The organism is Archangium violaceum, assembly GCF_016859125.1.
Classification (GTDB): domain Bacteria; phylum Myxococcota; class Myxococcia; order Myxococcales; family Myxococcaceae; genus Archangium; species Archangium violaceum_A.
Genome location: NZ_CP069338.1, coordinates 7,915,168 through 7,971,220, shown reverse-complemented (window position 1 = coordinate 7,971,220; position 56,053 = coordinate 7,915,168). Strand labels below are relative to the sequence as shown.

Here is a 56,053-nt window from a genome sequence, read left to right as displayed (position 1 = left end):
TGGGGAGCATGTTGCCGCGCTCCAGGCGTCCGTACACCTCCGTCGCCACGCCGACGAGCTCGGCCGCCTCCTCCTGAGTCAGCCCGGCGCTCTTGCGCGCCTCGCGTGCCATCGCTCCGATATGAAGGGCCAACTTCGCCTGTGTCTTGTGTACCTGGGCCATGGTGCGTCTCAGTGGAACTCTTCGGTGTCCACGTCGGGCGGTACGGGGAGCACGCCTCGCTCCACGCCAGCGTGGACAGCCAGCTTGTCGAGATCGGAGGCTTCCTTGAGAAGCTCGGCCAACTCCTCCTCCGCATCCTTCGCTCCGTAGGGCTGCGGCAGTCCGCGGAGCCAGGCGCGCAGCTCGTCGCGCAACTTGTCCGCTGACGGGTAGCGCTCGTCGGGGTTGGGACGCAGCGCCTTGGAGACAATCTGCCGCAGCGGCGGCGGCACTTCCTCGGCCACCCGCTGCACCTCGTCCGGGCCGAAGTGCAGGACACGGTCGGCGAGCGTCTCCAGTTTGATGAACGTGGGCACCTCGCTGCGCACCTCGCCGGGGAAGCGGCGCTTCACGTCCCGCCACAGGGAGTCGGGCGGGTCGAGCGGGTAGCTCGCCACCAGCATCTCCAGCAGCACCAGGCCCAACGAGAATATATCCGCCCGTCCAGTAAGGTTCCTGGGAGTGAGCAAATCCCTCTGGCCCGGTTTGGGCCGCAGGAAGCCCAGGAGGATTTCCGGGGCGATGTAGGCCGGGTCCCCCCGAAGGAGTCCATCCGGCGAGCGGATACGACCGAGCAACTCCGAGTAGGCGGCGCCGAAGTTGGTGAGCTGGACGCGGCCGTTGCGGCCCAGGCGGATGCGCATGGGACCCACGGCCCGGTGGACGATGTGGAGCGGCTTGCGGTCGTCCCCCTCGCTGCGGTGGGCGTAGTCGAGCGCGTCCGCCACCTCGGCGGCGACGTAGGCCGCGAAGGCAGGAGACAGGCGGCGGCCCACGGCCACGGCGGCGTCCATGACGGTGAGGAGGTAGCACCCGCGCAGGTGCTCCATGACGATGTGGGGCAGCTCGTTCTGCACCGCGTACCCGTACACGGTGGCGATGTTGGGGTGGCGTAGAAACCGGGCGAGCCGCACCTCCTCGAGGACTCGCTCCAGCCCCTCGCGACCTTCGTCCAACACCACGGGCTTGAGTTCCACCAGCTTGACGGGGCCCCCGTCGGCGTGCTGGCGCGAAGCGAGCAGGAGGGTGTTGTAGTGCGGATGGGTGACGAGGTGGCGAAGGACGCTGTAACGGTAGCCACCGGACTCGAAGACGAGCCGAGCAGTGGGGCCGAGTGAAGCTGGCGGACGAGACATGGACGAGTCCTGGCGGCAGAAGGTCGGAAAAAGCCAGTACGTGGCGTGGTGCGGGGAATGCGCGCTAGCGGGAGGCGGCGGGCTGCCCGCCAACGGAAACGGGCTGCGGCTCGTTGTTCTCATCGGGCCTGTAGAAGACGCCCAGTTCGTAGATGCCAGCACGGTAGGTGTTGTCCTTCACCTCCACCGGGCCTACGCATCGCCCAGCCCTGCCAGTGAGCGCCTCGGCGAGGTAACCATCAGGGCGGAGCACGAGGAGAGGCTTGAACTCCTGGATGCGACGGCCCAGCTCGGCCCGGGAAACGGCACTACTCTTGAGAGTGACGTCGAGCAGCAGCACGTCCGCCACCGTCCACGGACCATGCTCGACGGGCTTGGGCGGATAGAGCGGATAGAGATGGAGTTGCAACCGGAGTTGCCTGGCCTGCTCCGGAGATAGCTCTCGCCCCGAGGGCAGAAATTCCGGAGGGAGTCCGGCCCGCATGAGGAGCGCTCCGAACTCGTCCAGGTCCGCGAGTGCCTCACGAGTGGAGGAATATGCCTGGGGCTGGCTGTTGCTCGCGCACGCGAGGGGGCTCAGCAGCACCAAGGAGAGCAGCGTGAAGAGGCCCAACGAGAAGCGGCTGGGAGTCGAGGCAAGACAAATCCCCATCCGACGCGAGGGAGAGACGCGCGGCATGACAACACCTCCGGTGTGTATGGGTTGCGACTGGCTTGTGCAGTTACGGGTAACACAGCCAATCGCAGAAGGAAAGCCCTGCCCTACCGCCGAGGTTCTAATTCATAGCCAACTTGTCAGAGCGGCAGAACCCTGGTTTCAAGGGAGGAATGGCAGCCTTGGCGTTTCGTGACGTGGGGAGCCAGAACGCGTGGGTTACTCCTCCGGTAGCCTCCCGCCCCGATTGTCAAGGCTTGCATGGTTCGCCTGAAGGCAGATCCTGGCCACTGCAGAGTCCACGTCGAATGGTTCAGCGAAGAGAGCAGCCCCCGCAGGTCCGTCAGAAACCGCGCCCGTGGCAGGTGGCCCCAGCTCATTCCCCCGTCGGCGCGGAGGAGTGCGTCGCGCGAGTGCCGTGCGCGAGCTGGCAGGCTCAAAGCTGCCCGCGGACAGCGCCACTGGCGGCATGTGTCGCGTCGTCGCGAGGGGCGCAAGGAGGCACGCTCCCTCAGCGTCATCACCCACTCAAGCGCCCACTACAACTGCGCCACCTGGTGCGCCATGCACAGGTTGATTGAGGGCAGCAAGAACAACCACTACGGCAGCCGGAGCCGACGCAACACCGTACAGACCTCCTTGGGAGAGGTCTGAGGCGGCGGCTCGCCCAGCGCCGTCAACGCTCCACTGTGTCGGCCGTCCTGCTACTCACTTCCAGGGAGCGTTCCTCATGGCGCGGTACACGCAATTGACCCTGAACCCCCACCACCTCGTAGCTCGAACAGGCCGACTACAGGCCCACGAGCTCACACTCGCGCACGAGGACGTTCATCATCAGCCCACTCACGCGTCCGCGGACGGTGATACGCGCGCCCCTGGAGAGAGAGGCCGCCTTCTTCACCTGGGATTTGTTGAGGACGCACTGCACCTGGACAACCTCGAGCGGCTCACCGGCACCGAGCGTGATGTAGGCGTCGCCGATGATGTCCTTCTTCACGTCGCCGACGAAGCCGCTCGTCTGGATGACGTGCCCCTTGAAGGCGGAGTCAGCCCGAACCTCGTTGTCGCTGTACTCTCGGAGGAGAGTGCCAAGATCCACCGTCCTCGCGACCTCGGCGGGCTTGGTGCTCACTGAGGTGCCCCTGTTTTCGAGCGCCGACACCACTCCGCCGATGAGACAAGGGCCGACGCAGAGCAGACCAATGCCCGCGAAGACAATGGCCAGCACCTTGCCGGTGGAGATGCCTCGGGGCCGCGCTGCTCCGCACTTCTCGCAGGCAGCCACGTTGGCCGCCACTTCGTTGCCGCACTGCTTGCACTTCACCAGCGCCATGTGAGTTCTCCCGAAGCGTTGCCGTCGTCCACACGATGCTAGCAGCGTGGTCCACTCCTTGTAGGCGCTTCTAGGGTCGCGCCGCAAGATGCCGCAGCCCCGCAGACGCCGGCCCGAGCGGGCCGCGCAGTACGAGAGCGCCGCCTACCGCGACCTACAGGCGCGGCTGGCTGCGGCCGTACGGCGCCTGCGCGAAGAGAAGGGCTGGACACAGGAGGAGGCTGCGCACCGCTGCGGTATGACGACGCGCCTTCTCCAGTGCGTGGAGGGGGAGGACGTCAACACCACCTTCACGACGCTGGCGCGCATCTGCGAAGGCTTCGAAGTGGACGTGACGCAGCTCTTCGAGCGGCGCAGGTGAAGCCCTACGGCCCGCCGTCCATTGCGGCCCGGAGGCGGCGCCCGATGCCCCCGAATAGCAGGTAGTACGTGGAGGGTTGAAAGAGTCCCTCGACACCCGAGGTTGGGCCTTTAGGATCTCCCGCTCGCTGCCTCCAGCGATGACCCGGACACCTGGCGGCAACAGGCCCAACGAGGGAGGGAGGTGGGTGGACACACATGGGCACGGCACGAGCTGGTGGACGACCCCGAGGGCGAACCAACCCCATCGCCAATCGGGCAGCAGCTGAGCAGTACCTCTGTCGCAAGTTCCCGGATGAAGAGAAGCGGAAGCTCCTTTTCGATTTGGCCCGCCGCGCGTCCCCCAACTTCCGCGATGCGAAGCGCCGGGATGAACTCCGCGACAGAATCCGGAATGCAGCTCTCGAGGTCGGACGAGGTCCAGGCCACGACGAGCTACTCATCGACAATGAGCATCCTGACGACGTGATTCCCACAGTGGCGATGCTGTGCACGAGACTGCACGAGGCGGCATTGGATGCGCAGAAGCTCGAGCACCTGGCTCGCTCCAGCGGTGCGGCCACAGCCCCCTCGCAGGTCATCCCGTTGTTGGGTCAGTTGGAGACGGCCATCTCCGAGCTGAAAGGATGGGCTCGCGACTACAGCCATCAGAAACTTGCACGACGAGATGCGGACGCGGTGAGGAAGTACGACGACCGCCGAGCCTTCTGTGTACGGCTGATGACCTGGAGCGCCCGATTGGGCCTGCCTCTGCCCAGGGCCGCGGAGATGATGGTCCTCTCAGTCCTGGTAGAGCTCGAGCCACCCGGAGAGGACTACGAGAAACGGCTCGACACCTGGCGCAAGCGCTACAGGAAGGCTGAGCACGACCTACCCACCTACGAGTTCAAGACTAGCGGCCGCCCTGTATCATGAGCCGTTCCGCCACTTTGCAGTGCCGCAAGATGTCGCAAGGTGCCGGCAGGGCCTATAACCTAAAGGTTATGGGGATTTATGAGGCCCCCAGAAATTCAGACCGTTCCGGTGAGAACCCCCGGAACGTGGAGAATTCTCGGTCGCGGCCCGTCACAGCGTTCCACTAGTGCTCGTCCCGTTGCGAGGTAGGGTGTCTGCCGAGCGGTCGATGCACCGCCGAGGACAACTCCCCCCACCTCCGTGCTCTTTCCAGGGGCAAGCGAAGGTGGGGGCCCAACAACCCCCCACCTCCGTGCACTTTCCAGGGGCAAGCAGAGGTGGAGGGGCCCGGTACAGGCATGTCTAGAGTACACCCGAAACCCGAAGGTTGTAACCCCCCCGTTCCAGTCGTAGTAGAGCGCCTCATCCGCGAACTCCAGTCCGCGTGGACTCCGGAGCGTCACCTCAAGGGCAAGGGTGGAGCCACCCCGAGGCGCAACACGCGTGGTGAGATCCAGGCGCGCTGTGTCTTCCACGACGACACCACCCCGAGCATGTCCTTCAACGCATCCTCCGGAGTGTTCCATTGCTTCGGCTGTGGTGCGAAAGGGGGCACGCTCGACTTCGCCCGTATGCTGACGGGCAAGACAGACCCTGTGGACGCCCTGCTCTCACTGGCGAACACTTGGCAGGTGACGCTGCCCTCCGAGCTGCGACACGAGGCAGAGCGTGCCCTGCACTGCGGGCTGTCCATGGTCGCCACGCGGCCCCCTACGACCGGTCCTACCCTCAGCACGGGCAGGGCGGACGGACGGACTCCCTTGGGGGCTGCGCCAGTCCGTCCGTCCACGCACGCGCCGTGGGCAGCGTCCACGACGGGCACAACTCCTCCTGAGCACGGCCCCACCCTCAGCACAGCTGGGGTGAAGGAACAGACTCCCTTGAGGGTTGAGTCCGTCCACCCGCCCGCGAGCGAGACCTGGGCGACGTTCGAGCGCCTGTCGGCCAACGAGCGCGTGCTCGCATACGTGCGTGAGCGCGGCCTCTACTCGGATGCCACGGAGACCGAGGCACGGGCCACCCCCGGCCAGTCGCCGCGCCTCGCGCTCGCCCTGCGGAGCCTGAGCGGCAAGGTGTGCGACGTGCAGTTCCGCGCTGTCGAAGAGGTGCCGCACGACAAACGATTCATGCGTCTCGGCAACGTGCCTGACAGCGTGGGCCCGCTCGTCTTCGGGCAGCTCGGCACCGTGGAGGAGCTCGTCCTCATCGAAGGCATGAGCGACTTCCTCGCCGCGCTCGGCCCCTTCGCCCTACCCTACGGCTCCGTTCTCGGCCTGCCCGGTGCAACGTGCGCGCAGAAAATGGTGGAAGCGTTGGTGGAGTGCATGCCCCGAAGCCTGCGCACCGTGGTGCTTGCCTTCGACAACGACCTCGCCGGCAACAAAGCAGCAGAGGACGTGATCCCACTACTCACCAACGCCGGACTCTCGGTGAAGCGGGTATGCCCTCCTCCTCCCCACAAAGACCTGGCGGATTGGGCGGTGGCACTGCTGCGAACGGGCGAGGATGCGCCGACGGCCTGGCGAGACGCCCTCGCCACGGCGCCCCGGAGCCGGTCCTGGTTAGTGCCCGCGACGGACTTCGTGGCGGAAGCGCCAAGCGAGGTGCGCTTCCTCATCAAGGACGTGCTGCCCGTCGGAGCCCTCGCGCTCGTCCAGGGTTCTCCGGGAGTGGGCAAGACGTGGCTCACCCTGCACTACGCATCCCTGGTCACCAAGCAGGACAAGCGCGTGATCCTCGTCGAGCAGGAGGGCAGCCCCGCGGCACTCTCCAAACGACTCCGTCTGATCGGAGTCGTCCACCCACTCCTGAGCATCGCACACGGGCAGCCCATCCGGCTGGATGACCCCGCCTGGGTGGAGCAGCTCGCACGGGCGTGCCAGCAGCAGGAGGCGGCCCTGCTCATCCTGGACCCGCTGGCGGACCTGCACTCCGGGGACGAGAACGACACACAAGACATGACGCGGCTCACCGCAGCCCTCAAGCACATCCGTCGTGCCGCCCCGGACTGCACCATCCTGCTCCTGCACCACACCGTGAAGGGGGCGTGGAGCGCGGTGACCGCCCGGCGCGAACACAGCCGTGGCAGCAGCGTTCTCGTCGGTGCGGCCGACGTGCAGATCTCCCTCACCCAGTTGGACCCCGGCAGGACGAAACCGGCAGCCCACTTCCTGCTCGAGCTGGTGAAGGCGCGGGATTTCCAGGCGCCACCGCCCATGAAGTTCACCCTGCTGGTGCAGGAGGGCCGTGGTGAGGTGGTGGTACAGCCGGTGGAAGCGGATGCCGAGGGGACAGAGCGCGAGGAGACGGAGGAGGAACTCGATACACGCGCCCTATCGAAAATCCCGACCGACGCGAGCGGCGACACCATCAGCCTCGAGGAACTCCGCCAACGGCTCCACGTGGGCAAGGAGAAGGCGCAGGGGACGGTGCAGCGACTGATCGCTGCAGGCCATGTGATGCGAGTGCCGAACAGGGGCTTGCGGCGCACCGGGAAAACCATGTCCGCGCAGGAGGGCGACCAGCCATGAGCGACTCCTCTCTGCCCCCTGAGTCCCTGCCCGCCTGCCTCACCGTGGAAGAGGCGGCAACCCTCCTCCGGGTAAATCGCAAGACCTTCTACGAGGCTGTCCGCCTGGGGAGAGTGCCGGGAATCATCCGTGTCGGCCGAGTCATCCGCATCAGCCGCGAGGCCCTGCTAGCTTGGATCCAGGGTAACGGCGGTCCTGCGCTCGGAGAGTAGCAATGAGCGTGAGACTACGAAGATGGAAGACCAAGGAGGGCAAGATGCAGGAGGCGTGGTGGGTGGACGTGAAGTTCCAGCATCCGGACGGGCGCGTTGAGCGCATCCGGAAGGCGTCCCCCGTGAACACCCGCCGGGGCGCCGAGCACTACGAGCGGGAGCTGCGTCAGGCCCTCCTGGGCGGCTCCTACAACCGAAGGGAGGCCGAACTGGAAGTGCCCACCGTGAGGAACTTCACGGAGCGCTTCCTCACGTACAGTTCCAACAACAACAAGGCCAGCACCCTGGCCGCCAAGAGGCAGTTGCTCGACAGCCACCTGCTGCCAGCCTTCGAGCACCTGCGACTCGACCGCGTCGGACCGGCTGACATCGAGACGTTCAAGGCCCAGAAGCGCAAGGAGGGACTCGCCCCCAAGACGATCAACAACGCGCTCACGGTGCTGCGCACCCTGTTCGCCGTCGCTGCCGAGCAGGAGGTGCTTCCGCACGTGCCGCGCGTGAAGCTGCTGAAGGTGGAGAAGCCGGAGTTCGACTTCCTCTCCTTCGAGGAGGCGGAGCGCCTGGTGGCCGCCGCTCCCCCGGAGTGGCGGACCATGATTCAGGTGGCGCTCCACACGGGCCTACGGCGCGGCGAACTCATCGCCCTCCAGTGGGACGCGGTGGACCTCGTCGCCGGTCGCCTGCTGGTGAAGCGGAACGTCTGGCGGGGCCACTTCGGCACGCCCAAGGGAGGCCGCTCGCGCGAGGTGCCGCTCAACGCGGTGTCCCTCCAGGCCCTCAAGGCGCACCGGCACCTCCGCGGGGCCTTCGTCTTCTGCGATGCCACGGGGAGCCACCTCAAAAACGACACCTGCCGGAACGCCATCCTCCGGGCCAGCAAGCGGGCGGGCCTGCGCCCCATCGGCTGGCACACATTGCGGCACACCTTCGCCAGCCACCTCGTCACGCGCGGGGTGCCGCTCAAGGCCGTCCAGGAGCTGCTCGGGCACGCCACCATCGAGATGACGATGCGCTACGCCCACCTCAGCCCGGACGTGAAGAAGGACGCCGTGCGCGCGCTCGAGGGGCACACTGGGGGCACATGGCGCCGGACGGGAGAGAATCCTCAGTGAGTTCAACCACTTAGGAATGCACGAGCCGGGGATCGAACCCGGACGGCCCCTTCGGGCCAGCGGATTTTAAGTCCGCTGCGTCTGCCAGTTTCGCCACTCGTGCGTCAGCAAATTCAACAACTTACGACCCTACGTCCCGCATTGCGCTTCCGCAGCGCCCGTGGTGCCCACCCCGCGCGGTACCCACCCCGACACCGCACTGGTACCCACTCCCCCACCCCTCCGAAGTACCCACTTCAACACCCCTCGCAGTACCACTTCCCCACCCCGTGGAGTAGCAGCACATGCCCAACTGGACAGGTAGCTGGGCCGACGGCCGAACGTACCAGACCAAGATAACCGCACAGTATGGGTGATCCGGAAAATGGTGAAGGGGCACCGTTACCAGATCGTCCTCGACTCCGAGACCGAGCGCCAGGCCCTCGCGCAGTTGGCGCTGTTCGACCAGGACCCCGCCTCCTACAAGATGCCGAGCGCCCAGCGAGAAGAGGCCCGGCGGCAGGCCCAGGAGGACGAGGAAAAGTCCCGCCAGGAGGCCGAGGCTCGCGCATCCAGGACGATGCGGACGCTGTGTACGTCAACGCGGCGTTCGTCGAACGGTTCCTCAAGTTCATCAAGGACCGGACACCCAAGTACCGGAAGGACACCCGCTACTACCTTTCCGCATGGGCCGATGCGCTCCAGGGCCGTGACCTCCGTAAGGTCGAGCCGCGGGAGATGCTCAAGCTCCTGCGCCAGTGGAACACGGCCGAGCAGAAGCGGATCGCCGCCTTGAAGGCGTTTTGCTCCTACCTGATCAAGAAGGGGTTCCTCGACCCCGCCCACGACCCGAGCCGCCCCCTGACGGTGCCCGCCAGCAGGCCCGAGAAGGCCATTCGCGAAAAGGGCTATGCGATGGCCACCATCGAGGCGCTTTACCGAGCCCTCGAGGACCAGGGCTCGCGCGACGTGCTGCTCCTGCACGCGAAGCTCGGACTCCACGAGTCAGAGGTACAGCGCATCGCTGCTCGCGAGGGCAAGATCAGCTTGGTGCCCGGACACCCGATCATCGCCGGTACCGGTGAAGTTCGTTCACAAGTCAGGGCGGGTCCACACGCTCTCGCTCGACGCCCAGGCCCTCGCCGCGGCTCAGCGACTCCAAGCGCATGGAGCACCGACGCCGGATCAGGTCCGCCACCGACTCCGCGTGGCCTGTGAGTCCCGGGGTCTGCCCCGCGTCCTGGTCGGAGAGCTCCGGCACTCGTTCGTCGCTTGGAGCCTGGAGTCGGGCGAGGCAGTCACCCTCTCTGGGAAGGGCGTGCCCCTCGCACTCGTGGCTTCCGTGCTCGGTCACAATTCCATGGTGACGACGACGAAGTTCTACGACGTCAGCAAGGTGCCCAGCATGATCAAGCTGCCTCTCAGCTGGAGCACCCCAACGACCCACAAGCTCTCCAGTCGGCAGCCTGAGCGCGTCACACCTCGCATCCCAAGCTGCCGTGGAGCTGGAACAACGAACGATCCGCGAGTGGCTAGATTGACAGCTTGCGGCTCTCCGCCCCTGGAGCGCGGGATGGATGCTCCGCGCTACTCGGCGGAGGCGTGACTCTACTCGTCACGCCTGCCGGCAGTCCGACTCCGCTTCCGTTCGACCAGCCGCCCCCGCCTCCGCTGCCCTTCTTTCGCTTACCTTTCCTCCCGGGTGGAGCCCCCTCCAGCAACTCCTTGATGCTGGCAAGCTCAATCTGGGTCTCCTTCCCATGCTTCGGAGCTCGCCTGAGCGAGCCGTCCCCCAGGAGTTCGTAAATCTTCGATTCCTTACATCTCAACACCTCCGTAGCAATCTCGATTGGGACACCGATGGCGTCGCCGAGCATGGAGCGCACCCACACGCGCTCCACCACTCGCTGCACGATGTGCTCCATCACGGTGTACTGCATCTCCTCAACAATCATTCGAATCATCTGCACAAACGCCGCAGGAAATTCGAGCCCCTCGCCACCAGAGGGGAAGGACATCTTGAGCTTCAGCACATCATCACCGCGCACCGTCTCCGTTGATGGGGAGCCTCCCCGCGACGGAGCCCTGCATATGTTTGAATCCGACATCTCACTCCCACCTCAAACTCACGTGCATTCACAAGCCCCTCTCTTGATGGAAATGCGATTACCTGTCGCAACTTCCCCTCAAAGCCACCCCAAGCAACCCAATCACGCTCATGCCTACGTGGGTTTCAATTCGACTGAGACAGCACATGCAACGCAGCCCAGTTCACCCTGCAGGAGCCAATCACTCCACACAGCATTTGGCTCCTGCTCGCTCAGAGCGCATGAAGTTGTCGCTCAGGGCACACGTAATGGCGGCTCCTCCGCGTCCTGCCCTTTGCGCGCCGTATCTGCGTGCTGGACCTGGTTTCGCACCAGCAACCATCTCCGCCGTCGCTGCTGAATTGCTCCGCACGGCCGAGACCGGTCCCGAATCTGCTTCACTCTGAACGCCCGCCCAGCCCTTCTGGCTAGACGCTTTCGAAACGTACACGAGACCGCGTGCGCCCTCCGCGGGCCTGTCGTAGCAGTTTCCCGCTGGATCACTCGTCGCCGACAGCGGGAACAGACACCGAACCCACATCGGTTCCGCTCAGCACACGAGACAGGCGTGGCTATGCCGACCGAATGGCACCGCGCCGTCGTCCACACCGAGGCCCCGAATAATGAGCGCCGCACGAACGAGCAGCAGGCAGACGAGCACAGGCTGAGCCGCCGTATGTGCCGCCCGCTTGCAACGGAGAGCATGTTATTACATGCTGCCGAGAGCATGTAATTACATGCTCTCGGAGCCCCTCCCCAGAGGGGACAGCCTCGTGTGGGATGACCCTGGACTCTCCCGTCCATGGGCTGGAATCGCGTGCATGCAGTCCACCGCATGCGAAGCGCTTTAGTCCGTTCCTCATCTGCGCTCAAAGGACGAGCAGGCGAATGCCTGTCTGTCTTTAAAGCAGACGGGCAGGCGCGTTTCAACGCACTGTAGCTGACACTTTCACCGCATGACTCTGTGAAACCTCTCGGGCGCCGCTCCTCCCAACAAAGACACGGCCCACACCGCTGGGGCCTGGTCTCGCAGGGCCATTCTCCTTGATGATGAGGCGCGACGCCGCTCGGACACGGGCTGCGCCAGGACTCAACATTCACCAATCAGAGCCCCGTCCGGAGTGGCCATGAGCCCTATGCGCTCGGCACTCGCTGTACATTCATCGCATCCGCCATAGAGACCCAGGCGTATCACTCGCATCGGATAGTGCCGCAGCCCCTCCGCCCTCGGTGTCGCTGAACATGAAGAAGCGCGGGAAAATGAACCAGCCGGTTTGGGGGCAAGGAGCGGTGGGGCTCGCGCTCCGCTCCGGCCCGCACCGCAGTTGGGGGCGGGCCGGAGCGGAGCCACAGGGGGACTGGGGGATGTAGTCCCCCAGGGCGTCAGCCGGAGCGGCGAGAGCGGCGAGACTCCAGAGAGGCTTCGGCTTCGCGGCGGCGGAAGCTGCCACCCTCTATGCATCGTCTTGCCCAGGCCCTGGGCGGCGAGCAGCACGACGTCGCGAGCGTCCTGGAGGAAGTCCAGGCGCAGCAGGCTCTCCACCAGGGGTCTGTCCATGGACTTGGGCCAGCTCCAGTCGAAGTCGGCCATGGGCTTGAAGCGGCCCAGGCGGCTGCGCAGGGTGCGGCGCTCCAGGGAGCGGCGGGCGCGCTCGTCGGACTCCAGCTGGACAATCTGCTCCAGCAGCTGGGAGGGAGAGAGGCGGGCCTTGGTGGCGCGAGCGACGAGGTCATCGAGCTCGGCGCTGGTGCGGTGCAGGCCGAGCCCGGAGAGGGAATGAGCCAGGGAGGAAACTACACTCACGCGAGCAGTAGCGCTGGCCCCGGTCGTGCCGACGACACAGGTAGAAGAGTGCCCGGCAGGTGCCGAGCGCGCACTGCGCCATCCGCGGTGAGTCCACGCGTCCCCAGGCTTGAGCCGCCTGGAAACTCGACCCGCACATGGCCTCGTGCGAGCGTGCTCCTCCCGCATCACGTCCCCGTGATTCGGCCTGAGGGTCCGGAGGTACCAGTTCCGGGCCCTCTTCTTTTTGGCGCCCTCGTCCCGGTCCTCTGCGCTCCCCCCACCTACCTCTGCTCCCCAGTTTCAGGCCGCGACGCTCGGCTCGTCCAAATTCCCGCGCTTCCTCGTGAACGCCAACATCGCCATGCCCTCCGGCTCTGCAGGGCGAACACCGCGCGCAACTGGCAGGGGTCTTCCTGGGCGCTCCGAGGCCAGTCTCTCCAGGTGCGAGGTCCGAATCGCTCCGCTCCTCGAGCGGCTGGTGGTGATGGCGCACGGTGATGACCACTGGCATGGCCACCCCGCCCCGCTGGCGTGTCCCGAGGGACGCGGTCGAGCCGCGGTCGCGGCGCGCCAGAGGCCCACGACGCCATCTGGGCGCCAGCACGTTCCCGTTGAGTTGGATGCCCAACGGCAACCACCTGCTCCAGAGCTCCTGGTGGCTGGCTTCTCTGTGCGTCTCTTGCTTTCGGGCGGAATGCACCCGCGTACGGGTTTCACCGTAGGCCTGGCTGCGGGAGTGGGCGCGCTGGCCGCGGCATATCTCCGCCCGCCACCTCCACCACCGTTCAAGGAGTCTGTGGGGTGGTGGAGCCGCCCATCCAAGGAGGCTCTGGGACACCGTGGAGGGGCTTTCGGTCCCCCCCTGGTCGTGACTTCACCCCAAGTGTGTATCTGGGCATGACGATTCGCTCCGACGCCCCCTCGCCCATACAATCAATTGTCTCCTTCTGAATACTTTGGTAATAGTGGCGGCTGGGGGTTTGGGGGAGGGGGGGAAACGCCCGTCATGACAATGGCTTTTTCTATCAACCGCTGGGTCGCGTGGGCTCCTGGCCTCACCGAGCAAGACGCCTGGATGAGATGGTTCTCGGAGCCCCATTTCCTTCCGGCCGAGGGTACCCCTCCTCTGTCCGAGATGCCGGCGATGATGCGCCGCCGGGTGGAGCGCCTGGGCCGGTTCGCGCTGCAGGCAGCGTACGGATGCCAGGGAGATTCCCCGAGCGTCCCCGTCATCTTCGCCTCGCGCTTCGGAGACATCAGCCGCTCGGTGGACCTGTTGCGCCAGTTGGCGCACTCCGTCCCGCTCTCGCCCACGTCCTTCAGCCTGTCGGTGCACAACGCGATTGGCGCGCTCTACTCCATCGCCCGGGGGGACACCTCCGCCTATACCGCCATCGCGGCGGGCGAGGAGACGGTCGAGGCAGCCTTCACCGAAGCGAGCGCTCTGCTCGCGGATGGGGCCAGGGACGTGCTGGTGGTGATCTACGACGAGCCGCTCCCCGAGCCCCTGGGGCACGCCTCCGGACAGATGGACTTCCCGCGCGCGTGGGCCTGTTGGCTGCGCGCCGGGGACGAGGCTCCGGGCTACAGCCTGACCTGTCACCCCGCCGAGGACACGCGGGAGGCCCCTTCCTCGGATGGGCTGCCGGAGGATCTCACCGTGCTGCGATTCCTGGTCTCCAACGAGGCCCGGCTCGACCACAAGGTCGGCACTCGATGCTGGAGGTGGCAGCGCCATGCTTGAGACGCTCGAGCGCGGGTGGCGCATCCTGGCGACCGGCATCTCCTTCACCACCTTCGGGCTGGGAGGGCTCGGGCTGCGGCTGCTCTACTTCCCGCTGTTGCAACTCCTCGTCCGGGACCAGGCGAGGCAGACGCGGCTGGCGCGCCTCGCGGTGCACCACTCCTTCAGGTTCTTCATCGAGTGGATGCGCGTCCTCGGGGTGCTGCGCTACCGCATCGAGGGCGTGGAGAAGCTGGCCCGGCCCGGCCTGCTCATCCTCGCCAACCACCCGACGCTGATCGACGTCGTCTTCCTCATCTCCCTGGTGCCCAACGCGGATTGCGTGGTGAAGGCGAGCCTGGCGCACAACCCCTTCACCCGCGGGCCGGTCCGGGCGACCGGCTATCTGTGCAACGACTCCGGCCCCGCGCTCATCCAGGACTGCATCGCCTCCGTGAAGGCGGGCAACAACCTGATCATCTTCCCGGAGGGCACCCGCACCCGGGTCAACGGCCCGATGCAACTGCAGCGCGGCGCCGCCAACATCGCGGTGCGCGGCCCGTGCGACATCACCCCGGTCACCATCCGGTGTGAACCGCTCGGTCTCACCAAGGGGACACCGTGGTGGAGGGTGCCGCCGAAACGGATGAACTTCACCATCCAGGTACACGACGACATCCCCGTTGCGCCACAGCTTGGAGAGGCCGGCGGCGAGGCGCGAGCGGCCCGGCAACTCACGGCGCAGCTGCACGACTATTTCTCCAGGGAAGGGCAGGGCCATGCTGCAGCTTGAACAGGAAATCAAGAAACTGGTCATCGAGACGCTTCACCTCGAGGACATCACTCCTGACGACATCGATCCGGCTGCGCCGCTGTTCGTCGAGGGACTCGGGCTCGACTCGATCGACGCCCTCGAGCTGGGCCTGGCGCTGCAGAAGTCCTATGGCGTGTCCCTCGCGAACGACTCGAAGGAAAACCGCCGCCATTTCGCCAGCGTGAGGGCACTCGCGGATTTCGTGAGCGCCCATCGCAAGGCCTGAACTCATCAGAAAAGGAATTGGGTCACCATGACCAAGAATCAATTGTTCGAGCGACTGAGCGCGATCCTGCAGGAGACCTTCGACATCGAGCCGGCGCGGATCACCCCCGAGGCCCGGCTCCATGACGACCTGGACATCGACAGCATCGATGCGATCGATCTGCTCGTGCAGCTCAAGCCGGTGGCCGGCAAGCGCGTGCCTCCGGAGGTCTTCAAGTCGGTGCGTACGCTGCAGGACGTGGTCGATGCCCTGCACGGGCTCCTCGACGAGTCCGCCGCGGCGTGAAGTTCCTTCGTCCGGCCCTGCTCGGCCTGCTGAGCCTCGCGTACCCGCCCCTGGTCTACCTGGGACTGGGCCACTTCGAGCCCCGCTGGATGGCCCTGCCGCTGGCGGGAATGGCCGTGGTGCGCGCGGTGGCGACGCGCGAGCGTGTCTGGCTGGCTGCGGCCGTGGGCGCCCTCGCGCTCGCGGCCTCCAGCATGCTGGGCAACCATGCCCTGCCGTTGAAGCTCTATCCGGTCCTGGTGAACACGGTCCTGCTCGCCGTCTTCGTCACCAGCCTCGCCTATCCCCCCAGCGTCATCGAGCGCCTGGCACGCCTGCGCGAGCCCGAGCTCCCCGCTTCGGGGGTGACCTACACCCGCCGGGTGACGCAGGTGTGGTGCGGGTTCTTCGTGCTCAACGGAGGCATCGCGCTCTTCACGGCGATTGGGGCCAGTGATGAGACCTGGGCGCTGTACAACGGGCTCATCTCGTACGTGCTGATGGGCGTGCTCTTCGCCGTGGAGTGGGTGGTGAGGCAACAGGTGAGGGCAAGGCACGTCCATGGCTGAGCTCATCGGGCTCGAGCAGCTCATGAGCCGGGGGCGACTCCCCGGGCATCCGGTCGCCCTCCGCGAGGGCGGGGCCGTGGGCTTCGCGTCCCTCGTGGAGCGGGCAGCGGGCTGGCGCGCGGCCTTCGAGCGCCACGGTGGCCGGCGTCAGGCGCTCTACTTCGACGACACCTTCGAGTTCTCCGCCGCCCTGCTCGGCGCGTGGCATGCGGGCGTGTGCGTCTACCTCCCCGCCGACGCCCAGCCCGCGACGCTGGCGAGGCTGCGCGACGAGGTGGATGGTTTCGCCGGGAAGATTCCAGCGGAGTACGCACCGCTGTCGCCCGGCGAGGGGCGCGAGGGGGGATGGACGCCGCTCTCCCCGGAGGCACGAGCCCTGGTGGTCTACACCTCGGGCTCCAGCGGCGAGCCCACCGCCATTCCCAAGCGCCTCCGCCAGCTGACGCGTGAGGTGGCGACGCTGGCGGCCCTGTTCGAGGAGCGGCTCGGCGAGGCCCGCGTCATCTCCACCGTCTCGCACCAGCACATCTACGGACTGCTCTTCCGGGTGCTCTGGCCGCTGACGGCGGGCCGGCCCTTCGCGGCCCACGGCCTCACCTACCCCGAGGACATCGTGGCCGCGCTGCGACAGGGCCCCGCCGGGCTGATCGCCAGTCCCGCCCACCTCAAGCGCCTGCCGGACATGCTGGACTGGGCCCAGGTCCGAGGGAACCTGCGCACGCTGTTCTCCTCGGGAGGCCCGCTGCCCCTCGAGGCGTTACAGGCCTGTCGCGCGCTTCTGGGCCAGGCGCCCGTCGAGGTCTACGGCAGCTCGGAGACCGGCGGCATCGCCTGGAGGCAGCGCACCGGGGACGACGCGCTCGCCTGGCGCGTGATGCCCGGCGTCGAGGTGGGCACCCGGGAGGAGATGCTGACCGTCCGCTCGCCGCACCTGGACCTGCCCGAGGGGGACTGGCTGCGGACCGGGGATCGCGTGCGGCTGCTGCCGGAGGGCTTCGAGCTGCTCGGGAGGGGCGATCGCCTCCTGAAGCTCGAGGAGAAGCGCGTGTCGCTGAGCGCCCTGGAGCGGACGCTGCTCGAGGGTGGGCTGCTGCGCGAGGCCCGGGTGCTGCCGCTCGAGGACGGCCACCGGCTGACGCTGGCGGTGGTGGCGGTGCCCTCGGAGGCGGGCTGGAAGCTGCATGGGGAGGGAGGCAAGCGTGCCCTGAACCAGGCGCTCAGGCAGCAGCTCACTTCGCGCTTCGAGCCCAGTGCCTTCCCACGCCGGTTCCGGTATCTGGAGGCCATGCCGGTCAACAGCCAGGGAAAGTCCACCGAAGCGGCACTGGCCACCCTCTTCGATCCCCGCAGGCCCCGGGCGCGCGTGCTCGAGCAGTCCGCCGACCGCGCCCTGCTGACCCTCGAGGCCTCGGCGGACTCGCCGTATTTCGAGGGCCATTTCCCCGGCACCCCCATCCTGCCCGGCGTCACCCAGGTGCACTGGGCCATCCACTTCGGCCGCGAGCTCTTCACGCTTCCCCCCGACTTCCTGCGGTTGGCGGCGTTGAAGTTCCAACGGGTCATCCAGCCCGGCACGAGCCTCACGCTGGAGCTCACCTGGAAGAAAGAGCGCGGAAGCCTCGATTTCAAGCTCACTTCCGACGCCGGTGTCCATGCCAGCGGTCGAATCGTCTTCGGCGGAGCCAATGTATGAAGGTCTGCGCGGTGATTCCGGTCTACAACCACGGCGAGGCGGTGGGCGCGGTGGTGGGCGGTGTGCGGGCTCAGGGCCTGCCCTGCGTGCTGGTCGACGACGGGAGTGAGCCGGGCTGCGCGGCGGTGCTGGACGCGCTGGCCGAGGGAGATCGCTCCGGCATCGAGCTCGTCCGGCTACCCGAGAACCAGGGGAAGGGCGGCGCGATGATGGCCGGCCTGCGCGCGGCGAAAGAGCGGGGCTTCAGCCATGCGCTGCAGATCGACGCCGACGGCCAGCACGACACCTCCGACATCCCCCGCTTCCTGCACCTGGCGGAGCAGAGTCCCGAGAAGCTCATCTGCGGCACCCCGGTCTATGACGCCTCGGTGCCCAAGGGCCGCCTCTATGGCCGCTATGCCACCCACATCTGGGTGTGGATCAACACGCTGTCCTTCACCATCCGTGACTCCATGTGCGGCTTCCGCGTCTATCCGCTGGAGCCCACCGTCCAGCTCCTCGACACGGTGAAGCTGGGCAAGCGGATGGATTTCGACGTGGAGGTCCTGGTGCGGCTGTTCTGGCGCGGGATGGGCATCGTCAACAACCCCACCCCGGTCCGCTACCCGAGCGACGGCATCTCCCACTTCGATGTCCTCTGGGACAACGTGCGGATCTCCCGCATGCATGCCCGGCTCTTCCTCGGAATGCTGGTGCGCCTGCCGCTGCTCCTGTGGAGGAAGGTGACAGCGTGAGAACCCGGCATTGGGCCGAGATGGGCGAGAGCACCTTCGTCGCCGGAATCTGGCTGCTCTATTGGATTCACCGGCTGCTGGGGCGCTGGCCGTTCCGCCTCTGTCTCTATCCGGTGGTCACGGTGCACTGGCTGGCCCGGCCACTGGTGCGCCAAGCCTCCTTGCAGTACCTGGAGAGGATGGAGGCCACCACCGGGGCGCTCGGCAGGCGGCCCGGCTGGCGGGACAGCCTGCGCCACGTCGCGCTCTTCGCCGAGACGATGCTCGACAAGCTCCTGGCCGTCAGTGGCCGCTACCGCTTCGAGCAGGTGCGCACCGAGGGACGCGAGTCCTTCTACGAGGCGGCCAAGGCTGGCAAGGGTGGCGTCATCATCACCGCCCACATGGGCTGTCTCGAGCTGTGCCGCGCCATGGCCGAACGGCGTGGTGAAGTGAAGCTCAACCTGCTGGTGCACACCCGGCACGCCGAGCAGTTCAACCGCCTGCTCAAGCGGCTCAACCCGGACAGCGACCTGCGCCTGATGGAGGTCAGCGAGCTGGGCCCGGCCACCGCCGTCGCGTTGAACGAGCGCGTGGCCACAGGCGAGTTCGTGGTCATCGCGGGAGACCGGGTCCCGGTGAATTCCAACCAGACGGTGAGCGTCGGGTTCCTCGACCACCCCGCCCCCTTTCCCGTGGGCCCCTACGTGCTGGCGGCCCTGTTGAAGTGCCCGCTCTATCTGCTGGGCTGCATCCACGAGGGCCCCGGCTACACCATCCGCTTCGAGTGTCTGGCCGAGCGCGTCGAGCTTCCTCGCGGCAGGCGCGAGGCGGCGCTGAGCGGCTACGCCCAGCACTATGCCGAGCGGCTGACCGCGCTGCTGAAGCGCTCGCCCTTCGATTGGTTCAACTTCTTCCCCTTCTGGGACCAAGCCCATGTCTCCGTCTCTGCAAAGCCTCCAGCCTGAGCGCTCGGTGTACTTCGATGGAAGCCGGCTCACCCTCGAGGACGTGTGTGCGCTCTCGCGGCGTGAATGCAGTGCCGAGCTGAGTACCTCCCCTGAGTTCCTGCGCCGGATCTCCCGGGGCGCGGAGTTCCTCGACCGGCTGCTGACCGAGGACGGGGTCATCTACGGCGTGACCACCGGCTACGGTGACTCGTGCACCGTCACGATTCCGCCCAGGCTCGTGCCGGAGCTGCCGCATCACCTCTACACGTACCACGGCTGCGGGGCGGGCCGGATCCTCACGCCCGAGGAGACGCGCGCCGTGCTGGCGACGCGGCTGGCCTCGCTCGCCCAGGGCGTCTCCGGCGTGGGCATGGCACTACTGAGGCAGCTCGAGCTGCTGCTCAGGCACGACATCCTGCCGCTGATTCCGGCCGAGGGCTCGGTGGGTGCCAGTGGGGACCTCACCCCGCTCTCCTACGTGGCGGCGGTGCTCTGCGGCGAACGCGAGGTCTGGTACCGCGGGGCCCGGCGGCCGGCGGCGGAGGTCCTGGCCCAGCTCGGCATCAAGCCCCTGCGGCTGCGCCCCAAGGAGGGGCTGGCCATCATGAACGGCACGGCAGTGATGACCGCCCTGGCCTGTCTGGCGTGGGAGCGCGCCGAGTACCTGTGCCAACTGGCCACGCGCATCACCGCCTTCAACGTGCTGGCCAGCGCCGGCAACACCCACCACTTCGACGAGGCGCTGTTCGCGGTGAAGCCTCACGCGGGCCCCCAGCGCGTGGCGGCCCGCCTGCGCGTGGATCTCACCGCGGACCGGCCCAGCCGCAACGAGAAGCGGCTGCAGGACCGCTACTCGCTGCGCTGCGCGCCGCACGTGATTGGCGTCCTGGAGGACGCGCTGCCCTTCTTCCGCACGCAGATCGAGAACGAGCTGAACAGCGCCAACGACAACCCCATCATCGATCCGGATGGGGAGCGCGTGCTCCACGGTGGCCACTTCTACGGCGGGCACATCGCCTTCGCCATGGACGGCCTGAAGAGCGCCGTGGCCAACGTGGCCGACCTGCTCGACCGCCAGCTCGCGCTGCTGGTCGACTCCCGCTTCAACCACGGGCTGCCGCCCAACCTCTCCGGTGCCACCGGGGAGCGCGCGGCGATCAACCATGGCCTCAAGGCGGTGCAGATCAGCGTCTCCGCCTGGACCGCCGAGGCCCTCAAGCAGACCCTGCCGGCCTCCATCTTCTCCCGCTCCACCGAGTGCCACAACCAGGACAAGGTGAGCATGGGCACCATCGCCGCGCGAGACTGCCTGCGCGTGCTGGAGCTCTCCGAGCAGGTGGTGGCCGCCATGCTCATCGCCACCAGGCAGGGCGTGGCGCTGCGCCAGCGCGTGGACGGCGAGCTGAGCCTCGGCCCCGCGCTCTCGGCCATGCAGGCGGACCTGGAGAAGCGTATCCCCCTGGTGGAGGAGGACCGAGCCCTGGATCGTGAGCTCCAGGGGCTCCTGACGGCGATCCGTGCCCGCGAGTGGAGGCTCTATGAAGCCTGATCTCAGCCATGAGATCGAGCTGTCCCCCGCCTTCCATGACCTCGACCCGATGGACATCGTCTGGCACGGCAACTACGCGAAATACCTCGAGCTGGCCCGCTGCGCGCTGCTGTCTAAGTTCGACTATGACTACCCGCAGATGAAGGCGTCGGGCTTCGTGTGGCCCATCGTGGACATGCGGCTGAAGTACGTGCGGCCCGCGCTCTACGGGCAGAAGCTGCGGATCCGCGCCGAAATCACCGAATGGGAGAACCGCCTGAGGATCGACTACCTCATCCGTGACGCGGACACCGGCCACAAGGTGAACCAGGCCCACACCATCCAGGTCGCCGTCTCGGTGGAAACCCGGGAGATGCAGTTCGTCTGCCCCCGCGTGCTGTGGGAGCGGCTGGGGGTGATGCCCGGATGAAGCGCCTGCTCGCCCTCGCCTGCGTGCTGCTGTGCACCACCGCCAGCGCCTCCGAGCTGCTGACGGGCGTCCGCTCGCGCCTGGCGGACCCTTCGATCCTCCGGGGGCAGTTCGAACAGAAGAAGACGGTGGCCGGCTTCAAGAAGCCGCTGCTCTCCCGTGGCGAGTTCCTCCTGTCGAGGGGGAAGGGACTGCTCTGGGATACCCGCGCGCCCTTCGCCTCGACCCTGACGTTGACCCGCAAGTCGCTGAGCGCGGAGCAGAAGACGGGCGGCGCCGCCTACCACCTGGACGCGAGCCGCGAGCCGGCGCTGGCCGCCATGAACGAGTTCCTCTTCGCGCTCCTCTCCGGGGATGTGGGCTCGCTCTCCACGCGCTTCCGGATCGAGGGCGAGCTGGTGGGCGCGGACGGCTGGCGGCTGACGCTCACGCCGACGGACGAGGGACTCGCACGTGTCTTCCGCGGCATCCGCCTGGAAGGCGACCGGTTCGTGCGGCAGGTGCAACTGGAGGAGACCAGCGGGGACTCGAGCCTCATCCAGTTCACGCAGCTGGCGCAAACTCCCCCGCCCAGTGCCACGGAGACGGAGCGCCTTGGGAAATAGGCTGGCCATCGTCTGGGCCCTGCTCGTACTCGCCGTGGGCGTACACCAGGTCCGGTTCTGGCGCTCGGCGCGGCTGGAGACCGACATCCTGGCGCTGCTACCCGAGGATGAGCAGGCACCCGAAGTGGGCGCCGCCACCCGGAAGCTCGCGGATGAGTCGGGCCGGCAATTGGTGCTGCTGGTGGGCGCTCCGGATTGGGAATCCGCCCAGCGCGCGGCGGAGGCCGCCACGGAGGCGCTCTCCAAAGCCGGCGCTCCGCTGGAGCCCGCCCGCGTGGACGCCACCGCCCTGGACGCCGCGGTGGAGTTCTACCGCCCGTACCGGGACCGGTTGCTGACACCGGCCCAGCGCGCGTGGCTGGCCCGCGCGACGTCGGAGGAGCTGGGCGGCACGGCGCTGATGAAGCTGTACCAGCCCGCGGGCCCCAGGCTGACCGACTGGAGCGACGATCCGCTGGGCCTGTGGCCCGACTGGTGGGCGGCCCGCGCCGCCGAGAACGAGGCGAGGCCGCGTGACGGACGGCTCTGGCTCTCCGGCGAGGGCCGCGAGTGGGTGCTGCTGACCTGGCAGAGCCAGGTGTCGGCGTTCGCCCTGGGTGACGACGCGAAGGTCACGGCCGCCGTGGAGCGCGCCCGGGCCGCGGTGGCCGCCATTCCCGGGGGCCGGTTGGTGGCCGCGGGGGTGCCGCTGTACGCGGAGGCCGCCGCCTCGCAGGCCAGCAGGGAGATCTCCACCATCGGCCTCGGCTCCCTCGTGGCCGTGCTGCTGCTGGTCTGGCTCACCTTCCGCTCGTTGCGCCCCATCGTGCTGGTGGGGGTGTCCCTGATGATCGGCTGCGCCGTGGCGCTGAGCGTCACCGCCCTGCTCTTCGACCGGGTCCACCTCCTCACCCTGGTGTTCGGCGCGAGCCTCGTCGGTGTCGCGGAGGACTACGGCTTCCACTACTTCGCCGCCCGCCAGGGCAAGCCCGCCGCCGAGCGCGGCCGGGTGATGCGCTTCCTCCTGCCCGGCATGCTCCTGGCGCTCCTCACCAGCGTGGTGGCCTACCTGGCGCTGGGACTGGCACCCTTTCCAGGCCTTCGCCAGATGGCGGTGTTCGCCGCCGCGGGTCTGGTGGGCGCGTTCCTCACCGTGCTCTGCTGGTTCCCCACGTTCGATCTCGGCGACCTGCCGGTGACCGCGTTCGCCGAGCGTGTCTCCGCCTCCCTGTTGCGCTGGCCACGCATCACCTCCGAGAAACGGTGGTGGCCGGCGATGGCGGGGCTCCTGGTGGTGATCGCGGGAGGGCTGTGGCGGTTGGAGACGCGCGATGACATCCGCCAGCTGCAAGGGGCACCCGCGAACCTGCTCGAGGACCAGCGCGAGCTGGGAAGACTGCTGGGCCTGCCCAGCCCGGCCCAGCTCTTCCTCGTCGAGGGTGGGGACGAAGAGCAGGTCCTCCAACGTGAGGTGCCGCTGAAGCAGCGGCTGGACGCGCTGGTGGCGGACGGGGTCCTGACAGGCTACCGCGCCGTCTCGGACTGGCTGCCGCCCGCCTCGCAGCAGCGCGCGGACGCGGAGCTGAGTGCCCGCGCGGAGCAGCAGGCCGTGGCCGCCGTCGCCGCCGCCACGGGAGAGGAGCCCTCGCGCGCACGGTTCGCGAACGACGTCCTCACCCCCGCGCGGTTCCTCTCCAGTCCCGCCGCGCCAGCCATCCGGCAGCAGTGGCTGGGCCCGCTGGGCAGCAAGCAGTACAGCGTGCTGATGCTGCGGGGCCTCGAGGGCCCGGCGGTCCTCGCCCGGCTGGCCGAAGCCGCTCACGGGTTGGAGGGCGTGCGCTGGGTGGACAAGACGGAGGAGATCTCCCGGCTGATGGGCCGCTACCGGCGGCTCATGGGCGGGCTCATCGTCGCGGGCTACCTCGCGGTGCTGGTGATGCTGCTCGCCCGCTTCAAGCGCGAGGCCTGGCGGGCCTGGGTCCCCTCGGCGCTGGGAACCCTCCTCACGCTGGCCTTCTTCGGCTGGGTGGGAGAGCCGCTGCAACTGTTCACCGTGCTGGGCCTGCTGCTCCTGCTGGGAATGGGCGTGGACTACGGCATCTTCCTGTTGGAGCACCCGGGAGACGGCTCCGCGTGGGTGGCGGTGGCCCTGGCCGGCGTGAGCACCCTCCTCTCCTTCGGGCTCCTGGGGCTCTCGGCCACACCGGCCCTGCGCACCTTCGGCCTCGCCATGCTCCTGGGCGAGGTGGCCATCTGGATTTTGACCCCTTGTTTCAGAATGCCTCCGGGCAAGGACATCACGTGAGAAGCGAGAAGACGGAGATCCTCATCATTGGCGCGGGCCCCGCGGGCTCGGTGGCGGCGGGGCTGCTGCGCAAGCAGGGCCGCGAGGTGCTGGTGCTGGAGCGCGAGCAGTTCCCTCGCTTCTCCATCGGAGAGAGCCTGCTGCCGCAGAGCATGGAGTACATCGAGGCGGCGGGGATGATGCGCGACGTCGTCGAGGCGGGCTTCCAGTACAAGAACGGCGCGGCCTTCGTGCGGGGCGGCAAGTTCACGGACTTCGACTTCCGGGAGAAGTCCTCCCCGGGTTGGGGCACCACATACCAGGTGCAGCGCGCCCACTTCGATGAGGTGCTGGCGAAGGCCGCCGAGCGGATGGGTGCCACCGTGCGCTACCGCCACGAGGTCCTGTCGGTCGACGTCGACGGGGAGCAGCCCCAGGTGACCGCCCGCTCGCCCGAGGGCGAGACGTACTGTGTCCAGGCCCGCTTCCTCCTGGATGCCAGCGGCTTCGGCCGGGTCCTTCCGAAGCTCCTGAAGCTGGAGACGCCCTCCAACTTCCCGGTGCGTGGCGCCCTCTTCACCCACGTCGAGGACCGGGTCGCTCCGGGCGGCTTCGACCGGAACAAGATCCGGATCACCGTGCATCCCGAGCACGTGCACGTGTGGTACTGGACCATCCCCTTCTCCAACGGCCGCTGCTCCCTGGGCGTGGTGGCGAAGCGCGAGTTCCTCGAGCAGTACCAGGGAACGGACACCGAGCGCCTCAAGACGATCGTCGCGGAGGAACCCTCGCTCTCCGCCCTCTTGAAGGACGCGGTCTGGGACACGCCGGCGCGGTCGCTCATCGGCTACGCCGCCAACGTGAAGTCGCTGTGGGGCAGGAACTTCGCGCTGCTGGGGAACGCGGGCGAGTTCCTGGATCCGGTGTTCTCCTCGGGCGTGACCATCGCCTTCAAGTCGGCGAGCCTGGCCTCGGACTGCCTCGCTCGCACCTTCGCTGGCGAGTCGGTGGACTGGGAGCGCGACTACGCCGTACCGCTCAAGGCCGGCGTGGATACGTTCCGCACCTTCGTCGAGTCCTGGTATGCCGGAGGCTTCCAGCAGATCATCTTCCACCCGAACCCGTCCCCGGAGGTCCGCCGGATGCTCTCCGCGATCCTCGCGGGCTATGCCTGGGACAAGAACAACCCCTACGTGGCCGACAGCAAGCGCCGACTCGGGGTGCTCGAGGCCCTGTGCGCCGCCTGATTTCCACCGCCGCCCTGCTCTATCTCGCCGCGTGCGCCACGACGCCCACCCGGCCCGCGGCGCCCGCGGTGTCCCTGCCCGTGCTCGAGCTCTCTCCGGCCGCGTTCGGTGAAGCCGTGAGCCTGGCACAGAACCTGAGCTTCGCTCACGACGCCGACCCGGAAGGCCCCCGCTCCCTCGAGGCCCTGCTGGAGATCGACACCTCGGCGCTGCGTCTGGCTGGATTCATGCTCGGCCGGCGCGTGTTCACGATGCAGTGGGATGGCACCGTGCTCGCGGAGCAGCGGGACCCGCACGTGCCCGCTCAGCTCCAGTCGCGCCAGGTCCTCCGGGACGTCCAGCTGGTCTACTGGCCAGCCGAGGCGCTCCGCTCCGCCCTCCCGCCAGGCTGGACCCTGGAGGAGAGCCCTGGCCGTCGCGCCCTGCTTGAGACCGGCAGGGAATGGGTGACGGTGCAATACGATGGCGAGCCGCGCCATGCGGGGCGCGCGGAGTTGCTCAACCACGCGGAGCACTACCGGCTGACCATCGAATCCCGCCCGGCCGATGAATGACCCCATGAATCCGCCCGTCTTCCTCAATCAACTGGGCCTCGTCTGTGCCATGGGCCGCGGCAAGCAGGAGGTGACCGCGGCCCTCTTCGGCGACGCGCCGACGGGCGTGGCCCCCAGCGATGACTTCGCCGCGAAGACACTGCACGTAGGACTCGTCACGTCACCGCTCGCGGAGACAGGGGTGCTCCCCGCGCCCCTGCGCAGCCGGAACAACGCGCTGCTGCTCACGGCGCTGGCGGAGATCCGTCCCGCCGTCGATGCGGCCATCGCCCGCTACGGGCGGGAGCGCGTGGCCATCGTCCTCGGCACCAGCACCTCGGGCATCGGCGAGAGCGAGACCGCCATCGCCAGGTACCTGACCACGGGCCAGATGCCTCCGGAATTCCACGTGCGGCAGCAGGAGCTGGGCTCGCCGGCCCTGGCGCTGAACCACGTGCTGGGCGTGACCGGCCCGTCCTTCGTCATCTCCACGGCCTGCTCCTCCAGCGCCAAGGCCCTGGCCAGCGCCGCGCGCCTGCTACGGGCGGGAATGGCCGATGCGGTGGTGACGGGCGGCGCCGACGCCCTGTGCCGCTTCACCGTGGCCGGCTTCTCCGCGCTCGACTCGGTGAGCGAGGTGCGCTGCAACCCCATGAGCGTGAACCGCCGCGGCATCAACATCGGCGAGGGCGCGGCCCTGTTCGTGATGACGCGCGAGCCGGGGCCCGTGCGGCTCGCGGGCTGGGGCGAGTCCTCGGACGCCCACCACATCTCCGCGCCGGAGCCCGGGGGCCGGGGGGCGCTGGCCGCCATGCGGGCCGCGCTGGAGCGCGCGGGCCTCGCTCCCTCCGAGCTCGATTACGTCAACCTGCACGGAACCGCGACCCCCCAGAACGACGCCATGGAGAGCCACGCGGTTCATGCGCTGCTCGGCGGGGACATTCCGGCCAGCTCGACCAAGCCGCTCACCGGCCACACGCTGGGGGCCGCGGGCGCCCTCGAGGCGGCGATCTGCTGGCTCACCCTGACCGGCAACCCCCAGGGCCGCCTGCCTCCCCACTGGTGGGATGGGGAGGCGGATCCCTCGCTCCCCACCCTCTCCCTGGTGAAACGCGGCTACACGCTGGAGCGCCCGCTCCGCTATGTTCTGAGCAACTCCTTCGCCTTTGGCGGAAGCAACGCCGTCCTCATCCTGGGAAGCGCCTGATGTCCACGGTCACCGACTACACCATCGCCGAGCTGGTCCCCCATACCGGCCGCATGAGCCTGCTCGACCGGGCCCTCGAGGGCGACGAGGAGAGCCTGGTGGCCGAGGTGACCATCCGCGAGGACTGTCTCTTCTTCGAGAACGGCGGCGTCGGAGGATGGGTGGGCGTCGAGCTCATGGCCCAGGCGGTCGCCGCCTGGGCCGGCTGGCACGCGCGGCAACGCGGCGAGACGCCGAAGAATGGGTTCCTGCTCGGCACCCGCAGTTACGACTGCGGCCGGCCCACCTTCAAGGCGGGTGAGCGGCTGCGCATCGAGGTCCGCCGGCAGTTCTGGGCGGAGAACGGGCTGGGCCAGTTCGACTGTCGGATCGCGATGGATGGCGAGACGGTGGCCACGGCCGCGCTGACGGTGTTCGAACCACCGGATGGAAGCGAAGCATTGAGGCTGGAGACCGAGGGTGGAGACTGATGAGTGAGCAAACGGTGCTGGTGACGGGCTCGAGCCGGGGCATTGGCCGCGCCATCGCGCTGCGCCTGGCGCGCGACGGCTTCGACGTCGTGCTGCACTGCCGCAGCCAGCTCGAGCAGGCGGAGGCCGTGGCCGGGCAGATTCGCGAGCTGGGGCGCGAGGTCCGCGTGCTCCAATTCGACGTGTCCGACCGCGCCGCGACGCAGCAGGCGCTGCTCGCCGATGTGGAGGCGCACGGCTGCTACTACGGCGTGGTGTGCAACGCGGGGATCGCCCGGGACAACACCTTCCCGTCCATGCCCGCGGAGGACTGGGACGCGGTCATCCACACCAACCTCGATGCCTTCTACAACGTGCTCAACCCGCTCACCATGCCCCTGGTGCGGCGGCGCAAGCCGGGGCGCATCGTCACCCTGTCCTCGGTCTCCGGCCTCATCGGCAACCGGGGGCAGGTGAACTACAGCGCGGCGAAGGCCGGCATCATCGGCGCGACCAAGGCCCTGGCGGTGGAGCTGGCCAAGCGCAACATCACGGTGAATTGCGTGGCCCCCGGGCTCATCGACACGGAGATGGTGGACCCCCACGTGCTCGAGCACGCGCTCAAGCTCATCCCCGCCCAGCGCATGGGGACCCCCGAGGAGGTGGCGGCCGTGGTCAGCTTCCTCATGAGAGAGGAGGCCAGCTACATCACGCGGCAGGTCATCTCGGTGAACGGGGGGATGCTCGGATGAAGAGGGTCGTCGTTACCGGCATCGGCGCCATCAGCCCCCTGGGCCACGACTGGAAGTCGGTGGAGGCGAGGCTGAGGTCGCTCCGCAACGCCGTGCAGGTGATGGAGGAGTGGAAGCAGTACCAGGGCCTGAACACGTGGCTCGGCGCGCCCGCCGCTCCCTTCGAGCTGCCCGCGCAGCTCTACTCCCGCAAGAACACGCGCAGCATGGGACGGGTGGCGCTGATGGCCACGCGCGCCAGTGAGCTCGCGCTCGCGGACGCGGGACTCCTGGGAGAGCCGCTGGTGAAGAGCGGCCGGTTGGGCATCTCCTACGGCTCCTCCGCGGGGACTCCTTCCAGCCTGGGGGACTTCGGCCGGATGGTGACGGAGAAGACCACCGAGGGCATCAACGCCACGACGTACCTGCGGATGATGTCCCACACGGCCGCGGTGAACATCGGCGTCTTCTTTGGCATCACGGGACGCATCATCACCACCTCCAGCGCGTGTACCTCGGGCAGCCAGGGTATCGGCTATGCCTACGAGGCCATCAAGCTGGGACGGCAGGTGGCCATGCTCGCGGGGGGCGCCGAGGAGCTCGACGCCACCGGAGCGGCCGTGTTCGACACCTTGTTCGCCACGAGCACGAAGCACAACGACACGCCGGAGCAGAGCCCCCGGCCCTTCCACTCGCAGCGGGATGGACTGGTGCTGGGAGAAGGCGCCTGCACCCTGGTGCTGGAGGAGTTGGAGCACGCCCGGGCGCGAGGCGCGAAGATCCACGCAGAGCTCATCGGCTATGGGACCAACAGCGATGGCCGGCACGTCACCCAGCCCAGCTCGGACACCATGGCCCAGGCCATGCGGCTGGCGCTGGAGGACGCGGCGATTCCCCCCTCGGAGATCGCCTACGTGAACGCCCACGGCACGGCCACGGATCATGGAGACCTCGCGGAGAGCGTGGCCACGCACTCTGTCTTCGGAGAGGGCATCGCCATCTCGTCGCTGAAGAGCTACATGGGCCACACGCTGGGGGCCTGCGGCGCGCTGGAGGCATGGATGACCCTCGAGATGATGCGCTCGGGCTGGTTCGCCCCGACACTGCACCTCGCCCCCGGGCAGGTGGATCCCCGCTGCGCTCCTCTGGACTACCTCATGGGAGAAGGTCGCGACATCCAGACCGACACCGTGATGAGCAACAACTTCGCCTTTGGCGGCATCAACACCTCGTTGATCTTCCGCCGATGGGCCTGATGGAGGAACACGATGAAGAAGACGCTGCGCCTGTTGCTGCTCGCGCTCACCCTCTCCAGCCCCGCCCTGGCACGCGACACCGTGCTCCACCTGCCGCTCGCCGACGTGCTGGAGATGCCCGAGGCGAAGGGGAAGCTTGATGGCTCGGTGAAGTTCTACCTGGCGGGGCAGAAGACGCCGAAGGTGCTCGACACCCTGAAGAGTGACGTCAGCAACAAGAAGACCAACAGCGTGGGGAAGACGGACGAGTTCGGCTGCAAGTGGGCCGCCCTCTCCGCGCTGATCGCCCTGCAGGAGTCGGCGAAGAAGTCCGGCGCCAACGCCGTGGTCGACATCGTCAGCTACTACAAGAAGAGCGAGTACAAGAGCGCCACCGCGTACGAGTGCCACGCGGGCACGTTCGTCGTTGGCGTCTCCCTCAAGGGGACATACGCGAAGGTCGCCCGGTAACCCCGGGCCCGAAGGGCGGCTCCCAGCGTCCCCAGGAGCCGCTCCCGCGCCGAGTCCGCCGCGGCCCTCATCCGCCACCACGGCCGCCTGGAGCGGTGGCCTGGCCCGGTGCAGACATGGTCCACTCGCGGCGTGCGCTCCTTCGAGACTCGTGTTCGTGAAAGGATGGTGGCCATGAAGGTGCCCCTGCTCTGTTCGTGCCTGCTCGTCGCCGGCACCGCTGCCGCGCGGGGTGACCCATCCAGCGTCTCCGACGACACTTCCCCGTCTCCTGCGAGCCACGCCGGCCCCCCGTTCCGCTTTGGCGTTCAGCTCGGTGGAGGCGGCTTCTTCTTCCCGGAGGGGGCGCTGGCGGGTGGGCTCGCCCTTCGCCCTGGTGTTCAGCTCGGCCGGCTGGGCCTGGTCGCGGAGATTGGCCAGCTCGGGGGCTTTCTCCGGGATATCGAAGACCCGGCCGCGTCACGTGTCTCGGCGCTCGGCATGAGCCACGTCACGCTGATGGCCGAGCTCGACCTCACCGAACGCGCCTTCGTCGCCGGAGGCGTTGTCCTGGGGCTGGGCATCATGCTTCAGACGAAGCATGGAATCACCCGGGCCGGGGCGGTGCGCTCGCAGAGCATGAACATGGCCGGCGAAGGGTTGGTGAACTTCGCCTCCGGAGCGAACGTTCGCGGAGGCTGGCGGTTCGGAGACGGTCCCCATCGGCTGGTGGTCGGGGTCGACCTGAAGCTCCTGGGGGCGGATGGACATGTGGCCACGACAACCATCTCGTCCACGCGAGAAATCCTCGACGCGCGCGATGTGCGGCAGGCCATCTGGACACTCGTCCCCATGGTCTTCATTGGCTGGGAGTTCAAGCAATGACGGCGCGAGTCGCGAAGGGTCAGGGGAAACCCATGCGTGAGCGCCATGAACGAAACAGAACACTGGCGCTCATGGTCATGCTCGGCGTGCTCGTGACGGGAGGCTGCGCTCCGCCGGGGCCGCGCGAGACCACGGGCGAGACCGGGAGCCAACAACCCGCGCAGCCTCCGAGCGGGCCGGGTGGGAGCGACTACCCGCATGTGGACATGCGAGTGAGCTCGGGAGGCGAGGGCGTCTACGGCTGGTACGTGTTCGAGCCCATCCACCCGCAGCCGGCATCGGCGCCGCTCGCCATCATCCTGCACGGATACGCGGAGTACTCGGGCTACGACATGATGTACGAGCTCATCCGGCACACGGTCCGAAAGGGCAATGTGGTCATCTATCCACGATGGCAGACCGGGTTGACGTTTCCGTGCGCGGGCGCGTTCGACATCGAGCCTTGCATGACGTCCGCGCGCGTGGGGATTCAGAGAGGGCTCGAGTTCCTGAACGGGCCTGGGCGCGTACGGCCGCAGCTCAAGAGGACGAGCTACTTCGGCTTCTCGTTCGGCGGAATCCTCACGGCGAATCTCGCCAACCGCCATGCGTCCATCGGATTGCCCACGCCGCGGGCGATCTTCCTCGAGGATCCGCACGACGGAGGGACTGATGGCGAGGGCGGATTGGACGAGACCCTGGACGGCATTCCCGCGTCGGTCAAACTGCAGTGCCACTCGAGCGAGGAAGGGATCATCTCCGAGAAGGGCAAGGCCCACTCGAGTTGCAACGCGGTGTTCCCGAAGCTCGGGCACATCCCCGACGAGAACAAGGACCTCGTGATGATCCGAACCGACCGCCATGGCACTCCTCCGCTGTCGAGCAGGCATGGCGTGTCCGCGGGGGGCCCCGGCTATGGCGGCCGGGCAGATGCCTACGACTGGAACTTCGTCTGGAAGGTCTGGGACGCGTTGAGGAGCTGCGCCTACGACGGGACTGACTGTCGGTACGCGCTTGGTGACACGCCGGAGCACAGGTCACTCGGGGTCTGGAGCGACGGTCAGCCCGTCATCCCCCTCGTCATCCAGGACGCCGCCCCCCTCCGTCCGTAGTCCTTGCATCCGGACGCTCCCGAGTTGCTCCGAGCTGGGTTCGACTTCAGCCAGCCCCCTGAGCAGGAGATGGCCGCGCCGGACAGCCGGGTTCCGGTCCCCGCGCTCGTCCAACACTTCGCGGAGAAGCACCACAAGTCACTCCACTTCAGCACATCCGCGAGCTTCGCAATGCCATCGACCGGCGGGTCTACCTCGCCGATACCAAGCACATCGACGCGGAGACCATCGAGCGCGAGCTTCCCGTGGATGCCGCGGGAGAAGCAGCAACTCATGGTCTGAGGCGGATCGCCCGGAAGCTCCTCGAACTCCCCATTCAGGACAAGCTCACGGTCATCACCGAGGCACTCGTACAAGAGGCCGTAGAACAGAGCGGTGGAAACATCACGGGAGCGGCCAAGAAACTCGGCCGGCACCACAAGTTCGTCGAGCGCTTCCTCGAGAAGCGCCCCTCACACATCAGGAAGAATCCCAAGGGATGAGCTACTCGCAGTGCTCACGGATATCCGGAAAGAGAGCGACAGCGGTTCATCGGGCTCGCTCGAGGGCTCCACGGACGAACTGGAATCCGATTCGCTCCTGCTCGAGGCGAACCCGCTCGCCGAGCGCGCCACGCAACAGTTCGCGAAGAAGCAGGCGCTCGTCATCATTCAACCGAGTGAGCGCTTCGGTGCTCTGCGTCTCTTCGACCACCCACATGCTCCGATGCGCGAGCAACGTCTCGCGGTCCATCAGCAGCGAGCGCGCTCTGGGAAAATGCGCGCGAAACCGGTCGAGCATCGTGAAACCATGCGTGTCGATGTCCCCCCAATAGAGAACCCTGCGTGAGGCGAGCCACGGCACCTCACCGAGCCTCTCGAGCGCGTAGCCCTGGCCGAAGACGACCATTGTCCGTGGGCGCGGCGGCAGCGCGAGCCCGTTCACCTCATTCTCCGTGACGATGACGTCGTCCACCGGGAGCTCCAGCCTCGCCAGGTCCGAGAGTGGCACCGCCAGGTCCGAAAACCCCTGGATGAACTGCGTCTCATCCAGCAGGCGAAAGCGCACGATGAAGGGCTTTTCCCGGAGCCCGAAGCGCCGGTCGAACGAGGTACCCCGCTCGGAGAGGATCTGCTCGGGAGGAAGCGTCAATTCCAGAAGCTCCGTGAGCACCTGCCGATGGTGCTCGATGAACTTGGTATCCACCCCTTCAATCTCGAGCTGGCGGCGAAAGAGGCCCGAGCACGGATTGCGGGAGAACCAGCGCAGGACCGCCAGGAGTCCCTCCCAGTGCGCCGCGAGCTCCACCACCTTCAGAGGGCGTGCGTGCACCCACGTTTCGAGGCTGGGAAATGCGTCGACAATCACCTCGCGCAGCGTATGGAAGCGCTCAGCGTCCTGCGTCTTACCAATGATGCGGAGGGCATCGGCCTCGGTCGGCACCACGACACGCCCGGGCACCCGATTACGGCCGAGCTGGCGGTGCACCACCTCCTCGAACTCGAGCAGGTAGCCGCGTGCCCGGCTGTCTTCCTCCAGCTGGCGAATCCACCGACGGGCGTCCTCGAATCGCTCCCCCAGTTCCTTCGTGCTCGGTCTGCGGACTCGCAGCTGCTTCGGAAATAGCGCCTCACCCGTCAGTGAGGCTCGCAGAATCTCTCCACGATCCCACATCCGCTCCAGCTGCTCCACCAGTTCCTCGGGCGTGCTCCAGTTCGAGGCGGACATCACGCGCTCCTTCGCGCCTTCTCCTCGCGAAACTGCTCGATGGTGAGATTGCGTAGCTTGGAGCTCTGCCCATCGGTGTTCGACACGAAGCCTACGTTCGCCACATACGGCTCGATGACGTGAATCTTCTGCAGAGGCGTTACCACCAGGAGCTGCAGATTCAGCTTCTGGAAGAGCTCCAGGCCATATGCTGCCGAGTCGTCCGAGCCCCGGCCGAAGGCCTCGTCGATGACCACGAAGCGGAACGACCGCGACCTGCTCTCGCCCCACTCGAGACCGAACTGATACGCCAGGCTGGCCGCGAGCACCGTATAGGCGAGCTTCTCCTTCTGGCCTCCCGATTTGCCGCCCGAGTCGGTGTAGTGCTCATGCTCGCGGTCGTCCTCGATCCAGCGCTCGGACGCGGAGAAGGTGAACCAGTTGCGCACGTCCGTCACCTTGCGGGTCCACTTCAGGTCGAGGTCGCTGCTGCCCTCTCGCCCCTGGAAGCGCTCGATGATTTTCTTCACCTGGAGGAACTTGTTCTCCGAGTACGTCTCGTCGCCAGAGCCGGTCAGCGTCCCCTCGGTGCAGGCCCTCAGGTCTTGCTGGAAGTCGCGCACCTCCACGTCGGTGGCATTCGCGGCCTCGAGGCGGATGAAGCGCCCGGGGTTGAACTCGATGTTCCGCAAGGACCGGTTGATGGTCTCGATACGCTCGGTGATTTCCTCCCGTTCCCGACGAAGCTGGGATTGGAAGTTGGCGACCTCGCGAATGGTGTTCTCGTTGAGCAGTTCCTTGAACCGCCTCTCGAAGCGGGGCAGATCGTCATTGCGCAGTGTCGTCAACATCTTGCGGAATTCATCGGCGGCTTCCAGGGTGGCGGCCGTCTCCCGTGTTTCGAGCGGGTAGACGTTCCGGTAGTCCACCATCGCGGAGACAATCTTCTGACCGAGGCGGCGCCCTCGCTGATCATCGGCATCGATGCGTTGCTGGAGCCAGTTCCGAAGTTGGCTCTCCGCATCGGCCGCATTGTCCACGGTCAGCACCTCGGTCGGCCCGGACTCGGCATGCAGTTCCCGCAGGCGGCCGAAGAGCGAGCGCTCCTTGTCCGAGGTGGCCTCGATGAGAGAACGCTGGGCCGAGAGCTGCTTTTCCAGCCGGAGCTTTCCCTCCTCCACCCGTGTATGAAGTGTCGAGGCCTTGTCGCGCGCCTCGCTGCACTCCTTCAGCTCCTTCTCCAAGCGCTCGAGCCGCCTCTTCAGTGTGCGGAGGACATCCGAGCTCTTCTCGAGGGCCTTCTGCTCGGTATCGAGCCTCTGCAACTCCACGACGCTCTGACGCCAGTCGAGATCCTCGAAGCTCTTGTGCTCCGCCACGGTCTTCAGCGCATCGAGCCGCTTCTGGAGGCGGCTCTCCTCGGTCTTCGCCTTGCTGATGGTATCCGCTGCTGCCTGGGCCTGCCGCTCCACCTCCTTCCGCTCTCGCTCGAGGGCCGCCAATTTCTCGTGGTTCGCCCAACCCAGGACGTAACGGGTCCGATCATCGACGCGGCTCCGGTCGTCCTTGGTGTGCTTGAAACCGCCCTTGAGCTGACCGTTTCGGGTCAGCGCGTCCCTCTCGCGACGGAACTCCTCGAGGGTGTTGCAGCACACCGGGTTGAAGTGACGGGTGACTTCGCTCTCGACCCACTCGGAGAGAGGGGACTCGTGCTTGAACTCCAGCTTCCGGACCAATGAGTCCGGGCCGCTCGCTGGGGTCTTCGACTGCTTCGCGTCCTTCACCCGGTGGTAGACGAGGCGCATTCCCAGGTGGGTCTGGTCGACCCACCTGGAGACCTGGGGGTAGTGCTCCTCGGGGACCAGCAGCGAGGTGCCGAAGCCACGCAGGACGCGCTCGATGGCGCCCTCCCAGGCGCGCTCGTCGGGGTGCACCTGCATCAGCTCTCCCGCGAAGGGGAGGGCCTCCTCGTCCACGGAGAGCGCCTCGCACAGCCGCGTCCGCATCCGTAGGAAATCCGCGGGAATGTTCGACTTGCGCTCGCGGAGGGCGTCGACTTCGGCTGCCAGAACCTGCTGGCGCGCGGCGAGTTCCTTGAAGTGAACACTGCCGTCGATTGTCTGCTGCCGCAGGGTCGCGACCTCCTGCTCGAGCCTTGGCTGAAGCGCCAGGACCGCACGCGCATTGGCGAGGAAGCCCTGCCCATCGGTGGCCGCTGGAAGGCCGGCGTTGGCGGCGGCGCGATCGTAACTCTCTGCGCGACGCTCCCGGTCGCCCTTCTCACGGGTGTGCCTCGCGATGTCGGAGCGCAGACGCTCCAGGCGCTCGCCGCCGTTGCGAGCGATGTCCTGATTGAGCCCATCCCGCAGCCCTTGAAGTTCCTGCTCCTGCGTCTGCCTCTGGCTCACCTCGAGCGCGGCTTGCTCCAGCCGGGCCTTGGCCTCGGAGATGGCTTGTGAGAGGAGCTCGGTCAGCTGAGACGCGAACCACGCCTTCAGCGCGTCGCGACAGGCGCGATCCTCCTGCACCTTGGCAGTGAGGGCATCGTACTGGTCACAGTCCTCGACGAGAGGAGTCAGCCGACGCAGCTGGTCCTTCGCCCTGAGCACGGCCTCGTGCGCCCGCGTGAGGTCGTCCACATGGCTGACGAGGCGCTGGATTCGCTCCTCGACGGGGAAGGGCTGGAGCATGTGCTGACGGACGAAATCGGTGAGGTTGCCGACCGACTTCATCGAAACCGTCTGGTGGAACAGTTCCAGCGCCTGGTCGTTCTGGATGCCGAAGCGCTTGCGGAAGGCGGCCTGATACGGGGGAAACGTATCGTGGATGTCCTTGGTGATGCGCCGCAGTCGGGTCCGCAACTCGGAGATATTGCTGAAGCCCGAGAAGTGCTCCGTGATGGAGAGCTTCTGGTCCGCCACGATGCACAGGCGTGACGGCTGGCCCTCCTGCTCGCGCATCCAGAACACCTGGGCGAGCGTGACATGCTGCTGATAGCCCTCATTGAAGAAATGCGCGAGCAACACCGAGTAGCTGTTCGCATCGCGAAGAGCCACGGGTCTGGCTCCGGCGCCCGTCTCGCTGCGCTCGGCCTTGTAGTGACCGAACACGTACGAGCGCACCGTGCGCTCGCGCGCTTCGGCTCCGGCCGCCTTGTTGTACGAAATCTTCTGTGGGGCGACGAGAAGAGTCGTCACCGCGTCGACCACGGTGGACTTTCCCGAGCCGATATCGCCGGTCAGCAGCGACGTCTCACCACCCGCCTCGAAGTGCCAGACCTTGCCGTCGAAAGTGCCCCAGTTGAAAAGCTCGAGCCGCTGGAGTCTGAATCCAGCGCGCTCATCCGGTGCGGCCCGGTCGAGCAGATCCACCTGCGTTGGGTTCCTGGTGCTCACTCGGGAACCTCCTTCCCCAAGGTCTCGGCGTGGGCGCGGTAGCTCGCCAGCAACTCCTCGAGCTTCTGCGCGTCGACGAAGGTGTTCAACAACCGCACCACCTCGTATTCGTCCTCCCGCCCCCCGAGGGGACGGAGAAACCCGAGGTCCTTCACCTTGTTGATGTGGCTGCCCACCTGGTCGACGAGTCGTGCCTCATTGGTGGTGTCCGGCAGGAAGTGGCGGAGCATCTCGACGAGGTCCTCCCGGCGAAGAACGACGCGGCGGTCTGCTCCGCCCCCATCCGCCTCGGCGAGCTTCTTCCGAAGCAGAACCAACAGCAGGCTCACCGGGTAGCTGAGCGGTCGGCGTGGAATCAGCCGCGGCAGTTCATCCCCCTCTTCCAGGGGACGCTGGCGCAGGAGTGCATAGCCCTCGGCCTCATCGAGCTCGAGCCGCAGGCCCAGGACCGCCACATGGTCGCGCACGCGCGCCTGGAGAGAGAGCAGCTGCTGCCAGTGTCGCTCGTTGTCCTCGCGCCACATCACCCCTTTCATCAGCGAGATGACGAGGGGCGAGAGGGCATCACCTGCCGTGGTCGGTTGCTTCATGGAGGTCATCGGGTGAAGACAACAAGAGGGATGGTGGCGGAGCGCGTCTGGCCACGGCGGTCGTTCCACTCGATGCGCTGGGACGACTGCTCGTCGAAGACCGATTTCCGGTTCTCCGAGGCGACGGCGAGGTAGCTGACGAGCTCCGCGAGCCCATGCTGCAGAGGGTGTTGGGCAACGACCTCGGCCAGGGTGATGCGTTCCTGCCGCTGGAGGAGGTGCTGGATGTTCGTGCGCAGGCGGGCGCGGTCGACCGCCACCTGCTCGAAGAGGCCGTCAGAGGCGACATCCTCTTCACCGGCCTCGAGCAGCTGCTGGGTGAGGCGGGCCACGAAGGGAGGCGCGAAGAGGGGACGTTCCAGGGGCAGCTCGACAGCGGGCGCGACATCATCGAGCTCCGCGACGGTGCCGCTGGGTGGGGAGTTGCGAAACGCGAGCGCTTGCTGCTCGATGCTCCGGATGACCTCGAGGATGCGCCGATTCTCGAGGAACACCCGGTCATCAAGGTAGCGCCGGAGCTGCTCGGACAGCCGGGCGACGGTGCGCTGGGTGGCTTCACCCGCCGCGAGCCAGTCGTAATGGATGCGGCGCAGGCGCGGGTCCGGCGCCGTCTGGCGGATGGCCTCGAGCTCGAAGACGTGCTGCAGCTTCTGGGTGAGCTCCTCCTGCCGGTCGGGAGACATGAGGAAGTCCCAGAACGCACGGAAGCTCGTGCCTTGATCGGATGAGGAGAGGGCATCGCGCTCGCCGAGGATGTCGGCGATGAGCGCTCCTCGCCCTCCGCTCCAGGTGGCGATGCGCTGACGCACGTCGCGGTCGAGAAGATGGAAGCTCTGCTCGAGCTCGCGGAAGTCGGCCAGCAGTTCCCGGGCGGTGCTGGCCATCAACTGGAAGCGCTCGCGCAGCTCCGTGGCCGCCATCACGTCAACGAGACCGGCGCGGAGGCGTTCCATCTCCTGGTCAATCGCGTCTCGCCGCCTCTGGAGCTCCGCGAGGCGTGCGTTGGGGTCCACCTCACTGCCCTCCACCATGCTCGAGAGCAGTTGGAACACGGTCAACAACCGCGACTGCGTCCCGACGAAGCGCCGCTCGAGCAACCGGGTAACCCAGACAATGGCGCGCTCCGCCGCGGCCGTCAGGTCGAAGTGCGCCTCATCGCTGTCCATCGGATAGAACTTACGGAGCCAACCACTGTCGCCCGCCCAGTCGTCGAGGTACGCCTCGGCCCTCTTGGGCAGATCCAGGCCCCCAAGTGACCGCCCCTCGTGGAGGTGGTCCTCCAGACGCGAGGCCAGGGCCTGCTGCGAGACGGTGCGCGTGTTGGAGGCCAGGAAGGCCTGATGGAGGAAGCTGATGATGAACGGTGCGTGGGTGGCCGCAAGGAGCCTCCATGCTGGGTTCTGCTCGCGTAGCTTCTGAAGGGTGGCGCGGTCGAGAGGGGTGGACACGGTGTATCGCCAGCATCAAGGTAGGCCGGTCAGGCGGGGCGGAAGGCCTAGCGCCCTCCTCTGACACGCGCAGGTTCAAAAGGAGCCGTGGGCCACTGGCTCGCGCCCAGCCGGCTTTCATGGTCGGAGCTGCTGATACCGGAAGAGAATGAAGGCACGCGGACGCTCGGCAGCCACCTGGGTAGGCTCTCGCTGACCTTACGCCCCAGCCGGACTGCTTCGCCCCTGAACTCCGGGGTGAAACTCCGCCTCTTCCTTCGTTCCATGACACTACCTACGATGTAGTCGACTTATTGGGTATGTCCACAAAATCGGCTCCCCGTTCGCACCGCGCCAGCCCGCCTGGGAGCGTGTCGGGGAATCGGCCAGAGGGACAGTGGCGCATGGCAGGCGCCATATGGCGCTACAGGCCCAGTGGTCATGAGGGGAGGACGGAAGCGACGACTCGTCGTGCCGCCTCGCGGCGGCCTCGCCGCTACGCGGCCTGAGCGGCCAGGCCAGGTAGCTCCCGCCCGTAGCTCATGGCCTTGTGCTTGCTGGCGTTGGCCTTCATCTTCGTGCCGTCCACCGACAGGTGCCCCACCTTCTCGAGCCCCGACTGGCGGGCCACCCGCAACGTGTCCACGAAGAGCGCTCGGAAGGCCTCCAGGTATCTCACCCGGAAGGCGCACACCGTGTCGTGGTCCGGCTGCTCTCCTCTCGTCAGGTAGCGGAAGGCGATGTCCGTCTCGCACCGCCTCTCAATCTCCCGGCTGCTCGTAATGCCCCGCGCGTAGGCGTACATGAGCAGCAGCGTCATCATCACCGGGTGGTAGGGCGGCTGCCCGCACTCCTTGGTGTACGCCCCCAGAATCGGGCTGAAATCCAGCACCTTCACCAGCTCCACGAAGAAGCACGCCAGGTGTCCCTCCCCCAGCACCTCCCTCGCGTACTGCGGCAGTAACTGTCCCTGGTCCGGCTGCCACTCCCGGAACGGTCGCGGCGAGCTGAAGCGCGCGGAGCTCTTCGTCTCCTCCTGCCGCTGCGGCCTCTGCCCCTCGGGCACATCCAACAGTACGCTCTGCTCGGGCTTCTTCGTTTCGCTGGTGCTCACCCTCCAGCTTCAACCAGAATTCGCCTTCTCTCTGAAGGACCACCTGGGGCGTCACCCCTCTACCCCACCCCCAGCGGTGGGGTTCTCCGACACGCTCCTGGTATTGCGCGCGGCGACACAGCTACAACCCCAGGTCCTGCCCACCTCGCCCACATCCTGGGCCTGTGTGCCTTCCAAGTTCCTGTCCAGACAACCGGGCCGCTCCAAGGCGCCCGCACTCCAGACGTATGCTGCTATCCGGCGAAAGACCCACTGGCGCTCCGCTTGTCTGCAGTGCATGGGCCCCGGCGGTGGGAATTGCTGGCCTTTCGGTTCCCATGTCTCACCTGGACAGCGGGGCACGCCAGCCCTCACTCGGTGTTTCCCAGGCCCAATCCGCCCCCCAACCATGGTGCGAGCGAAGCTGGCGGGCAGCCCATCACGAGCCGACAGGTGCGTGCGCACCAGGGCCAGCAGGTAGTTGCCCACTGGCAAGGGAGGTGAGGAACAGCCGCGTCTCCACCTTCGGCCCCCCGTCCTTCGTGCGCACCTGGCGTACCCACACCAGTTGCCGGGCACTGGGAAAGTCCTCCTCCGGCATGTCCACCACCCGCGACTCCCGTTCCACCCACTCCCCCTTCGCCCACTCGTGCACTCGCACCTTCACCGGCGCCACCGCCAGCAACACCCACGCCTTGTCATGCAGCCGGTGGAAGTTCTCCTTGAGCGCCATCAGGTAGTGCTTGCCCGCCTCCCTCACCACGCGCGCGTTGGCCGCGCTCGTCATGCCCGCGTCCACCGTCACGTACTCGAAGTGCTCTCCAAACTTCCCCACCACCCTCTTGAACAGCTCGGGGAACACCGTCGCCTCTCCCTGCTTGCCTTCCAGCAACTTCTGGTCGAGCACCGGGTGGGCCGCGCTGCTGGTGAGACTGGCGCGCAGCGCGTACGGGTACCCGTACTCCCGCCCCTGCTCATCCTTCGTCGTGTGGCACGGCTCACACGGCGCCTGCCCTGGCGTGCTCTCCCCCACCTTCCCGTCAAAGGTAACGACGCCCCGGGCGAAGAGATCCTGGCGTATCAGCCCCAACTCCAGGCCCCGGTGCACCGTCTGGTGCACTTCCTGCTCCAAGCCCTCTGGCTCCAAGCTCATCAGCAGCCTGTCCAACGTCGTGTCGGATACCGGCCTCCTCAGCCCCTCGGGCGCCGTGCCCTCGCGCAGCATGTCCTCGCCCAGCGCCTCGGCCCGCCTCAACACCCTCCTCTCCACTGCCAACGCCTGCACCAGCAGCGTCAACATCGCCGCCAGCGGGTGCCTCTGTCCCCGACAGGCCCGGGGGTCCTTTACTCCCTTGAATGTCAGCCCCAGTCGCGTCAGCATCCGCTGCACGTGGGATGGGGTGTCCTGCTCACTCTTCCCCTTCCCGAGCCCGCTTGGGGTGTGGAGGGCCCGCCAGCCCTCCCGCCCCGGTTTTTCTCCCCACTCATCCCTCTTCTCCCCGGACCTGCCCGGCCCGTCACCTCGCTGTGTGCAGGCGCTCCCCGCGCGCTCAGTCCGCGGCTGCTCAAGGCCGGTAGGCGCCTGTCGGTGGCACTATACTTCAACCGTAGGGCCGGGTGGGATGACCTCTCCCGTGGGACTTTGAATCAAGCCTGCTTCCTGGGGATACGCGGGACCCTCGCGCGGCAGGAAGCACGGCGCTCCGGAGGAGTGGCCGGGCAGCCCAGGTGTCCGCCGCCTAGACGCTCCTTTAGTACTACTGTGTCATAAAAATCCGCCGCCCCTCTGGATGGCGGCATACTGACGGAGCCCTTGGACGAGGGCGTTCTTGACGGGAAGTCAGACGTTTATGACACAGTAGTACTAGGACTGCGCTCCCTGAGTCCTCAGGCAGCCCCAGGGTGATTGGCTGCTCCTGAACGCGCGTAGACGGTGGTCCAAGGCCTGTTGAGGAGAGGCGCCGAGTGCCTGCGCCTTGGGGGCTTTGAGTCCGGATAGCTGGTCGAATTCTCCCCGGGTGCCGAGGCATGAACACCTGGTTCACCCGCTGAACGACGGGAACGCACATGGGCATCCCGTCCAGGCCGCCGCTGTTATATAGCGACCGCCATGCTTGAAACCGTCGCAAAGGGCTTTCGCGCCGCCAAGAACCGCCTCGCAGGCAAGAGTGAAATCACCCCGGAAATGGTGGATGAGTCGCTCCGCGACATCCGCGTCTCCCTGCTCGAGGCCGATGTCGCCTTCGATGTGGTGAAGAAGTTCGTCGCGCGAGTGCGCGAGAAGGCCGTCGGGGAGGTGGTGCAGACGACCATCACCGACAAGGCTGGTCGCAAGCACCGCGTCTCGGCGGGCGACCACTTCGTCAAGATCTGCCACGACGAACTCGAGGCCCTGATGGGTCCGGTGGACACGAGCCTCCAGCTCAAGCCCAAGGACCAGGTCAGCGGCATCATGATGGTGGGCCTGCAGGGCTCGGGCAAGACGACGACCACGGGCAAGCTCGCCAGCAAGCTGCTCAAGGAGGGCCGCAAGCCCCTGCTGGTGGCGGCGGACATCTACCGTCCGGCGGCTGTGGACCAGTTGAAGGTTCTGGGCGAACGGCTGAAGGTGCCGGTGTACTTCGAGCCCAACGTGCCGCCGCCGGAGTTGGCGAAGCGCGGGTACGCTGCGGCGCGCGAGCAGAAGTGCGACGTGGTGCTCATCGACACCGCGGGCCGTCTGGCGATCGACGAGGCGTTGATGACCGAGCTGGAGGCCATCAAGGGCAACGTCCGGCCGGACAACATCCTGCTGGTGTGCGATGCGATGATCGGCCAGGACGCGGTGCGCACGGCGGCCGAGTTCGACCGGCGCCTGAGCCTGGATGGCTTCATCCTCACGAAGCTGGACGGTGACGCGCGAGGTGGCGCGGCGCTCTCCATCAAGGAGGTCACGGGCAAGCCCATCAAGTTCCTGGGTATGGGCGAGTCGATGGACAAGCTCGAGGAGTTCCGCCCGGACGGGTTGGCCAGCCGGATTCTGGGCTTTGGCGACATCGTCGGCCTGATGAAGGACTTCGAGGGCGTCGTCGACGAGAAGAAGGCGGCGGAGGACGCGCAGAGGCTCCTGTCGGGCAACTTCTCGATGAAGGACTTCGTCGAGCAGATCCGCATGGTGCGGCGGATGGGGCCCCTGAAGGATCTGCTCGACAAGTTCCCGCTCTTCGGGGAGATGACCGAGCAGCTCAACCCGGACGAGAAGGAGCTGACGAAGATCGAGGCGATGTACGACTCGATGACGGAGCAGGAGCGCCTGCGTCCGCACCTGATCAACGACAGCCGGGTGAAGCGCATCGCGAAGGGCAGCGGGCGCAAGACGGAGGAAGTGCGCGAGCTGCTGCAGAAGTTCGGGATGATGCAGCAGGTGATGGGGACGATCGGCCAGAACCCGGGCCTGCTGGGGCGTATCCCTGGATTCAAGCAGATGGGCCAGCTGGCGCAGCTGAAGAACATGGACCTGTCGAGTGTCTTCGGGAAGGACCCGAAGATGATGGAGAAGGCCATGGCCGGGATGGGCATGGGCGGCATGCCGATGCAACTGCCGCAGATCGCCCCAGGCTATACGCCGCCGATGGGTCAGGCGGCCATGGCGAAGGCGCGCATGATGGGCTACGCCCCGCCCTCCGCCGCGGGCGGCAAGACCGAGAACAAGGACGCCATCAAGGAGCGCCGCAAGCGCGAGAAGGAAAACAAGAAGAAGAACCGGAAGAAGAAGTAGCCGTCGCTCCGAAGAGGAGAGCCACACACTGTTGAACGAAGCCGCTGCGCGGCGGGGGAAACGACGGGCCGCACGCCCACCGAGAGAGGACGTGACGGGCGGAGTCGAGGAGAGACCGAGGAGGAGCCTGAGGCAGAGGGCCACCCGCCGAGGAAAATCCTGTAGGTAGGTCGCGCGACGTGACGGACGGAGTAGGGCTGCCGCAGTGTGCCCCGTGCGGCGCAGTGGAGCGCCGCATGGAGGACACCATGGGCGCATTGCGCGACAAGATGCAGCAGGACCTCGAGCTCGGTGGCTACGCGGCGGTGACGAAGAAGGTGTACCTGTCGGCGGCGGCCGACTTCGCCCGGCACTTCGGACGCTCCCCCGCGAGAATGGGGCAGGACGAGGTGAGGGCGTACATCCGCTACCTGGTCGAGCACAAGCAGCTGAAGTCCTAGCGGTTGCGCCAGCACATGGCGGGGCTGAAGTTCCTCTACGCCCGGACCCTGGGACGGCCGGAAGTGGTGTCGTTTCTGTCGTGGCCCTCGGACCCGGCGAGGCTGCCGGTGGTGCTCAGCGCCGAGGAGGTGACGCGGCTGCTGGGATGGGCCAGCCACTCCGGGCTCGCCCCCTTCGCGAAGCTGGCGAAGATAGTCAGGCGGCACAAGGACGGCATTCTGGCCTACGGTATCCGCTCGGCGGAGCGGTGCAGCGTGGAGGCGGAGATGTGGTAGGGGCGCGCGGCCTGGTTCGAGAGGGAGGGGCGGCGCTCAGGTGGTCGCGGGCGAGACAGAGGGAGCCTGAGCGGCGGCTTCGCGCGACGCCTTCCACATGGGCGGCAGCAGTTCCTCGAGCCGGCGCCGCGGCCAGCCCCGGGAGAGCTTCTCCAGCACGTCGGTCAGGTACGCCTGCGGGTCCACGCCCGCCAGCACGCAGGTGGCCACCAGCGTGTACACGCACGCGGCGCGCTCGGCGCCCGCGTCACTGCCGGCGAACAGGTAGTTCTTCCTGCCGACGGCAATCTCCCGCAGCCGCAGCTCCGAAGCGTTGTTGTGCAGGGGCAGGCGTGCTTCTTCCAAGAAGCGCAGCAGCGCCGTCCACTGGTTGAGGGCATAGCGGCACGCCCGGGCCAGCCGGCTTTTCGGTGGCTCCGCGTTGTAGGTGTCGGCCACCCAGCGCCCCAGTTGCTCGGTAATGGGACGCGAGAGCGTGTCGCGCCTGCGCAGCCGCTCGGCGTCGTCCACCTGGGACGCGCTGGCTTCGCGCTCCACCTCGAAGAGCTGGCCAATGAGGGAGAGCGGCAGCGCCGCCCGTGTGTCACCGGCTTCCAATGCCTCCACGAAGTAGCGCCGGGCATGGCTCCAGCACCCCACCTCCACCGCGGTGGCTCCCTCGCGAGTGAAGAGCTTGTCGTAGCCCTTGTACCCGTCCACCAGTGTTGCCGCGCACACTTGTTGATGGAGATTTGGACCGGCTGGTTGATGGGCATCAGCGAGGACGCACGGGCGCGCATCACACTCGTTGATGGGGCCCTCGCCGGACGTGAGCGGTGGGCGCGCACGTCCGGCGAGGGCTGGCCGGAGTGGGGTTCAGCTGGGGGAGTGCTCGGAGGGAGGCGCGACACGCGCCCACTCCGCCTGCATGACGACGAGGGTGCGGTAGCGGCGCAGGGAGTGCTGGAGCGCCTCCACCTGGGTGAGGTGCGTGCACCGGACCATGTGGAACACCGATTCCGGGGCAAGTGGAACACTGATTCCGGAGCAAGTGGAACGCCCATTCCGGCCATGTGGAACACCGATTCCGGGCAAGTGGAACACACCCGGGAGGTAGGCACCGGGATGGGCGACACAGTGGAGCGTTGACGGTGCTGGACGAGCCGCCGCCTCTGACCTCCCCCCGAAGGAGGACTTGATGGCGGCAGAGAGGCTGTCCATGCGCAAGCTGAGAGAGTTGTTGAGGCAGAGGTTGGAGCAGAAGCTGTCGGTGCGGGAGATTGCCCGGAGCCTGGGAATCGGCGTGGGCACGGTGAATCGTTACCTGTACCGGGCGCAGGCGGCGAAGCTGACGAGTTGGCCGCTGCCGCCGGAGCTGGATGACGACGCGGCGCTCACGGCGCTGTTGTTCGCGGACGAGGGCAAGGTGGTGGCGAGCCGGCCCGAGCCGGACTGGGCGCACGTGCACGCGGAGCTCAGGAAGAAGGGCGTCACCAGGCTGCTGCTGTGGCAGGAGTACCGGGAGGAGCACCCGGAGGGCTACCAGTACAGCCAGTTCTGCGAGCGCTACGCGCGGTGGGCGAAGTGCGTGAGCGTCACCATGCGCCAGGAACACCGGGCCGGGGAGAAGTGCTTCATGGACTTCAGCGGTGATGGGCTGCAAGTCCACGACGCGCTGAGCGGCGAGGTGCGGGTGGCGAAGCTGTACGTGGCGGTGCTGGGGGCGAGCAACTACACGTACATGGAGCCCGTCTTCAGCGAGGACGTGGGCACGTGGGTGGGGTGCAACCAGAGGGCGTTCGCGTACTTCGGAGGGGTGGCGGAGATGGCGGTGCCCGACAACCTGAAGGCGGCAGTCACGCGCACCAACCGGTACGAGCCGGACATCAACCCCAGCTATGCGGACATGGCGCGACACTACGGCTTCGCGGTGGTGCCGGCGAGGCCGCGCAAGCCGCGGGACAAGGCGAAGGCGGAGAACGGGGTGCTGCTGGCTGAAGAGCAGTCGATAAATCCCTCGCGGGAGCAGAGCGCGATCAGGAAGTGGAGGGGAGGGCGGAGGAAATCGCCCATCCCGAGGCGCGGAGTTGGAGGGGGGGTTGTACAGGTGGAAGCAGGCGAGAGCGGGATTCAACCACACAGCCCGGGGGCTCATCGCCTGGTTGGAGCCTGAGAGGCCCGGTCACACCACACGCGGCAGGGGGCTGGCCGTCAGAAGCCAGCAGGCAAGGCGGTGACCTGGTCCACCGGCACCGGACTGATGCCGCCACCGAGAGAGGCCGCGTTGCCTGGAGCCAGCTCGAGGAGGTGAGCCGGCTCGGCAAGCGCGCTCTGGCGCGCCAGCAGCGCATCCACCAGAGGCTGGCCGTGTGCGGCCAGGTTGTGCGCCAGGGCCACCAGCAAGGCGACACACTTCACCTTCTCCAGCCCCCGCACCGTCACCTGCGTCAGGCCATAGCGCCCCTTCACCTGCGCGTTGACGTTCTCCACCAGGCCGGCGCGGGCCTTGTACTGCTCCTTGGCCTCGTCGGTGCGTATGCGCTCACGCCACGCCTCTACCTCGGGGGAATGGTCCCCCTGCTGCCCGGCCTGGGCCATGCGCTCGGGCACCGAAATGAGCGCTTCAACCCCTTGGCCGCGCACTGCTTCACGTCTGCGCACGTGGCATGGCCGCCATCGGCCAGCACGCGCTCGGGCACCTGGCCCGTGCGTTGCTCAATCTGCTCCACCATGGGGCTCACGCTGCCCATGTCGCTGCCCTGGTTGGTGACTTCCACTCCCACAATCGTTCGCGGCCCTCCCAGCGCCTCCCCAGCCACCGCGAATTGCAGGTTGTAGGCGGGTCGGAAACCCCCATCGGCCATCTTCATCACCCGTGCATCCGCATCCGTGGTGGAGGCGCGCACCTTCTCCTTGTCCGCCCCCTTCTTCCTGGCCTGCTGTTGCTTTATCGCCTCCAGCGCCGCGTCCACCCGCGCCTGGTAGTCACGCGCCTTGGCCTCTCGTGTCGCCTGCTGCCCACGCGTCAGCTCCGGGTCGTCCTTCTGCGCCAGCACCGCTTGCAAGTGCAGCTCGGCCTGCTCCTGGCACTCCCGCAGCGACTGCTCCCGCCGGAACGAAGGCGCTGAGGCACTGGCCCTCACCCGCGTGCCGTCCTGCGCCACCTGCTCCAAACTCACCAGCCCCTGCTGCAACAGCACCGAGAGCACGTCGGTAAACACCTGCTGCAACACCTCCAGGTGCTCCACCCGGAACTGGCTCAGCTTGTCGTGGCTCACCTTCACTCCACCGGCCAGCCACTGGTACGCCCTGTCCTCCTCGCACCGGCGCGCCAGCTCCGTCGCCGTCCCCACTCCCTGCTCAATCCCGTACACCCACAGCGCCAACAGCAACCGGGGACTTGTCACCGGGCGTCCCGCATGTCCCTCCACCGCCTTGGCCCCGGCCAGAAAACCTCTCAGGTCCAACGCCTCCACCGCCGCCGCCACTACCCGCACCGGGTGCTCCGGCTCCACCAACTGCTCCGGCATCTGCTTGAACAGCCAGCCTTGCGACCTGTCCGGCTCTTTCGTCCGGACTCTTCCCTCTGCTGCCCGCGCTTTCTTCTGGCTCACTCCCCCTGCCTACTTCACATGGTACCTCTTGCACCCGAACCCCAGGGGTGGGGCTTTGCCTTCCCCACCCACCTTTGGATCACCCAGCTTTCACTTCCTGGGATTTATCGAGCGCTCTTGAGAGGTGGATTCTGGCGGCGCTGCGCAACCGGCGCTTCACGTCGCTGGGTGAGGTGCGCGAGGCGGTGGCGGAGTTGCTGGAGAAGCTGAACACGAGGCCCATGCGCAAGCCAGGCAAGAGCCGGCGGCAACTCTTCGAGGAGGTGGAGAAGGCGACGCTCAAGGCGCTGCCGGACAAGCCCTACGAGTTGGCGCACTGGAAGAAGGCGCGCGTCAACGTGGACTACCACGTGGAGCTGGAGGGGCACTACTACAGCGTGCCCTACGGGCTGGTGGGGCAGCAGGTGGAGGTGCGCTACACGCCCTCGTGTGTGGAGGTGCTGCTGGGAGGCCGGCGCGTGGCAAGCCACGTGCGCAGCGAGGAGCGCGGACGGCACACCACTCAGGCCGAGCACATGCCGGCCAGCCACCGCGAGCATGCGCAGTGGACGCCCAGCCGGATTCTCTCCTGGGCCGCTACGGTGGGCCCCAGCACGGCGGCGCTGGTGGAGGAGTTGATGAAGCGCAAGCCCCACCCCGAGCAGGGCTTCCGCTCGGCCCTGGGCGTCATCCGCCTGGCGCAGCGCTACGGACAGCAGCGCGTGGAGAAGGCGTGCGCCAGGGCCGTGCGCCACCGCGCCTACAGCTACAAGTCCGTGGCCGCCATCCTCCAGCACCACCTCGAGGAGGTGGAGACGGCGCACGAGGACAAGGGAGCGCTGCCGCGGCACGAGAACGTGCGCGGCGCCGACTACTACCACTGAAGCTTCCCGCGCCACGGTGCGCGGACAACCCTCCGCGGTGCTGGCCCTCGTGGCCCGCTACCACGCAGGACGCCTGCGCGCGCCCTTCGGGCGCGCGCAGGCGGCTCAACACCCGAAAACCCCAACGAGGAGACGAGAGAATGCTGGCGGAGCAGACGCTGGAGAAGCTCAACGCGATGAAGCTGTACGGCATGGCCGGGTACATGCGCACCTGGCTGGAGCGGGCGCCCGACACACAGGTGGGCCCGGCCGACCTGGTGGGCCCGCTGGTGGATGCCGAGTGGGTGCACCGGGAGAACAAGAAGCTCACCTCGCGCCTGCGCAACGCGCGGCTGCGCCAGACGGCGTGCCTGGAGGACATCGACTACAGCCTGGCGCGCGGGCTGACGAAGGCCCAAATGCTGGAGCTGTCCACCTCGCACTGGGTGGAGCAGGCGCAGAACGTACTGGTGACGGGCCCCACGGGCGTGGGCAAGAGCTTCCTGGCGTGCGCGCTCGGACAGAAGGCGTGCCGCGACGGCTACAGCGTGGTGTACCGCCGCGCCTCGCGTCTCTTCGACGAGCTGGCGCAGGCTCGTGCCGACGGTACGTACCCGCACCTGCTGCGCAGGCTCGCCAAGGCCCGGGTGCTGATTCTGGACGACTTCGGCCTGGAGCCCCTGGGCACCAGCGAGCGCAAGGAGTTGCTGGAGGTGTTGGAGGACAGGTATGGCTCCGGTGCCACCGTGGTGACCACCAATCAGGCCTTCAGCGACTGGCCTACCATCTTCCCCAACGCCAGCTGCGCCACCGCCCTCATCGACCGCGTCATCCACCACTGCGACATCGTCTCCATAGAGGGCGACAGCTACCGCCGCCGCGAAGCCGAAGCCTCTCTGGAGTCTCGCCGCTCTCGCCGCTCCGGCTGACACCCTGGGGGACTACATCCCCCAGTCCCCCTGTGGCTCCGCTCCGGCCCGCCCCCAACTGCGGTGCGGGCCTCCTCGGAGCGCGAGCCCCGCCACTCCTCGCGCCCAAACCGGCTGGTTCATTTTCCCTCGCTTCCTCGTGAACGCCAACATCAAGTGGCCACACGCCGCGGGCGCACTCCCACCGTGCCCGCCACCAGTCGGCGCGGGGAGGCAACCTCTCGGGTGGGGGCTGCATGGGGCCTGGGGCCCACGCCGCCGCCCCTCATGCAGCGTGCACGGCTCCCCAAAAGGCCTGTACCGCCAGGGGCGGCGAGGGCGCGCTCGGCGGTGCGTGGCCCGCCACCGCGCTGGCCACGTGCGCCTCCGCCCGGCGCGCTTCCCACCCGGCTGGCCAGGGACGCACGCGCAACAGCAGTCTGCGCTCCTCCACCGCCTCCACCCACTCCAGGGGCGTACGCCAGCGCCGGGCCGAGGTGGCTCCCACGTGCACCCAGGGGCTGACGCGCTCACGCACCGCCGCCAGCCCAAGCCCCACCACGGCCCACAACGCCAGCGTCCACACTATCGCCGTCAGCGAGTACAGCCTGCGCGTCCACACCTCCCACGGCGCCACCGTGCACGTGGCCCCGCACGCCTGACAGCGGTAGCGCCGCACCTGTACATCCACCTGTCTCGGTGTCCCTCCCGGCTCCTCGGCCCCCAACACCTGCCGGCTTCTCGTGCCGTGCCCGTGCAGCACCACCCGCCCTCCCACCGGTCGGCTCGCCGCTCCACACCCCGGGCACCTCCCCGGCCTCACCGCCTCCACGTCCGGTGGCTCCTGCTCCCAAGTCTTGACTGGCAGCGCCACTCGGATGATTTCTCGCCTGCTCCGCTTCTCTTTCTCCACTGTCTGCGCGGAGCTCTGGCCCGTGCCGTGCTGTCTACACGTCACGGGCCTCCTTTTTCTCCGCGCCCCAACCGGGCCCTCGGAGCGGCACTCCCTGCCGCACAGGCCCCGCCCTCCTGGGGCTTGCGCACTACCTCACCCGTCATGCCTTGACCCGAACCTGCTGGGTGATGGGGCGCACCACGACCCGGGCCCCCTTTCCATCATCCAGTCGGTCCGATTCCGGGCCGCTCTCCCCCATCTAAGCTGCGCGGTAACAGTCCACGCCAATGACTTGCAGCCCCTCCAGGCGGTTGGGCGACAGGCGCTCCTCCACCAGCCTCTCGATGATGGTGCCCACCGTGCGCCAGTTGATTCCCAGCATTCGGCAGATGGAGGACTTGTCCAGGCGTTGCGCCTGCCAGGCCACCAACTCCTCGAAGGCGTGCGTGAAGCTCGAGTCGTGCGCCGCCCAGGGCACCCGCTCCACTCTCACCCCATGCTCGCGGCAGTGCACTCGGCGCGGGGCGTAATGCAGCCAGAAGATGGTTTGTCCCAGCGCCAGGTGCCGCCACAGGCGCCCAGGCTTCGTATCGTAGCCGGGCGCGGGACGGCCGCACACCCCACAGCGCGGCTTGCGCTGGCGCGGACGCACCTCCACCTCCAGTCCTCTGGACGTGAGCCGGGCCCCTCTCACACTCAACCCCTGGATGCGCAACACGCGCCCCAGCACCTCCTGCGGCCTCGGCCCCGCCACGCCCCTCCTCCCCGCCAGCACACGCTGGGGCGGCACGCACTGCAACTCGGCGACCAGCGCTCTCGCGAGAGTGACAGCCGCCTCTCGGACTGCTTCTCCCCTGTCTCTCACCGGAGCCCCTCCGTCCACCCTGGCGCGCCCACCTCAGCTACAGAAGATCCTAACAAATAAGCCCTTCAACCCACTCGACATCACCAAGAGCGTCAAACACCCGCAGTAGATGCTCTCGCACAAAGTGGCGGAGTGATGCTTTATCCTTGTCGCTTTGGTACAACGAGCCCTCGAGAGAGGCGGCGCAGAACACGCCGCTTCTGCCGACGCTTATAGAGCTTGTGGGCGTTCTCTCCTTCTTCATTTTGGAGAGAGGTCTCCTCGTCGATGATCTGAAACTCCACGAGCGTGAAAACCGTCCGGTTCTTGCGCTCACGCGAGTCTTGTTCAGGCGGTGGTAGGTACGCGTCCATGCGCAGCGGAACATCCACGACGAAGTTCAACGCTCGGTAGGATCCACCGGAGAACAGATTGCGCGTACGTTCCTCGCGGTCCTCGTAGTCGAGATCCAAGTGGAGGTGCTGTGCGTACTGCTGGAGGTGTGGGTTCTCCGCAAGCACAGCCTTGAACGAGACAAGAGTGTTCTCGGTCTGTCCAGGGACGACAAAGTTAAAGGGGAAGAGATGCTGCGTCAGGAAATAAAGGACAGGGAGAATATCCGCCTGCGTCTGGGTGATAATGCGGAAGCGGGTTCGGTCATAGATTTGAGCCGCTACCGTCTCTCTCTTGGCCAGAAGCTTCGTGATGAGGGACTCACGAGACTTAATGGAGTGGGCGAACTCGACAACTGGCAGTCCCTTGTCCCGAAGCAACTGCGCTACATCCAACACCTTCGCCATCACCAGTTCGGACAGGTCTGCCTCGGAGACCGCCAGACGGTGGAGCAGGTCCCGCCCCTCAATGTGCTGGATGACGTGCATCACCTTGAGCACAATGCAGGCGATGCGTCGGTGCCTCGGCAACCCCTTCACGCCGGACGCATAAAGGAAGAGATCGTGGAGTTCCGCCGGGTCCGCCACGGCATCAGCTACCCGGTAGTTGTAGGTCTGCCGCAGGTACTCGACAGCATCCGCGAGCACCATCCGAGCCCACGATTCGTCCTCAGGACGGGTGGTGTCGATCTGGCAGAGCCGGAGGAAGCGGTCAACCTCATCCCGGGTCTGGAAGTGCATCCGTCGCCAGTCGATGACCGAACTCCCCCGGAGGATGAGCCGTATACGCTCAAGTTCGCGGAGGCCCATGTCCGCTACGGAGCAAACAGGGATGTCGAGTAACTGTGGGATAGTGGGCGCGGACTTCACAGTAAGGCTTCTAGCCGAGCCCGCGGACAGAAGGAAGGGTCTGCGGAAATCGGCATAGGGGGTAGCGAGGTCGCCTCGCTACTCCCCTGCCACACCACCGGACAAGCGGGTCCGCATCCGGCGGTTCGATAGGTTGAGGTTAGCTGGCGAGTCTCGGAACTCCCAGCCGGTCGAAGAAGCTCGTGGGCAGGGCGAGTTGGAGGTACATGCCCGAGTTCCTCCACCAGCGGCGGGTATTGGCGGCAACCCGGCGGGCCATGTGCTCGGGCGTTCCCCGGGCGCGCAGCTCTCGGAACACCGTCGTCCCCCGTTTCCACTGCTTGAGTTGGAGGGCTCGCAGGCGATGGCGCAGCCATTCGTCCAGTTGCCGGAAGACACCGGGGGTGTCCGCCAGTTGGAAATACTGCTTCCATCCCAGCAGATACGCCCGCGGGTCCTTGGCCACCGCATCCAGGCTCCGCCCCTAGACACGGGACGTCATCTCCCGCACCCGCTCCTTCATCGCTTCAAGGGCCTTGGGTGACACGCGTCGTTTCACCTGCCGCCCCTTGGCTACCCAGAAACTGTAGCCCAGGAACCGCCGCTCCCACGGGCGCGCCACCGCGCTCTTCGTCTCGTTGACTCCTAGCCGGAGTCCCGCGTATAGCCGCCTGAGCGTCCGCATGGCATCCTCCGCCGCACGATTCCGGCCTCCAGGTAGCGGCGAATCAGCCTCAGCACCCGCTTGTCCCCGATTCTCTTCTCCAGCCTTCCCATCAGCACGTCGTGGTTGACGCGGTCGAAGAATTTCTCCAGGTCCACGTCCACCACCCAGCTCCGACCCTCCTGTATGTAGCGCTGGGCCTCGCACACCGCGTCGTGTGCGCTGCGTCCGGGCCGGAAACCGTAGCTGTGCTCCGAGAAGGTGGGGTCGTACATCGGTTGCAGCACTTGCAGGATGCTCTGCTGGATGAGCCGGTCGCGTACCGTCGGAATCCCCAGCTTCCGGACTCCTCCGCCACTCTTGGGTATCTCCTGCTCCCGTACCGGTTGGGGCTGGTAGCTACCGTCCAACAGTTGTGCCCGGACAGCGTCCCAGTTGTTCACCAGCCACGGGTCCAGCTCCTCCACGCGCATCCCATCGACGCCGGGACTGCCCTTGTTCTGCTTCACTCGCTTCAACGCCGCCTGACGTTGCCGCGCTCGACCACCCGCTCCATCAGGCGGTCGTCTCCTGGTTGTCCGGTTTCGGTTGCCGCCCTCAGTGCTTCGCCGCTGCGCTGGTCCTTCGGGGCTTCACCCCTATGCCCCAGCGGGAGCTCCCCTTGCAGAGACTTCTGGCGCCTGGCACCTTCGAGACTCACTTTCGTGACTCCCTTCCTATCGTTCGGCCCTTCGCGGCTCGTCGTCTCCCCGGCTCCGGTGAGGCTTCCACGCCATCCCTGCCGGTCCGCTCGCCGCTGTCGGGTCGGAGGAGGCGCGCTCATCGCGCTGGCCTCCGTTCGCCGCTCAAACTGGACGTGCAGATTTCCCGCATCCAGCTTTCATGAAGGCGTGCTTCTTTGAGGTCGCGAGGGAGGGAATCATCTGCACGAGGTTGGCAAGCCCGTACTCGCCGTACAGCTTCGGTGTCGGCAGCTCTTTCCAGCCGTGACACCTCCACCGCTTGAATCGGTGTGACCAGATTCGTCGCACGATCCAGCCGTCGAGCCGGTGGAAGCTCCTTCGGACGTGGGCGCGCTTGTAGTGGTGCCCCCACCCCCGCACAACGGGATTGATCTGCCGAATCAGCTCCTTGGTCGTTACCGGTGCACGTCGCCGCGTCAGGCTGCGGATCTGGTCTTGGAAACGTCGGACCGACTTCTCCCTCGGGTACGCATAGAGCACCCCCGAGCGCGCCCCGCTTCGGATCTTGTTCGGCGGCAGCCGCAGCCGCATTCCTCGCTTGAGCTTGAAGCCAAGGAACTCGAAGCCCTGCTTCACGTGCACGATCCGCGTCTTCTGCGGATTGAGCCGCACGCCCAACGTCTCCAGGGTCCTCGTCGCTGCTGCCAGAGCAGCACGTGCCTCCGTTGCAGATGAGCAGGTGACGACCCAGTCGTCTGCATACCTCGTGAGCCGATAGCCCTTGCGCCTCATCTCCCGCTCAAACGGCGTCAGGAGGATGTTGCTGAGCAGTGGTGAGCTCACCCCACCCTGTGGGGTGCCACGCTCGGTCGGGAACAGGCGCCCCTCTCCGTAGCTGGCGGCCTTGAGCATCGCCCTGAGCAGGCGCAGCACTCGTCCGTCTGCTACTCGCTGGGCAACGAGCGTCATCAGTTTCTCGTGGTCCACCGACCCGAAGAAGTCCTTCAGGTCAGCGTCCACTATCCACTCATGACCGCTTTCTACCTCTCTCCATGCCTTGCGTAGCGCATCCTTCGTTGATCGCCCTCGCCGATACCCGAAGCTGGCGTCATCGAGTACCGGCTCGAAGAGAGGCTCCAGTCGGTTGAGCAGCGCCTGCTGGCACACCCGGTCGTAGATGGTCGGGATTCCCAGCGTGCGATACTCGCCCGGCTTGCCCACCTTCGGGATACGCACCTGCCTCACCGGGGCGGGCTGGTAAGTGTCGGCGCGGAGTTCGGCATGGAGCTGTTCGAGCCGCTCATGGAGCTGCTCGCCGAAGGCTTCGATGCTCTCTCCGTCCACCCCACCAGAGCCCTGGTTCGCTTTGACGCGCTCCCAGGCGATCTCCAGGTTCTTCCGCTTGTACACCTTGTCGATGAGCGAGTGGACCTTCCTCGCCCCCGTCGGGTTGAGCCAGTCCGCGAGTCTCCTCGGACGGTGAGGTTCGGGTCTTTCGCTGAGGGAACTTTCCACCTCATCGCCCTTGCTCTTCCCGCTTTCTTGCTCTCTCCGACCGCCTTCACCGGCTGGCTTCCCCGACTCACTCTGTCGCCGGTCTCCCGGTCGCCCGGCTCTCACCGAGCTTGAGGTACTACCCAGCCGTCCGACGACTCGCCGAGCACCGCTCCCCGCTTCGCTTGCGCTTATAGGGTTGCTTCCCCCGGTGCCACCCGGGAACCCGTCGAGTCCTCCTGGGGTCACGCTCTGGTCTTCCGTACCGTGCC

56 protein-coding genes, 1 tRNA gene and 2 pseudogenes (1 of these 59 cut by a window edge) are annotated in these 56,053 nt (G+C 67.1%); 36 read left to right on the top strand and 23 right to left on the bottom strand.

All coding sequences use genetic code 11. The annotated features are described in order from the left end of the window. From JQX13_RS34175 to JQX13_RS34160, 4 genes are all read right to left on the bottom strand, one after another. Positions 1-163, bottom strand: the start of a protein-coding gene (locus tag JQX13_RS34175) for a helix-turn-helix domain-containing protein (RefSeq protein WP_203403657.1). The gene continues 257 nt to the left of window position 1, outside the view; only the first 163 of its 420 coding nucleotides appear in the window; its start codon is at positions 161-163; its stop codon lies off the left edge, out of view. 8 nt (positions 164-171) lie between these two features. Continuing rightward, the gene (locus JQX13_RS34170) at positions 172-1,338 is read right to left on the bottom strand and encodes a serine/threonine-protein kinase (RefSeq protein ID WP_203403656.1); all 1,167 of its coding nucleotides are present in this window, start codon (positions 1,336-1,338) and stop codon (positions 172-174) included. Between the two features lie 64 nt (positions 1,339-1,402). Continuing rightward, positions 1,403-2,017, bottom strand: a complete 615-nt coding sequence (locus tag JQX13_RS34165; protein ID WP_203403655.1) for a hypothetical protein — start codon at positions 2,015-2,017, stop codon at positions 1,403-1,405. 766 nt (positions 2,018-2,783) lie between these two features. Then, positions 2,784-3,326 (bottom strand): OB-fold protein, encoded by a 543-nt coding sequence (locus JQX13_RS34160; protein WP_203403654.1) that lies wholly within the window; start codon positions 3,324-3,326, stop codon positions 2,784-2,786. 88 nt (positions 3,327-3,414) lie between these two features. Between JQX13_RS34160 and JQX13_RS34155 the strand changes: the two genes are divergently transcribed. The 6 genes and pseudogenes from JQX13_RS34155 to JQX13_RS34135 all read left to right on the top strand — a co-directional run bounded on the left by JQX13_RS34155 (position 3,415) and on the right by JQX13_RS34135 (position 8,495). Further along, positions 3,415-3,687, top strand: a complete 273-nt coding sequence (locus tag JQX13_RS34155; RefSeq protein ID WP_203403653.1) for a helix-turn-helix domain-containing protein — start codon at positions 3,415-3,417, stop codon at positions 3,685-3,687. 323 nt (positions 3,688-4,010) lie between these two features. Further along, positions 4,011-4,601 (top strand): hypothetical protein, encoded by a 591-nt coding sequence (locus JQX13_RS34150; protein WP_203403652.1) that lies wholly within the window; start codon positions 4,011-4,013, stop codon positions 4,599-4,601. Positions 4,602-4,939: 338 nt separating this feature from the next. Next, positions 4,940-5,227: pseudogene (locus JQX13_RS56000) on the top strand (CHC2 zinc finger domain-containing protein); the annotation flags it as partial. 294 nt (positions 5,228-5,521) lie between these two features. Next, entirely contained in the window at positions 5,522-7,171 is a 1,650-nt protein-coding gene (locus tag JQX13_RS34145; RefSeq protein ID WP_239014022.1) for an AAA family ATPase, read from the top strand. Then, positions 7,168-7,383, top strand: a complete 216-nt coding sequence (locus JQX13_RS34140) for a helix-turn-helix domain-containing protein (RefSeq protein WP_203403650.1) — start codon at positions 7,168-7,170, stop codon at positions 7,381-7,383. Before JQX13_RS34145 ends, JQX13_RS34140 begins: the two co-directional genes overlap by 4 nt. Positions 7,384-7,385: 2 nt before the next feature. Next, the gene (locus tag JQX13_RS34135) at positions 7,386-8,495 is read left to right on the top strand and encodes a tyrosine-type recombinase/integrase (RefSeq protein WP_203403649.1); all 1,110 of its coding nucleotides are present in this window, start codon (positions 7,386-7,388) and stop codon (positions 8,493-8,495) included. Positions 8,496-8,512: 17 nt separating this feature from the next. Here the strand turns inward: JQX13_RS34135 and JQX13_RS34130 are convergent. Further along, positions 8,513-8,598 (bottom strand) — tRNA-Leu (locus JQX13_RS34130). Positions 8,599-9,065: 467 nt separating this feature from the next. Between JQX13_RS34130 and JQX13_RS34125 the strand changes: the two genes are divergently transcribed. Further along, on the top strand, positions 9,066-9,692 hold the full coding sequence (locus JQX13_RS34125; RefSeq protein ID WP_203403648.1) for a hypothetical protein: 627 nt from the start codon (positions 9,066-9,068) through the stop codon (positions 9,690-9,692). 314 nt (positions 9,693-10,006) lie between these two features. On the opposite strand, the gene JQX13_RS34120 is transcribed toward JQX13_RS34125, so the two are convergent. Continuing rightward, positions 10,007-10,507, bottom strand: coding sequence for a hypothetical protein (locus tag JQX13_RS34120; protein WP_203403647.1), 501 nt, complete (start codon positions 10,505-10,507; stop codon positions 10,007-10,009). A gap of 1,144 nt (positions 10,508-11,651) precedes the next feature. Next, positions 11,652-12,365: an ATP-binding protein gene (locus JQX13_RS34115; protein ID WP_239014021.1), complete on the bottom strand. Its 714-nt coding sequence runs from the start codon at positions 12,363-12,365 to the stop codon at positions 11,652-11,654. Between the two features lie 409 nt (positions 12,366-12,774). Here JQX13_RS34115 and JQX13_RS55995 point away from each other — a divergent pair. The 23 genes and pseudogenes from JQX13_RS55995 to JQX13_RS34005 form a co-directional block, all read left to right on the top strand. Further along, a pseudogene (locus JQX13_RS55995) lies at positions 12,775-12,962 on the top strand (2OG-Fe(II) oxygenase); the annotation flags it as partial. Positions 12,963-13,422: 460 nt separating this feature from the next. Next, on the top strand, positions 13,423-14,091 hold the full coding sequence (locus tag JQX13_RS34110; RefSeq protein ID WP_239014020.1) for a beta-ketoacyl synthase chain length factor: 669 nt from the start codon (positions 13,423-13,425) through the stop codon (positions 14,089-14,091). Then, positions 14,084-14,863, top strand: a complete 780-nt coding sequence (locus tag JQX13_RS34105; protein ID WP_203403645.1) for a lysophospholipid acyltransferase family protein — start codon at positions 14,084-14,086, stop codon at positions 14,861-14,863. Before JQX13_RS34110 ends, JQX13_RS34105 begins: the two co-directional genes overlap by 8 nt. Further along, on the top strand, positions 14,850-15,110 hold the full coding sequence (locus JQX13_RS34100) for a phosphopantetheine-binding protein (RefSeq protein WP_043398510.1): 261 nt from the start codon (positions 14,850-14,852) through the stop codon (positions 15,108-15,110). The genes JQX13_RS34105 and JQX13_RS34100 overlap by 14 nt, the downstream gene beginning before the upstream one ends. Before the next feature lie 27 nt (positions 15,111-15,137). Then, complete coding sequence (locus tag JQX13_RS34095; RefSeq protein WP_043398513.1) at positions 15,138-15,395, top strand: acyl carrier protein; 258 nt, start codon at positions 15,138-15,140, stop codon at positions 15,393-15,395. Continuing rightward, positions 15,392-15,943 (top strand): hypothetical protein, encoded by a 552-nt coding sequence (locus JQX13_RS34090; RefSeq protein ID WP_203403644.1) that lies wholly within the window; start codon positions 15,392-15,394, stop codon positions 15,941-15,943. Before JQX13_RS34095 ends, JQX13_RS34090 begins: the two co-directional genes overlap by 4 nt. Beyond that, positions 15,936-17,636 (top strand): AMP-binding protein, encoded by a 1,701-nt coding sequence (locus JQX13_RS34085; RefSeq protein ID WP_203403643.1) that lies wholly within the window; start codon positions 15,936-15,938, stop codon positions 17,634-17,636. The genes JQX13_RS34090 and JQX13_RS34085 overlap by 8 nt, the downstream gene beginning before the upstream one ends. After that, positions 17,633-18,370, top strand: coding sequence for a glycosyltransferase family 2 protein (locus tag JQX13_RS34080; RefSeq protein ID WP_203403642.1), 738 nt, complete (start codon positions 17,633-17,635; stop codon positions 18,368-18,370). Before JQX13_RS34085 ends, JQX13_RS34080 begins: the two co-directional genes overlap by 4 nt. Beyond that, positions 18,367-19,317, top strand: a complete 951-nt coding sequence (locus tag JQX13_RS34075) for an acyltransferase (RefSeq protein ID WP_203403641.1) — start codon at positions 18,367-18,369, stop codon at positions 19,315-19,317. The genes JQX13_RS34080 and JQX13_RS34075 overlap by 4 nt, the downstream gene beginning before the upstream one ends. Continuing rightward, positions 19,286-20,848, top strand: a complete 1,563-nt coding sequence (locus JQX13_RS34070) for an HAL/PAL/TAL family ammonia-lyase (RefSeq protein ID WP_203403640.1) — start codon at positions 19,286-19,288, stop codon at positions 20,846-20,848. The genes JQX13_RS34075 and JQX13_RS34070 overlap by 32 nt, the downstream gene beginning before the upstream one ends. Next, positions 20,838-21,257 carry an acyl-CoA thioesterase gene (locus JQX13_RS34065; protein WP_203403639.1) on the top strand — a complete coding sequence of 140 codons (420 nt, stop codon included), beginning with the start codon at positions 20,838-20,840 and terminating at the stop codon, positions 21,255-21,257. Before JQX13_RS34070 ends, JQX13_RS34065 begins: the two co-directional genes overlap by 11 nt. Beyond that, a complete protein-coding gene (locus tag JQX13_RS34060; protein WP_203403638.1) occupies positions 21,254-21,862 on the top strand; it encodes a LolA family protein in 609 nt (202 codons plus the stop codon). The genes JQX13_RS34065 and JQX13_RS34060 overlap by 4 nt, the downstream gene beginning before the upstream one ends. Continuing rightward, on the top strand, positions 21,852-24,146 hold the full coding sequence (locus tag JQX13_RS34055; protein WP_203403637.1) for an MMPL family transporter: 2,295 nt from the start codon (positions 21,852-21,854) through the stop codon (positions 24,144-24,146). Before JQX13_RS34060 ends, JQX13_RS34055 begins: the two co-directional genes overlap by 11 nt. Then, a complete protein-coding gene (locus JQX13_RS34050; RefSeq protein ID WP_203403636.1) occupies positions 24,143-25,372 on the top strand; it encodes an NAD(P)/FAD-dependent oxidoreductase in 1,230 nt (409 codons plus the stop codon). Before JQX13_RS34055 ends, JQX13_RS34050 begins: the two co-directional genes overlap by 4 nt. After that, on the top strand, positions 25,360-25,926 hold the full coding sequence (locus tag JQX13_RS34045; RefSeq protein WP_203403635.1) for a DUF3261 domain-containing protein: 567 nt from the start codon (positions 25,360-25,362) through the stop codon (positions 25,924-25,926). The genes JQX13_RS34050 and JQX13_RS34045 overlap by 13 nt, the downstream gene beginning before the upstream one ends. 4 nt (positions 25,927-25,930) lie before the next feature. Further along, entirely contained in the window at positions 25,931-27,112 is a 1,182-nt protein-coding gene (locus JQX13_RS34040) for a beta-ketoacyl-ACP synthase (RefSeq protein WP_203403634.1), read from the top strand. Then, positions 27,112-27,582, top strand: coding sequence for a hotdog family protein (locus JQX13_RS34035; RefSeq protein ID WP_203403633.1), 471 nt, complete (start codon positions 27,112-27,114; stop codon positions 27,580-27,582). The genes JQX13_RS34040 and JQX13_RS34035 overlap by 1 nt, the downstream gene beginning before the upstream one ends. Continuing rightward, positions 27,582-28,313, top strand: a complete 732-nt coding sequence (gene fabG / locus JQX13_RS34030) for a 3-oxoacyl-ACP reductase FabG (RefSeq protein ID WP_203403632.1) — start codon at positions 27,582-27,584, stop codon at positions 28,311-28,313. The genes JQX13_RS34035 and fabG overlap by 1 nt, the downstream gene beginning before the upstream one ends. Continuing rightward, the gene (locus tag JQX13_RS34025; protein ID WP_203403631.1) at positions 28,310-29,548 is read left to right on the top strand and encodes a beta-ketoacyl-ACP synthase; all 1,239 of its coding nucleotides are present in this window, start codon (positions 28,310-28,312) and stop codon (positions 29,546-29,548) included. Before fabG ends, JQX13_RS34025 begins: the two co-directional genes overlap by 4 nt. A 12-nt stretch (positions 29,549-29,560) precedes the next feature. Then, complete coding sequence (locus tag JQX13_RS34020; protein WP_203403630.1) at positions 29,561-29,998, top strand: excinuclease ATPase subunit; 438 nt, start codon at positions 29,561-29,563, stop codon at positions 29,996-29,998. A gap of 174 nt (positions 29,999-30,172) precedes the next feature. Continuing rightward, positions 30,173-30,862: a hypothetical protein gene (locus JQX13_RS34015; protein WP_203403629.1), complete on the top strand. Its 690-nt coding sequence runs from the start codon at positions 30,173-30,175 to the stop codon at positions 30,860-30,862. 32 nt (positions 30,863-30,894) lie between these two features. Next, positions 30,895-31,953 carry a hypothetical protein gene (locus tag JQX13_RS34010; RefSeq protein ID WP_203403628.1) on the top strand — a complete coding sequence of 353 codons (1,059 nt, stop codon included), beginning with the start codon at positions 30,895-30,897 and terminating at the stop codon, positions 31,951-31,953. A 245-nt stretch (positions 31,954-32,198) separates the two neighbouring features. Then, positions 32,199-32,435, top strand: coding sequence for a hypothetical protein (locus JQX13_RS34005; protein WP_203403627.1), 237 nt, complete (start codon positions 32,199-32,201; stop codon positions 32,433-32,435). A 46-nt stretch (positions 32,436-32,481) separates the two neighbouring features. Here JQX13_RS34005 and JQX13_RS34000 read toward each other — a convergent pair whose 3' ends face one another. The 6 genes from JQX13_RS34000 to JQX13_RS33975 all read right to left on the bottom strand — a co-directional run bounded on the left by JQX13_RS34000 (position 32,482) and on the right by JQX13_RS33975 (position 41,525). Then, positions 32,482-33,660 (bottom strand): DUF3322 domain-containing protein, encoded by a 1,179-nt coding sequence (locus JQX13_RS34000; RefSeq protein WP_203403626.1) that lies wholly within the window; start codon positions 33,658-33,660, stop codon positions 32,482-32,484. Next, positions 33,660-37,034 carry an ATP-binding protein gene (locus JQX13_RS33995; RefSeq protein ID WP_203403625.1) on the bottom strand — a complete coding sequence of 1,125 codons (3,375 nt, stop codon included), beginning with the start codon at positions 37,032-37,034 and terminating at the stop codon, positions 33,660-33,662. Before JQX13_RS33995 ends, JQX13_RS34000 begins: the two co-directional genes overlap by 1 nt. After that, a complete protein-coding gene (locus JQX13_RS33990; protein WP_239014019.1) occupies positions 37,031-37,624 on the bottom strand; it encodes a DUF4194 domain-containing protein in 594 nt (197 codons plus the stop codon). The genes JQX13_RS33995 and JQX13_RS33990 overlap by 4 nt, the downstream gene beginning before the upstream one ends. A 5-nt stretch (positions 37,625-37,629) precedes the next feature. After that, positions 37,630-39,072, bottom strand: a complete 1,443-nt coding sequence (locus JQX13_RS33985) for a DUF3375 domain-containing protein (protein WP_203403623.1) — start codon at positions 39,070-39,072, stop codon at positions 37,630-37,632. A 475-nt stretch (positions 39,073-39,547) separates the two neighbouring features. Next, entirely contained in the window at positions 39,548-40,165 is a 618-nt protein-coding gene (locus JQX13_RS33980; protein ID WP_203403622.1) for a transposase, read from the bottom strand. A gap of 418 nt (positions 40,166-40,583) precedes the next feature. Continuing rightward, on the bottom strand, positions 40,584-41,525 hold the full coding sequence (locus JQX13_RS33975; protein ID WP_203403621.1) for a hypothetical protein: 942 nt from the start codon (positions 41,523-41,525) through the stop codon (positions 40,584-40,586). Between the two features lie 729 nt (positions 41,526-42,254). Here JQX13_RS33975 and ffh point away from each other — a divergent pair. The 3 genes from ffh (at position 42,255) to JQX13_RS33960 (ending at position 44,617) form a co-directional block, all read left to right on the top strand. Beyond that, the gene (gene ffh, locus JQX13_RS33970) at positions 42,255-43,901 is read left to right on the top strand and encodes a signal recognition particle protein (protein ID WP_203403620.1); all 1,647 of its coding nucleotides are present in this window, start codon (positions 42,255-42,257) and stop codon (positions 43,899-43,901) included. A 236-nt stretch (positions 43,902-44,137) separates the two neighbouring features. Further along, a complete protein-coding gene (locus tag JQX13_RS33965) occupies positions 44,138-44,341 on the top strand; it encodes a phage integrase N-terminal SAM-like domain-containing protein (protein WP_203403619.1) in 204 nt (67 codons plus the stop codon). A 3-nt stretch (positions 44,342-44,344) separates the two neighbouring features. Beyond that, complete coding sequence (locus JQX13_RS33960) at positions 44,345-44,617, top strand: hypothetical protein (protein ID WP_203403618.1); 273 nt, start codon at positions 44,345-44,347, stop codon at positions 44,615-44,617. Between the two features lie 36 nt (positions 44,618-44,653). On the opposite strand, the gene tnpC is transcribed toward JQX13_RS33960, so the two are convergent. Both tnpC and JQX13_RS55625 read right to left on the bottom strand, forming a co-directional pair. Continuing rightward, on the bottom strand, positions 44,654-45,316 hold the full coding sequence (gene tnpC, locus JQX13_RS33955; RefSeq protein ID WP_203403617.1) for an IS66 family transposase: 663 nt from the start codon (positions 45,314-45,316) through the stop codon (positions 44,654-44,656). A gap of 156 nt (positions 45,317-45,472) precedes the next feature. Beyond that, positions 45,473-45,601, bottom strand: a complete 129-nt coding sequence (locus JQX13_RS55625; protein ID WP_275424891.1) for a hypothetical protein — start codon at positions 45,599-45,601, stop codon at positions 45,473-45,475. Positions 45,602-45,794: 193 nt separating this feature from the next. Here JQX13_RS55625 and istA point away from each other — a divergent pair, with 193 nt between their 5' ends. Beyond that, positions 45,795-46,769 (top strand): IS21 family transposase, encoded by a 975-nt coding sequence (gene istA / locus JQX13_RS33950; RefSeq protein ID WP_203403616.1) that lies wholly within the window; start codon positions 45,795-45,797, stop codon positions 46,767-46,769. Between the two features lie 38 nt (positions 46,770-46,807). Here the strand turns inward: istA and JQX13_RS33945 are convergent, their stop codons facing one another. Together JQX13_RS33945 and JQX13_RS55620 are read right to left on the bottom strand one after the other, a co-directional pair. Further along, on the bottom strand, positions 46,808-47,194 hold the full coding sequence (locus JQX13_RS33945; RefSeq protein ID WP_203403615.1) for a transposase: 387 nt from the start codon (positions 47,192-47,194) through the stop codon (positions 46,808-46,810). Further along, positions 47,152-48,210 (bottom strand): transposase, encoded by a 1,059-nt coding sequence (locus tag JQX13_RS55620; protein WP_203403614.1) that lies wholly within the window; start codon positions 48,208-48,210, stop codon positions 47,152-47,154. Before JQX13_RS55620 ends, JQX13_RS33945 begins: the two co-directional genes overlap by 43 nt. 74 nt (positions 48,211-48,284) lie before the next feature. On the opposite strand from JQX13_RS55620, the gene JQX13_RS33935 reads away from it, so the two are divergent. Continuing rightward, a complete protein-coding gene (locus JQX13_RS33935) occupies positions 48,285-49,073 on the top strand; it encodes a Mu transposase domain-containing protein (RefSeq protein ID WP_239014018.1) in 789 nt (262 codons plus the stop codon). Positions 49,074-49,213: 140 nt separating this feature from the next. Further along, the gene (istB, locus tag JQX13_RS33930; RefSeq protein ID WP_203403613.1) at positions 49,214-49,981 is read left to right on the top strand and encodes an IS21-like element helper ATPase IstB; all 768 of its coding nucleotides are present in this window, start codon (positions 49,214-49,216) and stop codon (positions 49,979-49,981) included. 265 nt (positions 49,982-50,246) lie between these two features. Here istB and JQX13_RS33925 read toward each other — a convergent pair whose 3' ends face one another. The 6 genes from JQX13_RS33925 to ltrA form a co-directional block, all read right to left on the bottom strand. Beyond that, complete coding sequence (locus tag JQX13_RS33925) at positions 50,247-50,918, bottom strand: hypothetical protein (RefSeq protein ID WP_203403612.1); 672 nt, start codon at positions 50,916-50,918, stop codon at positions 50,247-50,249. A gap of 196 nt (positions 50,919-51,114) precedes the next feature. Next, positions 51,115-51,609, bottom strand: coding sequence for a helix-turn-helix domain-containing protein (locus JQX13_RS33920; RefSeq protein ID WP_203403611.1), 495 nt, complete (start codon positions 51,607-51,609; stop codon positions 51,115-51,117). A gap of 251 nt (positions 51,610-51,860) precedes the next feature. Continuing rightward, entirely contained in the window at positions 51,861-52,901 is a 1,041-nt protein-coding gene (locus tag JQX13_RS33915) for a TIGR04552 family protein (protein ID WP_203403610.1), read from the bottom strand. A 199-nt stretch (positions 52,902-53,100) separates the two neighbouring features. Beyond that, positions 53,101-53,406 carry a group II intron maturase-specific domain-containing protein gene (locus JQX13_RS54635; protein WP_239014017.1) on the bottom strand — a complete coding sequence of 102 codons (306 nt, stop codon included), beginning with the start codon at positions 53,404-53,406 and terminating at the stop codon, positions 53,101-53,103. Between the two features lie 179 nt (positions 53,407-53,585). Further along, the gene (locus JQX13_RS54630) at positions 53,586-54,113 is read right to left on the bottom strand and encodes a reverse transcriptase domain-containing protein (protein ID WP_239014016.1); all 528 of its coding nucleotides are present in this window, start codon (positions 54,111-54,113) and stop codon (positions 53,586-53,588) included. A 336-nt stretch (positions 54,114-54,449) separates the two neighbouring features. Beyond that, entirely contained in the window at positions 54,450-55,802 is a 1,353-nt protein-coding gene (gene ltrA, locus JQX13_RS33905) for a group II intron reverse transcriptase/maturase (protein WP_203403609.1), read from the bottom strand. Positions 55,803-56,053 lie beyond the last annotated feature (251 nt).

What these genes read in the sequence shown, in the direction of transcription:
- JQX13_RS34100 (WP_043398510.1), top strand. Translation starts at nt 14,850, where the DNA reads ATGCTGCAGCTTGAACAGGAAATCAAGAAACTGGTCATCGAGACGCTT.
- JQX13_RS33975 (WP_203403621.1), bottom strand. Translation starts at nt 41,525, where the DNA reads ATGCTGACGCGACTGGGGCTGACATTCAAGGGAGTAAAGGACCCCCGG.
- JQX13_RS34015 (WP_203403629.1), top strand. Translation starts at nt 30,173, where the DNA reads ATGAAGGTGCCCCTGCTCTGTTCGTGCCTGCTCGTCGCCGGCACCGCT.
- JQX13_RS34105 (WP_203403645.1), top strand. Translation starts at nt 14,084, where the DNA reads ATGCTTGAGACGCTCGAGCGCGGGTGGCGCATCCTGGCGACCGGCATC.
- JQX13_RS34070 (WP_203403640.1), top strand. Translation starts at nt 19,286, where the DNA reads ATGTCTCCGTCTCTGCAAAGCCTCCAGCCTGAGCGCTCGGTGTACTTC.
- JQX13_RS34160 (WP_203403654.1), bottom strand. Translation starts at nt 3,326, where the DNA reads ATGGCGCTGGTGAAGTGCAAGCAGTGCGGCAACGAAGTGGCGGCCAAC.
- JQX13_RS34080 (WP_203403642.1), top strand. Translation starts at nt 17,633, where the DNA reads ATGAAGGTCTGCGCGGTGATTCCGGTCTACAACCACGGCGAGGCGGTG.
- JQX13_RS33915 (WP_203403610.1), bottom strand. Translation starts at nt 52,901, where the DNA reads ATGGGCCTCCGCGAACTTGAGCGTATACGGCTCATCCTCCGGGGGAGT.
- JQX13_RS34020 (WP_203403630.1), top strand. Translation starts at nt 29,561, where the DNA reads ATGAAGAAGACGCTGCGCCTGTTGCTGCTCGCGCTCACCCTCTCCAGC.
- JQX13_RS34010 (WP_203403628.1), top strand. Translation starts at nt 30,895, where the DNA reads ATGCGTGAGCGCCATGAACGAAACAGAACACTGGCGCTCATGGTCATG.
- JQX13_RS34110 (WP_239014020.1), top strand. Translation starts at nt 13,423, where the DNA reads ATGAGATGGTTCTCGGAGCCCCATTTCCTTCCGGCCGAGGGTACCCCT.
- JQX13_RS33990 (WP_239014019.1), bottom strand. Translation starts at nt 37,624, where the DNA reads ATGAAGCAACCGACCACGGCAGGTGATGCCCTCTCGCCCCTCGTCATC.
- JQX13_RS33965 (WP_203403619.1), top strand. Translation starts at nt 44,138, where the DNA reads ATGGAGGACACCATGGGCGCATTGCGCGACAAGATGCAGCAGGACCTC.
- ffh (WP_203403620.1), top strand. Translation starts at nt 42,255, where the DNA reads ATGCTTGAAACCGTCGCAAAGGGCTTTCGCGCCGCCAAGAACCGCCTC.
- fabG (WP_203403632.1), top strand. Translation starts at nt 27,582, where the DNA reads ATGAGTGAGCAAACGGTGCTGGTGACGGGCTCGAGCCGGGGCATTGGC.
- JQX13_RS34035 (WP_203403633.1), top strand. Translation starts at nt 27,112, where the DNA reads ATGTCCACGGTCACCGACTACACCATCGCCGAGCTGGTCCCCCATACC.
- JQX13_RS34165 (WP_203403655.1), bottom strand. Translation starts at nt 2,017, where the DNA reads ATGCCGCGCGTCTCTCCCTCGCGTCGGATGGGGATTTGTCTTGCCTCG.
- JQX13_RS34065 (WP_203403639.1), top strand. Translation starts at nt 20,838, where the DNA reads ATGAAGCCTGATCTCAGCCATGAGATCGAGCTGTCCCCCGCCTTCCAT.
- istA (WP_203403616.1), top strand. Translation starts at nt 45,795, where the DNA reads ATGGCGGCAGAGAGGCTGTCCATGCGCAAGCTGAGAGAGTTGTTGAGG.
- JQX13_RS55625 (WP_275424891.1), bottom strand. Translation starts at nt 45,601, where the DNA reads ATGGTCCGGTGCACGCACCTCACCCAGGTGGAGGCGCTCCAGCACTCC.
- istB (WP_203403613.1), top strand. Translation starts at nt 49,214, where the DNA reads ATGCTGGCGGAGCAGACGCTGGAGAAGCTCAACGCGATGAAGCTGTAC.
- JQX13_RS34155 (WP_203403653.1), top strand. Translation starts at nt 3,415, where the DNA reads ATGCCGCAGCCCCGCAGACGCCGGCCCGAGCGGGCCGCGCAGTACGAG.
- JQX13_RS34025 (WP_203403631.1), top strand. Translation starts at nt 28,310, where the DNA reads ATGAAGAGGGTCGTCGTTACCGGCATCGGCGCCATCAGCCCCCTGGGC.
- JQX13_RS34000 (WP_203403626.1), bottom strand. Translation starts at nt 33,660, where the DNA reads ATGTCCGCCTCGAACTGGAGCACGCCCGAGGAACTGGTGGAGCAGCTG.
- JQX13_RS34140 (WP_203403650.1), top strand. Translation starts at nt 7,168, where the DNA reads ATGAGCGACTCCTCTCTGCCCCCTGAGTCCCTGCCCGCCTGCCTCACC.
- JQX13_RS34040 (WP_203403634.1), top strand. Translation starts at nt 25,931, where the DNA reads ATGAATCCGCCCGTCTTCCTCAATCAACTGGGCCTCGTCTGTGCCATG.
- JQX13_RS34135 (WP_203403649.1), top strand. Translation starts at nt 7,386, where the DNA reads ATGAGCGTGAGACTACGAAGATGGAAGACCAAGGAGGGCAAGATGCAG.
- JQX13_RS34085 (WP_203403643.1), top strand. Translation starts at nt 15,936, where the DNA reads ATGGCTGAGCTCATCGGGCTCGAGCAGCTCATGAGCCGGGGGCGACTC.
- JQX13_RS34060 (WP_203403638.1), top strand. Translation starts at nt 21,254, where the DNA reads ATGAAGCGCCTGCTCGCCCTCGCCTGCGTGCTGCTGTGCACCACCGCC.
- JQX13_RS33945 (WP_203403615.1), bottom strand. Translation starts at nt 47,194, where the DNA reads ATGGCCCAGGCCGGGCAGCAGGGGGACCATTCCCCCGAGGTAGAGGCG.
- JQX13_RS34170 (WP_203403656.1), bottom strand. Translation starts at nt 1,338, where the DNA reads ATGTCTCGTCCGCCAGCTTCACTCGGCCCCACTGCTCGGCTCGTCTTC.
- JQX13_RS34095 (WP_043398513.1), top strand. Translation starts at nt 15,138, where the DNA reads ATGACCAAGAATCAATTGTTCGAGCGACTGAGCGCGATCCTGCAGGAG.